Origin of the sequence: Paenibacillus silagei, assembly GCF_017874735.1 — a bacterium.
Classification (GTDB): domain Bacteria; phylum Bacillota; class Bacilli; order Paenibacillales; family Paenibacillaceae; genus Paenibacillus_AQ; species Paenibacillus_AQ silagei.
The window spans coordinates 230,687-288,357 of sequence record NZ_JAGGLV010000007.1; the positions used below are offsets into that span (position 1 = coordinate 230,687).

Here is a 57,671-nt window from a genome sequence, read left to right on the forward strand (position 1 = left end):
CTAGGGGTAATGTATGGCTTGCGACTTACTCTATACTCCCAGTGTGAAAATACGGAGAAAGGGCAACTGCATTGTTTTCACCAGATTTTCACTGGGATGTGGTATCTTGATATATTGAGAAATGTACAGGACACAAGCACCTGATGAGAGGAAGGGGAGGACCCCATGAAGATCTTGCTCGCGGAAGATGATACCCGGCTGGGTGAACTGATCGTACATATGATTAAGAAGAAAGCGGCATACACCGTTGAATGGGTCACTTCCGGGGATGAGGCGTATGATCTCGCCAGTGTCTCCGGCTATGATGTGCTGGTGCTGGACTGGATGCTGCCGGAGCGGGATGGCCGGGAGGTGTGCCGTCAGCTGCGTCAGGATGGATATCCCGGGGCTATCCTGATGCTGACGGCCAGGGATTCGCTGGAGGACCGGATTCGCGGACTCGATGCGGGTGCGGATGATTATCTGGTCAAGCCGTTCGAAATTGATGAATTGCTGGCCCGGCTCCGGGCCTTGGGCCGACGGACCTTCCTCCCGCTGGAGAATGACACATGCCGGATCGGAGAGCTGGTGCTGGACCGGAACAGCCACCGGATTGCGGCAGGGATGCAGGAAGTTCAGCTTACGCCCAGAGAGTATCAGCTCCTGGATCTGCTCCTGAAGAACCAGGGCACGGTGCTTGCCCGCGAGGTGATCCTGGACCGGATCTGGGGGATGGAATCTGAGGTTACGCTCAAGACCATCGATGCCACGGTCAAGCTGCTCCGTAAGAAGCTGGCACTCTTGGACGGAGAACAGCAGCACATTCACAGCATCCGGGGAGTGGGGTATAGCTTTGAAATTTAGTGTTTTTCGTTCCGGAGCCAGCCGCTCCGGCAATGACTTGTTCGCACGCACCCAAAAGCGCCTTACCTGGCGGTACAGTGCGGTGATGAGCGTATTTCTGCTATTGTCCTTCCTTATCATCTATCTGCTTCTGCATCTTCTGATCTGGAATAACCAGAAGGAGCGGCTTAATTCTCTGCTGGATGCCGAGGTGAAGCAGCTGCAAGGACCTATGTTCGATGAACTGCTGCAAGGGAAGGACCATGGGCCGGGGAATCAGGAATTTACGCTCAGTGCGGATCAGTCATTCTACGTGATCTTGAATACGGAGGGCGGTCTGCTGGGCAGCGGCGAGATTCAGCCGGGACTTAAGGAGCAAGTGCTGAAGCTGGCAGATTCCGGGGCGGCCAAGACAGCGAAGGGACTTGCGATAGTGGAGCTGGTGCAGGGGTCAGGCCTGCTGCATAAGGGGAATGATCCCAAGGACAGCACGAAGGCTGCTTATCTGCTCGGCAGCCGGGTCTTCGAGCGTAAGGGGCAGCCTGCGGGCATCCTGTATGCCGGTAAAGATGTTACCTTCCAGCAGCAGTTATTCCGCTGGCTTCTCGGCGTATTGGCCGCCATCGCAGCAGCATTCATCCTGCTGGCCGCCGTCTTCAGCCGGGTGATGTCGCGGCAGGCGATGGTGCCGGTCCGCGAGGCGTATGACCGGCAAAAGCACTTCGCGGCGGACGCCTCGCATGAGCTCCGCACGCCTCTGAGCGTGATGCTGTCCTCCATCGAGACGCTGAAGCTGGAGGACAGCATCAATGAACAGGCGTTCACCCGTCATGTGGTGGACGGGATGTATTCGGAGGTCCAGCGGATGACCGCGCTGACCCGTGACCTGCTCCTGCTGGCCCGCAGTGATGCCGGGCTGCTGGAGCAGGTCCTCCGGCGCTTCGACCTCGCGCCGGTCCTGGCCCTTACGCTCTCCGGCCTGGGCGTGCTGGCCGAAGCGAAGCAGATCCGGCTTACCCTCGAAGCTCCGGCGGAGCTTCCGGTGAAGCAGGATCAGGAGAAGCTGGTGCAGCTCATGGTCATTCTGCTGGAGAATGCCATCAAGTTCACACCCGCAGGCGGCCGCGTCATTCTGCGGGCTGCGCTCATTCAGAAGAACAGCAGCACGTGGCTGGCGCTGGAGGTGCAGGATACAGGCGTGGGTATTCCTGCGGAAGACCTGAGCCGGATCTTCGAGCGCTTCTACCGCCCTGACCAGTCGCGTTCGCGGGAGGCCGGGGGCCACGGGCTGGGGCTTGCCATTGCCAAGGAACTGGTAGACACGCTTGGCGGCAGCATACGGGCTGAGAACTGCCCTGGCGGAGGCAGCGTGTTCCGTGTGGAGTTGCGGAGCTGAAGCGGTAGTACGGACACGAACAGAATGTATGCGGAAAACCGAACACATTTCGACTTTTAGGCGAATTCTGCTTAATATCTTGCCGTATATGGGAGCATCTGTCCGAACATCTGCGAACCTGCCTGCTGAGTCAGCCTCTTCTGCGCTGAGCGCAGCTCACCCGATGTAAGTCCGGATGCTCCGCATTGGGTGAGCCGGGTCTTTCCCGTATAATAGTAGACGTTACGCCTGATGTGACATCAGAGCTTCACCCTGGCGTATGAACTCTAGCTTCAGGAAGGGAATGAAGAAACGTTGACTTATACGAAACTGTTGGAACGAAGAGGCGAAATTCTCAAGCGAACCGTGGAAACCTGGATCATGAAAGAGAATCGTGACGGACTGGACCGTCAAGAAGCCCATATCTACAGGAATATGGTCAAAGAGCTTCATCAGAACGAGCAGGAACTGAATGTGGCACGTGTGGAGGAACTGGATAAGAGCACGGATTCGGACACAGAAGGAGCAGCTTCAACAGCTTCAGTCCAGAGAGAGCTTGTATCGCAGGGTGTGTGAAACCGATAGCCTATGAAGCTGTCTCACTAAATAATATTACAATGGAAAAAGCCGCCCGGCTTCGCTTGATGCGAAGGAAGGGCGGCTTTTGGATGTCTTATACTAATGTTCGTAATCCTACAACCTCACAACCCGCCGATACACCAGGCAATCCAGCAGATCCTCCCATGTAAGCTCGCTCTCATAAGGATCGCGGAAAGCGGTCGCCGTTGGGAGATACCCTAGAGCAACACCGTGGCCGCCGTGCAGATTGCAGCCGCCGTCGCCGCCTTTGCCAGTTATGCCGTCCGGCGTGAGGACCAGCTCCTTTTTGTAAGGATCGCCGGGGAAGCATAGGCCGAACGCATTCGGCAGCTCCAGCGGATACGGGTCCTCAGCATTAGCCACACTTGAACCGGGCACATGTCTGAGCCGCATGGTTTCGTCAATCTCGTCGCCCCACGGGAACAGCGTTCGTGCACCTGCGCCGTACAGATACTCCCATTCGTCCTCAGTCGGCAGGGTGAAGCCCTCCGGCAGCTCCGACTCGCACCATTCTTCGAACGATTCGCTGTCGTCGAACAGGAACACTACGATCTGTTCCCCGTCCCGTTCGAGCCGGAAATACTGGGAGTACTCATAGCTGGTGTGCGGCCCCTGACGGAACTCTTCGATAGCTTCGAGCACATCCTCATCTTCTTCCGGGCCCAGCCGGTCCAGCGGACATTCGTACCAGCCTGCCGAAGCAGGCTGGCGCTGCACGAGCAATGGCCCGATCACAGCTTCGCGGACGGGAGACATCTCGGCATACATATGTACCTCTGAGCGGCCCAGGGTCACCGTGTCGCCCGGCACGTACACGTATTCACTGCCCTCATATACGAAGACACCCGTTTCTATGGACTGGCCGTAACGTTCGAACCTCTCTAACCGCAGCCACTTGAAGCCAGCTGGCAGCTGTTTAAGCACTCCCTGCATCGCGTGCCTTTTCTCATCAACCGTTAATTGCCCCCATGCGGCACGTTTCCATGCTTCCATGTCATACTCTCCTCCCGGGAATTGGCATTGTCAGCCTGTTTACTGTCATTGTAATGGACAGCCCGAGTTACTGGCAAACGCGCCGGGAATGCGGCCGGACACACCGGTTAGATAGCATCCATTTATAACCTGTCCTTATTGTCTAGGTGGTCATATAATAATTCAGGTTGGAACATTAATACATAGTAAAAGAGGGATAGGAGTTATGAATTCAAAACGATTGAAATTTTTCACCGCAGGCTTTGCGCTATTACTGGCGGCACAGGTACTGCTTCCTGGACGCTCATCGGCGGCAAAAGTCATGGAACAGCTCCCGAAGCCGGAATGGAGCTATACGCTGCCGGATGGCATTACCTTCTGGGGCACTATAGACACCTTACAGAGTAAGAATCGGATGTTCATTCCGCTGGTCAAGACCGTAACCGTATCCCCTTCCAAGACGAAGTCTTCGGGCATGTTGTACGCATCCATTGACCGCATTAACGGTTCTGCCAACTGGGTATATGACTATTCGGACATGGCCAACGACAAGCCGTTTACTGCTAATGGTTTTTATTCTGCCAGTAACGGCTACAGCTATTTCTATAAAATGTGGGGCGGCAAACCCTATGATCTTACCGTTGTTGATCCGAACGGCAAACGGAAATGGACCAAAACCATAACCGGGTCCTACTCGCCGGTGGTGTTGGATAACGGAAATATTGTGATTCGAACCTTGGTTAGCGGCAATGGAGCTTCTCGTGGTATTACCGAGTACAGTCAGGACGGGAAGCAGGTACGCAAGCTTAAGCTGACCGGCAAATGGGCCTCAGGGGTGATTGATGTGCTGCCGAACGGCTATGTGGTACATAAGGAGCTGGATACAAACAGAGTCAGCGTATACCGGAGTCTGGATGCTCTGACGAAACCGCTGGCTGCCTACACCGCTCCCAAAGCAGTTAAATATCCTGATTTCCAGGTGTATCCGCTTCGCGGCGGTTCGTTCCTGATTAAGATGAGCAGTAGCGATACCTGGCTGTTATTCGGCTATGACGCTAACGGCACCAAGAAGTGGGTGCGTCCTGTGAACAAGATGGATCGGATCAATACGACCGGCAACAACTATCTGATCCAGAGCGACAACGTCTACAAATTGTACAGCAAAGACAACCAATTACTCGGCAAGCAGCAGATCGGTGAAGCCGGGGACCGCGAATGGTACTGCCGGATAACACCATCGGGCGAGATTACGGTCGAGAAGCAGTACCAATGGCAGGAGCGTCCGGCTGTTGTTGATCCTGAGACCTTTGAGGGGGATATTGCCAAGGAGGATTTCTATGTGCTGGACCCGGCGAACCTGCAGATCAAATATCATCTCTCCACAAGCTGGCACGACTACGAAACCGGGCATAATTACATTTATGCGGGAGATGGGGAGCTGTACATTACGCGGAGCTATGCGCCTAAGACGATTACCAAGTACATGTTAAAATAGCACCGAACCAGGCTTAGACCTCCGCATGACAAAAAGATCGCCAAGTGAATCTCTTACTTGGCGATCTTTTTGCATACCCCGTTACTCCAGCTTGAACTGCCGCAGTTCTTCCTCCAGCCTCTGTGAGATTTCGCTCAGCTCTCTGGACAGTTCAGCTACCTGCTCAATACTGCCGAGCTGCTCCTGTGTATTGGCACTTACCTCTTCAGTGGAGGCAGAATTCTCCTCGGTCGTCGAAGATATGACCTCAATCGCCTGCAGAATCTCATCCTTGTGCTTGTGGACAATCGAGGTGTTATTGCTGATCTGCAGCATCCGTACCTTCAGCTCCTCCAGGTCACTGTTCAAGCTGAAGAAGACCTGCTTCGCATTCTCGACAGATTTGGCATTCTCCTCCGCAATCGTAAGGCCAAGAGTAGTGTGTTCTACGGATAGGCTTGTTTTTTCCTCAATGGCGCTGACCTTCTTGTAGATTTCTTCAGTAGCCCGGGCTGTTTGCTCGGCAAGCTTACGCACCTCACCAGCTACCACCGCGAAGCCTCTGCCATGTTCACCTGCCCGTGCCGCTTCAATGGAAGCATTAAGGGCGAGCAGATTGGTCTGTGTCGCTATTTGATTCACTGTGCCTACGATACCCGAAATCTCATGACGGCTCAGATCAATATCCTCAATGAGCGATGACATCGCTTGTGTAGATCTGTGATTGTCTTCTGCAGCTTTGGAGAGTTGCTCCACCAAGTCAAGACCGGAACTGCTGAGCTCTGCTGAGGTCTGTACCATGGTTCCTACAGTCTGGGCATCACTGGTGATTTCGTCAATTTGATCGGATAATGCACCGGTTTTGTGGAGAATGCTCTCGGATTCAGCGGACTGGTAGTTGGTAGCATTCGCAATTTCATTAATGGCCGTAGCCGTTTCGTTCATGGTTATCGCGGTTTTGGTAGAGATGGCTTGCAGGTTCTGGGAGGATTGGGTCAGCACCTGAGTCGTATTATGGATCACCTGAATCATGCCCTGAATCTTCTGGACCATGCCCGCAATGCCATGAGCAATCTGTCCGATTTCATTGCGAGAGGCATCATTGAGCTGAACCGTCAGGTCTCCGTCTGCAATCCGTTGGATAGCGGCCAGCAGTTTTGGAATGGAGCGTAACAGGTAGCGCAGTGTGAGATAACAGATGAACACCAGGACCAAAGCGGCAACAGCAAAACCGGTGATGGTCGTCCGGGTGAAGGACGTCAGCTCGCTAAGCGCCTCTTGCCGGGTAATGGTTAAGCCTACAGACCATCCGGTATCCTTGCTGGTGGCATAGCCGATATAACGGGGGTTGCCATTATCATCAATGAGCGATACGCCGGATTCGCCGTTAATCATTTTTTTGCCGATTGCCCCGAGATCGCCCGGACTCTCTGTAATTTTCTCCTTCAGTACTTTGGCCTTATCCGGGTGATAGAGAATGTCGCCTGAGCGGGTAGCCAGAATGGAGAACCCGGTGCTTCCCAAGGAATAGCTCTGCATGATTTGCGGGATGTCATCGAAGGCAATATCTGCGGCAATGAAGCCGATCATTTGGCTGCTCTCATTCAGAATCGGATAGAAAATGCCCATCAGCATTTTGCCGCTAATGACGTCGGCGTAAGGTTCAGAATAGTAGAGACCCTTGGATTCGGATACAGGCTTGAAGTAGGGGCGGGCGCGGATATCAAAGTCCGATTTAGAGGTCAGACCGTCATTTTGGAGGAAATATCCCTTCCCGGATAACCCGGCCACCCAGGCATCGGCGAAGGAGGGCTCAGACTTTACAATGTCCGCCAGTGTGGCGAGTGCTTCTGCGGCGTGGGGGGAAGTGGTGATTTGATCTGCTGTTGTGCTCTCAATATATTTTTGGAAAATCGAGTTGGTGGACATTTGTTTGACCAGTGAGCCCTTCTCCTTGAACAGAGCATCGAACTGGCTGACAATTCCCTGCGTTTTGGTCATCAGCATCGACTCTTGCTGGCTTATTAGAATGCTTCGGGTGCTGGAATAGAAGAAGGTACCCAGAATCGAGAAGACGACAAGAATAATGACTAGCAGCACAATGGCCAATGTGTTGGCAATGCTGGTGGAACGGACTGGCCGTTTTTGAATTAGCTGTGACATAGGTCATCTCCCGGATATGTATTAGAGCGAAAGCTCTTAAATAATATGTCGGAATATGGCGGATATTCTTGTAGAGTGAAGTATGTTAATTTGCATAAAAAACCCGGATGGGAAAATATCCCGGTCCGGTAGCCGCTTGAAGGGTGGCAGACATTGATTTGAGTTGAATAGGGTGTAGCCTTCTGGCTGCTTGTAGCTCCATTCCGGCTCGGGCAGCAGAGTTCTCAGCTTATAATTCTCCGGGTACTGCGGGAAGGATAGGACAACTGCTACAGTAGGAATGATCCGCTCTGAGCTTATAGGCCAGACAGCAGGTAGCCTTAACAGATATCGTATCATGCGGAGGGTGGGGGTCCGTCCGGAACTTGGGGGTAACGCGAAACGGATTGCTGCGAAGTCCGAATACCTCCGGCGTCAGCTCCCAGTGTGCAGCTTGGAATTGCCCGTGGATCTGGGTGCGGCTGCACTCACTGGGAGCGTCAAGACCATCCTCTTCGATAAAAGTATACAACTGATTATAGACATGCTTCCACAGCATCACCGCTTTGGTCTGTGAAGCCTCGGCAAGCGCGTCAATAACCGGTCTGACAACACTGCTGTAGAACATGCCGAGCTCGCCGGATAATTCTTTTCCATCTCCATCCTGGTCATAGGTCCCGTTCCCCTGATCGTGGATAAAAAAGGCGAATTCGGGGTAGCCCTCCGTGCGAATGAGCTGCACAGACAGGTTATTCAGTCGCAAGGCATGAGCCAGCGGGTCTGCGGCTGTGAGCAGTGCGTATTTGACTCCGCAGATCCCGGCGATCCATGTGCAGAAGATGGCTGCCGCTATACGTTTATCCTCAGTCCCAAGCATGGAAGCATAAGTGGTAAGCAGATGCTCAGCATGTGCGGGCATACATAATTCGGTCAGTCGTAAAGTAACCACTGCGTTCTCAATAGCTTCGGGGGAGATGAAGTAACGTTCAGCCCCCTGGAGCTCGCCAGTGTTGCCCATCTGAAGTCCCCCTTTATTTGGAGTTGCCTTCAAAGGCCTGAAGCACCGCATCCACCGCATAACGGTTAGCCAGAGGAGACATCCCCAGGTTGAACCAATCCTTGCCGGCCATGGTGTAGACCTGGTTCTTTTTGACCGCCGTCATGTTCTTCCATAATGGACTCTTCAGCAGATCCTCATAGGTTTTCTTCACCCCGGCATCGTCCTCGTTATTCAACTGAAGGAAGATGTGATCGGGATTATACTCCGGCAGCTTCTCCAGCGAGATGGATAAGGAAGGATCTTTAGTCGGGAAATTCGGGATCATCTCCAGCCCAAGCGTAGTGTGAAGGAATTTTCCGCGGTCAATTTGATCCCCGTAAAGAACGAAGCTGCCCGGCATGACCATCATGTACATCACCGTTTCATTACCCACCAGATCATCCAGCTTCTGCTTGGCTTCTGCCTCCTGAGCCTCCAGATCCTTAATTACCTTCTCTGCAAGCTCCGTCTTGCCGAGTACCCCGGCGATATCCTTCAGCTCATCCCGCCAGTCATCGCGCTGCGGCAGCAGAACCGTCGGAGCGATCCCCGACAACTGGTCATAATCCTTAGCCGACCACCATGTAGGGGCGAGGATCAGATCAGGATTGGCAGAGAGAATCATTTCAAAATTCGGAGTTTGGGCTATACCCATCTTCAGCGTATCCTTGAAGGGCTCCTCTAGATAAGTCGGGAACTCCTCCTGGTAGTTCTGTACAGCAACGGGCGTAACCCCCAGGGCCTGCAGGAATTCCGGGTAGACCACAGACAATCCAATCACTCTGGCCGGGTGGGCGGGGATTTTGATCTCGCCTTTCTCACTGCCTACTACCCGGGAATCTGCTTCAGCGTCTGCGGCCACCTTGGCCTGTTCACTGTTGTTGGAGCAAGCCGTCATGACCAATGTTAATACTATCGCCATGCAGAACACCATTCTTTGTCTCATCTGTCGCATATCTTCACTAACCTCCTGAGTATCAATACCTGTCTTCCCACCTGAGAGTGAGAATCAATATCACTGTTAGGAGTATAAAACAATCCGTGCGATTCGACTATTGACTATCACGCCAATATTTCATGTCCGATTACGCCAGAGTGTCAGCGCGGAGTCAAGAACCAGCTCTTGGGTGAACGAGTTATACTCTGTCCAAGGGTAGGAAGGGAGGTGCCCGATACGCGAAAACCCTGCGGGATCAGGGGGCAGCAAGGACTCTCTGTCCCGGAACGCAGACCAGACGGCCTGCGAAGCCGCATCCTCATCCACAATGAACAGCAGCTTGTCCGCATCTGCCGACCACAACTCCTCCGGGGTTATTGTCTGATTGCTCAGCCTACGGTCCACAATGGACGCCTGAATGAAATGCAGATCATCATAGAATACCTCAGCTAAGCTTCCCGTAGATAGCACGGTAATGGACTGCCCGGATATGCGGGCAAGGAGCAGCTTGTTCATGGCTGGTTCTTGACCCAATTGTGCCCGGATGCTCTTGGCCTTGCGCTCATAGTTGTTCAGCCAAGCTGCTGCTTCCGGCGCCCTGCCCACGCATTCTCCAATGAAGTGTAATTGCGTGCGCCAATCCGTCTGAAGCGAAGACACAAGGAACGTGGGCGCAATTTCCTGGAGCTGCGGAAGCATCCTCCGGCTTACCGATGTCTCCAGCCCGAGAATGTAATCAGGACGAAGAACGGTAAGCTGCTCTAGCCGTAGAGTATCCTCCCGGGCAAGCGGCAGAACCGCATCTGTCTCATATTTACGGCGGTAATATTCTGTCCAGGGATGGTCAGCCGGTGCGGCGCAGGGAATAATATTCAGCGTAAGCAACGCCCCAATGAGGCTGCCGTGACAAACTGCGATTTTGAGCTTGGCATTGCGCATGAAGGTGGCCGGAGCTACACCGGTAATTTGCTTGAACTTGCGCCGGAAGTAAGGAACATCCTTGTAACCGACATAAGCGGCGATATCCTTTAATTCATAATTCGAATGCGGAAGCATAAGACTTCTTGCTTGTCTGATCCGGTATTCGGTCAGGTATTCGATGGCACTAAGACCATATTTGTGCTTGAACAGCCGGATGAAATGCCTTACGCTAATGCCTGCCTCGCCCGCCAGCAGGGTGATCGAAAGCTCTTCACGGTAATGCTGCTCTATATAGGCCTTGACCCGTTCCATAATCGTATCGGTATCGTCTGGCTTGGACTGCCTGGCATCGCTGAGCAGACTGTACAGCAGCTCATAGAATCTGCTCTGGGCAAGCAGCTGCTGTAAGGGGTCTGTACTGCCAAGGGAAGCGGTGATAGCCTCACAGTGTTTGCTGTATGTAACAGTTGAAGACATCCCTGTTTCTCCTTCCAGGGAGAAGGGAAGCTGGGGCTCCGTTGAGCTTATCCGGCCCGGTTGTACAGGCAGATTCCGCTGGCTAAATACATCAAACCGCAAAATGTATATATTCGGTTCGTCTGAACCGTCCAGGCAGGCTTCGATTAATTGCCCCGGCAGGCAGACAAAGGCAGCTCCCGCTCTGAGTTCGCCATACTTGCCGTCCACAGTGATCCAGCCCCGGCCCGAAACTGGAATCAGGAGCAGATGCGATTCAAGGAATTGCAGTCGGAGTGAACACCCTCCCGTGAGACTGCTGTTCTGCTCGCTGCTCCGAAGCCTGAACCACATCTGATCAAGCTGTCCGAAGGCTCCCGCAGGAGGATTTCCGTTGTTGTTATTCATTCTTCGCACCCCCTTCCGCTATCTGTCACCATGCAGATCAATATCCCTCAGCACCCTTGTGAGTACATGCCCCAGGTGGATAAATGCCAGCCTGGAGTGACGGTAGAATGTAGTGCGGCTCATATGAAAAGCTTCGGCAAGCTGTGATTTCCGGTAGTTCTTTTGCAAATAACTCTCTCTCAGTAAGCTTTGCTCCAGCTCTGTGAGCGGATAAGGCGGCTGCTTATCCGTCAGGATATGCTGTACCTGCTGACGTACATACTCTCCGGCAAGCCCAAGCCGCTGCACCAAAGGTATCTCTTCCAGCAGGGCATCCTTATACAAATGCTGAACAATCTGCTTGACATCCTTCCAGTCCAGAGACTGCGGCTCTTCCGCAAGGACTGCTTCTGGGGCTTGCACAGCCAGCTGAAATACCCGCTGTACCCACACCTCAAATGTCACCTGGCGGAAATCGAGGTCCCACACAATCAGCCCTGTTGGAGCAGCCTGCTTAGGTCTTGACTGTATCTGTTCCTGAAAGCCCAAAAGCGGTAATAGCAGGTTTAACTGGTTGTCCGCTGTCGCGACAATGGTGCGCAAGCCCCCGGAAGTGTACACCAGCCACGACTGGAGCAGCATGGCACCCAGCTCTTCCGGCTGGTAGTAGGGCTGCTCTGTGTCTACCGCTGCCAGCAGAATGAACAGTGTATCCGCAGCTTCGGCGGGCAGGCTGTAGAGAGACCCGGCCAATTCTCCCAGCAGTTCCCTATGGGCTGGCGCGTAACGGTCGAGCAGAGGCAGCGTAAGTGCATGCAGGCGCAGGCCTGCCGAGAATCCCAGCGGAATCCCGCTGCTGTTACACAGGACTACAATGCTGCCTGGATCCTGCGCTGCAATATCCTCCAGCAGCGCATGATGCTCACCGGCTGCAATCAGCTCCGACTGCCAGTCCGATCGGGCCAGCGATGCCTCAAGAAAACGGTGCAGATAAGGAAGATCCCCCGGCTCATATTCCCGCTGCCGTTCCTGTGTCCTTACGGCTGAGAAATCTGTATATGTGCCGGCAATCGGCAGCTGCTCGCGGTACAGCTCCAGCACATGGGCGGCAATCTGCATTTGCTGAAGTGTATTGGACGCGGGGAACACCCCGGTGAGCAGCTCAAGCGTTCTGGACCGCATCCGGTGATATTGTCCTGGGTCCCGCCGCTGGTAGTCTTCCCGCAGCATCCGCGATACGAGCTGGTGCAGGCATAATCCGTTCATGCTGGTACGCACACAAGACAATCGGCTCAGCTCCGCATATTCCGAGGCCGACAGGGGATGGGCCAGCAATTGGTTCAGGATTGTCTGGTCTGCCGCAGGAAGAAGAGATAAGAGCTACAGAGCCTCATACATAAAGGGGGAGGAGGCTTCCTTCAGCAGCTCTGCACTGAGTATCCCCGGAAGCTGATATTCGCGTTCCTGTCTCTCCGGCTCCTGGCGGAGCAGCATATCCAGCGTAAGCGCCAGCAGCAGGGGGTGGCCTCCGGTCTTCTGAACGATATCAACCTGAAGGACTGGTGAGAGTCCGCTGTCTTGCAGATATTCATAGATCTCCTCACGGGAGAACAACTCCAGAGGATAGGAATGAATCCGCTTGGACCAAAGGGGATGACTATGCCATTTCGTCGGCAGACCGCGGCGGGAGGCCAGAATGAGCAGACATTCAGCTTCGGCCAGCCTGGGCAGCAGACTGGCCAGCAGCCAGCTTTCAAGATAATCTATATGCTCACAGTTATCTATAATCATTACGGTACGCTGGCGGGTTAACTCCCGTACCGCATAAGTCAGCATCGTCTCGTCTGTTGCCCGTGTCAGGCCGTATTCTATCTCCAGACTCATCTCCAGACAGGACAGAAAAGCACCTGGAGTCTGCAGGCATATTTGTCCGTCCATCCATAATGTACGCGTGGAGGTACGGCGGGCTCCGGCGTTCAGTTCTGTGAGCAGGGTGGTTTTGCCGATGCCGCCAATACCCGTGACGGAGAAAATTTGCGAACCGGCATCGGGTGCAGCAAGCCATTGGAATAAGGCGTTCTTTTCCCGGCTGAAGCCGACGATCCGCTGAGCAGAGATTTTGCTGTTAGCCGAAGAGAGGTTCATGCTGCACACTACTTTCTATTCAAATTTGAAACAAAAACGGGACCTTTCGATTCAATTCATATATTATACTATTTTTTGATCCGCAGCTTCGGCAGAATTGCAGATGCTGAACCATTATTATCGTAGCCAAAGGGGAGACTGTAATGAAAAAATACCTGACTATAACGGCAGCCTTGCTGGTTATTGTGATGCTCGTAGGACAGCTTGGACTGTATTCCTTAGTGGTCCATGCTGATTCTGGCTCCGATGAAGCGGGTGGCATCCCGCCTGTTACAGACGGATGGGCGGAGGTGTCCACCAGAGAGCAGCTTATGTATCTTAATCAGAATCAGGAGAATTACTTGAGTGCACATATCCGCCTAATGAAGAATATTGACTTATCCGGGGTGGATTGGGTTCCGCTAGGCGGGAATGCTTATGCTGCGTTCAGCGGAATTTTTGATGGACAAGGTCATACGATTAGTGGTGTTGAGGTAACCGGTAACAGCGGCACTAATACCGGCTTCTTTGGCCAATCTACCGGTGCGATCCGAAATCTCGGTCTGGATGTCAATATAAGCGGCGGCTCCATGGTTGGTGGTCTGGTGGGGCATCAAAGCGGGGGAAGTATTGAAAGGGTCTATACGCAAGGGAGTGTTAAAAGCGGAACCGATGGCAGGGTAACCGCTGCCGGAGGTATAGCTGGTGCGATTGTTAATACCAGCCTGAAAATGTCATCCTCCAGTGCCTCAGTCACTGTTGCCAACTCCCCCAATATGTATGCCGGTGGACTTGTGGGTTCTCAGGGGTATGGATCTGTAGAAGATTCTTATTCGACTGGCGAGATAAGCAACGAGCCCCCCGATTACTTTGTGTTCACGAGCGGGATCACAAGCTACCAATTTCATAATACAATAAAAAACACCTATGCCGCAGGACACCTCTCTACTTCGAATGCTGCAACCTATACCCGGAGAGGCGGCATTGGAGCTTTTGGATTTGAGACTACTATTGAGCATTCTTTTTTTGACACGACGACAACAGGAATTCCTGCCAGTGGAATCAATACTAGTGGAGCGGATTTATTCACAAGCAGCACAATAGATATTAAGGCACTGACTACTGTGGAGATGAAGAAGCAGAGCAGCTATGCAGGATGGGATTTCAATCATACCTGGAACATTCATGATAATGTTAACAACGGTTATCCCTACCTGCGTCCTGCCGTATTGACGGAGGAGCTTCCCGGGGGAATCAAGGGGCAGCCTTATTCCGTAGACTTGTCAGCCTTCGACGGCGCACATATTGGTCTCAATTGGAGTGCCTCCGGCCTTCCGCAAGGACTCAGTGTCAGCACCCGTGGAGAGCTGCGGGGTACGCCCGCAGAGGCCGGCACCTTCAATATTCGTCTGCAAGTAACGGATACGGGCTTGGCCACCGCTTCACGTGATCTTCAGCTTGTTGTCAGTCAGCATGCTCCTGAAATCGGTATACTTGCGATTCATCCGGGCCTGGTGGTAGGCTCCACGGCAATAACGGCTGAGCCGAACCGGTCCGGCGACAGTTTCGCTTATGTTCTGGAGGGGAACGTGATGTCACCGCCGCTGCTTGACAGTGCCCTGCCGGTGGATGCGGTAGATTATATTCCGGACACGGATATCCCTGCTGTCCTTGCCGGACAATATCTCGATCTGTATGAGGTCAATGAGGACCGGCTGATCCAGGCATGGCACCAGTTCAGAATAGAAGACGGTCATATCCGTACTTTCATTCCGGTCAGTGGTGTTAGCCTGAATGCCTCCCGGCTAACCTTGAGGGTCGGCGAGCCCTCTGTCCGGCTGCAGGCAACCGTTCTGCCTGAAGACGCAACGAATCCGGATATCACCTGGAGCTCAAGTAACACGGAGGTAGTAACCGTAGACCAGAACGGGCAGGTGGAGCCTGTCGCTGCTGGCGAAGCGACGATTACCATTACTTCTGTGCAAAATGCCTTGACGGCGCAGACAGAGATCACGGTGCTTCCCGCCACTGTCCAGACAGGGACGATTACCGGTTCAGTCTATGGTACGGGGGATTTACCGCTGGCGGGAGCCATTGTATCCATAGACAGATTCAGTGCCGTTACCGGCAGTGAGGGAGTATACAGGCTGGAAGAGATTCCTGCCGGCGTATATACACTCCAATTGTCTGCACAGGGTTATGCGCCTATGGAGCAGCTAGTGAATGTGAATGCAGGACAAACGGCAGATGCAGGCCGCATTCATCTAACTTTGCTGGCAACGCCGACACCGGTGCCAACGGAAACACCGACGCCGACACCGACAGCAACGGCCACGCCGACACCAACGCCAACGGCGACACCGACAGCAACGCCGACAGTGACACCTACGGCAACGCCTACAGCGACACCTACGGCAACGCCTACAGCGACACCTACGGCAACGCCGACAGTGGTGCCAACGGCAACGCCGACAGCAACACCGATGCGAACACCGACAGCGACACCTACGGCAACGCCGACGGCAACTCAGGAGCCCTCGATTGTGCACGAAGCAATTGTCGTTTCGAGCCCGCCTAATCCTGGCGTTGTTCTGATCCGGCTTACTGCTAATGATCAGGAGCTTCTGGCGAAAGCAACGCTTGAAGCCATGGATGATGGCCGGTCGGCGCTCCGGGTCAGGCTTGATGATGCTTTTATAGTCCAGGCGTTTGCTTCAGACAAGGAAGCTGTGATCAAGCTCGAGAACAGCAGGGATATTGCATTTGTTGATGTATCGCTTTCCGTTCTGAGGGAGGTGTTACAACAACGGCCGGGCGCTTCGTTAACCATTGAAGTAAATGGAATCGGCTTCGAGCTGCGGCTTGACCCGTTAGCTCAGTGGCCTGACAGCAAGATCATTACAGTCGGAATGGGCACAGCCGCATCTGCAACCAGCGGCAGCTTCAGGGCAGCTTCTATTAAAAAGGGCTATAAGCTGCTCGGCAGTCCTGTAGACTTCACGCTTGATATCGATGGTGTCCAGGCAGAGAGCTATAGTCCTCTGTACACCAGACATATCCTTCCTCTTGCCTCACCAGCCAATCCGGGGACAACAACTGTGGTATGGGTGGATAATGACCAGGAGCTTCATTATGTACCTGCCGTGTTTGACGTTGAAGGGCAGGCGGGCCGGGCTATAGTCTACACGCCGCTTAACCGTGCATATGCGCTCGTTACGTCCGGACATTTCTTTGCGGATTCGGCTGGACATTGGGCACAGGCTGACATTGAACTGCTTGCCAATAAGCTGATTGTTGAAGGGAGAAGCAGCGTTTCCTTTGCCCCTTCGCAACAGGTTACGCGCGGTGAGTTTGCAGCAATGCTTGTGCGTTCCCTTGGACTTCATGCCCGCCCATCGGCAGGTCCGTTCGCAGATATCCCGGCAGAAGCCTGGTATGCCGAATCCATCGGCATGATCCAGACCGCAGGAATCATGGACGGCTTCGAGAAGGGTTTATTCAGACCGGAGGATTATATTACGCGGGAGCAGATGGCTGTAGTTATGGCCCGGGCGCTGAACTTCTCAGGCAAGCTGCCCCAATCGTCCGGAACTGAAGTGTTCTCCGACCAGAACAGCATTGCAGCATGGGCATCTGAATCTGTGGTCCTGCTGTCGCAAGCCGGACTTATCCATGGGGACCCCGCAGGCGATTTCAACCCTAAGGAGCCGGCAACCCGCGCAGAGAGCGCAGTAATGATTAGGCGGCTGCTGCAATATCTGCAATGGATTAATAGCTGAGCCTTACATTGAAGCTTATAGTTAGTCTGTAACAAGCCTGTTCCTGCGGATGAAAGCAGGAACAGGCTTGTTTGGTGATCCGCTCCCAACCCAGAATTGAATGTTGATTATTACACAAGTATGCCTTATCATCTTCATTAACGCTTTGACTCATTAAAGTGGAGGCGAATGTATGCTGCTTCAGTGACTATATGCAGAGTGAATCCGTATGCACTGGACGCGGTTTTATAGGGGGAGAGAATAGATGTTTGGTTGGCTGGGCTGGAAGACAGGATTGCCTTTATGGTGGTCCAATCGCTTGAACAGGAATTTAGAGTCTGATATTACTGATGTCTTTGAAGGAATTGCAGAAACACGGAAGGAAATATTACATAATTGGGCTGAATTATATTGGAATTACTTAAGTCGGCTGCACGAGCAATTACGGATGCTTCCCGGTGAGAACCGTTTTCCAAATGGAGGGGATCCGGCCGTATGGGAGTCTTTATTCGCAGCTACCCAAGGCAGGGCGGCTGATTTTTCCGAGATTTTTGTGCTGAACGGGGAAGGCACCGTAATATCGACTACCTTTCCGGCGCACCGTGGCAAACAGTATGGGGACGAAAGTATCCTTGGTGAGTGCTTGCGGTATGCCTCCGAGGGAGCAGAGGGGCGTAAATGTCTGTTCGGACCCTACGCCGATCCGGTGACTCTGCAAGCAGGGCCCGGTACCTCAACCTTTTTCGATGAGATCACTATGTTGTTTGTGCTGCCGGTTGTGGAGCAGGGGAAGATCGAGGGCTTCTTGTGCGGCCGCGTGCCTAATGATGTTATTGGTGATTTGATCCAGCGGGAATCGGGGCATATCTATCCGGATTCGGGCGACCATTATCTGTTCATGGCAGAGCCCCGGCTGCAGGTGGGGATTAAGCCGGGGACTGCGTTGTCACGGAGCCGGTTTGAGGACCGCACCTTCACACATGGCGAGAATCTGAAGGATGGGGTATCGACGCGCTGGGGGACGGTGAAGGTGGAGAAGCATACCGAGCTGGAGCTGATGTTTACCGACCCGGCTTCGGGAGAGCTCCACCCCGGTGTGGCAAACGTGATTGCTTACGGCAGTAATGTATGCGTTTCATTTCCAGGCTACTCGGATTACCGCCATATTCCTGTCATTGGCAAAGGGGTTACAGTTCAGCTTCCACATTGCCCTGATGTGTGGGGAATGATGTGTGAAGCCGACTTTGAGGAAGTCTATCGAACCCGCAGCCTTGGCTTTAACGTAACCAAGCTGATGCTGCCCTTGCTGATTGCGATGGCTATCCTTGTAGCGGTAGTGGCCGGACTGCTGAACGGAAGCGGGGCTGTTGCCCGGATGGGCAGCGCTTTGGGAACGGGGACGGCTGTGCTGGTCTGCGGCCTGATGCTCTGGCAGATGATTCTCCGTACCATCCTGCTTCCCGAAACAGGACGTATTCATCAATTGAACCGCTTCATACGCCGCAATACGGAAGGCAGCAGCGATCTCACCCAAAGAATTCCGCTTCACGATTTCGGAACGGATGAGCTGCGTGATACGGCGAAATGGATAAACAGTATGATTGACTCCCAGGAAAGCATTCTGCTGAAGGTCAAGCACGCGGCGGATGATGTCATTGTGAGCCAGCGCCAATTGAGTCATTCCACCGCTGAGACCGAGCAATCGACTGAACGCGTAAATGAACGCATTGAGGCCATGGTGGAGAGCATTCTTCGGCAGCTTCAAGACCTTGATGCGGTAAGCGCTGCTGTGGCGGATATGCGCATAACTCTACAGAATCTCGAACAGCAGGCTGCTGATCAGATCAGAGTGGCCCGCGAGGAGGTGGAGAATATCGGAGATCAAATGTCGAACATCTCCCTGCAAGTATCAGCTACGCATGAAACGATGGACTCCTTCGTCGGCACCACGCGCAAGATTGAGGACGTATTGCAGATGATCGAGCGGATCGCCTCTCAGACGAATCTGCTGGCGTTAAATGCTTCGATTGAAGCAGCCAGGGTAGGAGAGCATGGAAGAGGATTTGCGGTTGTTGCCTCAGAGATTCGTAAGCTGGCGGAATCAACCGGACAATCGGTAGCGGACATTCAGGAGACGATTGGGCATATCTATACCGGCTCAGAGCGTGCCCAGCAATCCATGGCAGAGGTTACTCAAGTAGTTGAAGAGGGCAATACGCGTGTCGCTGCAGCAACCAGGCTGCTGATACAGGCGAATGATCAGGATGCGAGCAAATCTCAGGTCATTGACCGGGTTGTCCAGCTGATGGAGGAGATCACTGCCGTCAGCATGGATAACCGCAGCATCTCTGCTGAAGTCGAGAAGAAGCTGGCAGCGCTCAGAGAAGACTATGTTCATGTACAACAGACCACGCAATTTGTTGAGGTGATCGGGACCTTTTTGCAGCAGCTGATCGGACAGTTTAGATTGAAGGATATTCGTAAATCTTAAGTGTTAAAGGGGGCACCGCTGATACGCCGCCTTTTTAGCCATCGGGCCTTGGTAGCCGACCGCGATTGGCAGGATCTCAGCATTATCGCCCTCATTCAATCATAAGAAGCCCGCATCCTGTGCGGGTTCTTCGTGTTTTACTGAATGGAATCAATCCCAATGAATGATTGCCACCGTATTCTCCTCAGACGAAATTCAGTGGCTCCAGTCACCATTGCAGTGTTGTAAATGATAATGGTTATCAATTATAATGTGGGAAATATACGATGAGGTGCTTTTATGGAGTGGTCAGAAAGATTTCGGATATGGAATCATGTGCCTGTGAAAGTGTTGGATATCCGTCATGTGATCATGCAGCCGGGAGAGAAGCTTCAGAGTTATAATTTGCCTTCAAGTGCGTTTGTGTTCACGAATCAGGGAGAAGCCAAAGTCATGCTGGACGGGTACGGGAGCGCATCAGGCAATCACCAGGTCGTACATGGCGGCAAAGGTGCAGTTCTTCATATCTGCTGCTTGAGCAGTACGTTTGATTATTACCTGATCTTATACAAGCCTTGTCCCGGCAGCCCATGCACAGACCTAGCGGGGGGCAATCACAATCCGTTCCAGCAGCCCTATGTCTTCCAAGGGAGCGATCCCTGGATGATCCTCTCCCTGCAAGAGCGCATGCTTCAGCTTTGGACAAGCGGAGGGGAGCTGGAACGGATGCAGGTGACCGGACTGTTCTATCAGTTCGTGTCTGAACAATTCCGTCAGCTCCAGCTGGCGGGAGAGCAGCAGACGGAACCGGATCTGGCTGAACAGATCGCCCGTTATATCCGGGAATATTATTGCCAACCCCTCTCTATGACAGTAATGGCTGAGCTGTTCCACTACAGCGCCCATCATTTGGTGAGGGTATTCAAGCGCAGGTATGATTGCAGTCCCATGGAGTATGTGAGCCGGACCCGGATGCAGCAAGCCAGAACCCTGCTGGCAGGGACAGATGCTCCTATCCGCCATGTTGCTGAAAGTGTCGGGTATACGGATTTCTATTACTTCAGCAGACTATTCAAAAAGCTGTACGGAGAGACCCCCGCCCAGTTCAAAATGCACGCACCGTTACACAAAGGTTCAATTCCTACCAATGATATGCCGGAATCGTTCATTGCTCCAGCGAAAGAACAACGCTATATTGATATCAGTGATAATCATTATCAATACAGAGCATGGAGTGTGAATGATTTGAAAGTTAGCCATAAACCCACTTTTGCTGTATCCCTCTTGTTCAGTCTGTCTGTGCTGCTTGCAGCTTGTGGAGGCGGTAATACGAAACCCGAAGCAGCAACAAGAATAGTTACCGATGGCTTCGCCAGACAGGTGGAAATTCCAGTCGAGCCTGGCGCGGTAGTGGCGCTCGCTTATGGCGGTTATATGCTTCCTCTCGGCCTGATGCCGGCGGGTGTCAACCAGGAGACGCTGGATCAATACAAGGAAGAGATGAAGACTGTGGAGAATATAGGGGCAGGAACAGGCAGTGTTGAAGCCATTTCTGCATTGGAGCCAGATCTGATTATCATTCCGGACTATCTTGGTGAAGATGTAATTGAGACCTATGAGAAGATTGCTCCAACCGTAGCCGTCGCCTGGGGCGGTGACCCGGATGTGGTGAATACCTTAAGAACCATGGGCGATATTATGGGCAAGCAAGAGGAAGCGGAGCAATGGATTGCTTCCTTCGACGAGAAGCTGCAGGGCATCCGCGATAACATCAATATCAAAATTGATGAAGGAACTACAGCGATCTCATTCATTATCCGTAACGGAGAGGTGCTGCTTGGAGGGGAAGGAGGAACCTTGGGCAAGCTGATCTATCAGGATTTCGGTTTTGCAATGCCTGAACAATTCAAGCCCTATGCGGATGGGGGAACGGTACTGTCCATGGAGATGCTGGTGGACAAGCCGGCGGATTACTTTTTTACACAAATGACGGATGAAGAGCTGGCTGCCATGATGGAGCTGTTCAAGGAGCCTGTCTATCAGAGCATCCCTGCGGTGAAGAACAACAGGATTATTAATGTATCCCGTGTGAACTGGAACAACGGCCCTTATACCGTAGACAGAGGCGTTGATGCGTTGATTGAGCAGGTAGCGAAGCTGCAGGAATAGACGGCTGGACCTGAAGCTGCCCCGGAAGCATGGAGACGTCAGACTTTGACATTGATGATTTTTTTGACAAAAGACACTCTCCTCAGAACAATGAGAAGAGTGTCTTTGAGTTACCGGCTTCCCCTCATAACGAATCGGGTTTCTTCTGGTGCAATGAACTCGTGAATGATTTGACGGAAGGATTCGTGATTATCATAGCTGTTGTACATGCGCCAGGCCAGTGTGTGGGAGCTGCCGAAAAATAACCGCTCAAACTGGATTTGTCGCCCGCCGAATGCACCCGCTCCGAGTTCCCAAGCAAGCCGGAATAAAGCATTTCGGAACCACGCCTCCGAAGCCGTACCCTTCAAATACTGACTGAGGTATGCACCAGCGCTTGTATCGAAGTCGGACTCCGAGAGGATCATGATGAGACCGCTTGAACTGAGATGTTGAACCATTTCAATCAGTTCCGGATAAAACTCCGAAAAGTGAACGGACGAAGCCAAAAGTGGACCTTTGTCTGGAACGAGATATCCGAATTTGTCCGGGGAAGCTCCTATTTCAGAAGCAAGTCTTAAGGCTTTGAAGGTCTCCAAATAGGTTATCGTTCTGGAAATAGGCTGAATAGTATGGGGCTCAGGGATAACGTTTTGTTCTTCCGCCAAAGATTCCAGCAACCCGAGAAGGAACTCTGTTTTTGCAATATAGCGGGTGATGATTTGATGGGCCATATGCGTATGGAAGTGACTCTCGCCGAACAATCGGGAACAGTACATTTCATCTCCGTAATAAAATACACGGTCATGAGGGATAAGAACGCGGTCAAATATGACTAGGGTATCCATTTCTTCATATCTTGAGCTTAACGGATGGTCGTAGGCAGATGAGGCTGCGTAGCTTTCACGGCAAAAAAAAGTCATCCCTTGCAGATCATTAGGCACGGCGAAGGCAAACGCGAACGGATTATCATCATCCACAAACGAGGGGGAAGGCGTTGGGAATACAAGCATTTCATCGCATGTAGCCCCTTGTGTTGCCATCATAAAAGCACCGGTTACAATCATCCCTTCAGCATTGATTTCAACGACTTTAGCAGCGATAGAATCCTCTGTAGCATCAATCTGGCCGGATATTTTGCTTGCTTGAGGCTGGATGAAGGCATGGGATAAGGTAATGTCATGATCCCGGCAGTAAGCATAGTACTTCCTGAGGTTCTCAGCATATTTCGGATTCAGCTCCTCAAGGATATCGGCAGCTGTAAACAGAGACATGAGGGCTGTATTCATATAATCCGGAGAACGTCCTAAAAACCCATGATGGCAGTTGGACCAGAGTTCAATCATTTTTCTGCGGCGCTGTAAATCCTCAGCATTCTTGGGTGGAAGAAAAGATAGACCGACAGGCTCTCCTGTATCGGGTGAAGGGTAGGTCATCTGTGCTAAATAACGCTCATCACACTGCATGTTGTACATTTCGGCTTGGGTTTGTATGAGACCTTGAAATGCGGGATGCTTGGATAAAGGGCCTTCGATCCGTGTTCCTTTGTAAAAGATATTGATATTTTGCCGGTCGATACGTTCGATGTATTGGCTACCTGTTTTAATAGGCACACGGTTCACCTCTTTAAAAGACAGCTTTCACTAAAAAGCCGTGATATTGCTGTTAGTATACGTACCCATGATCCGCTTTGTACATTGTCCGTAGATCGTGCACTTGCGCCTATACGGTCTCTACCCCTGGTCCCATTCCGTGCTCCGTGGTAAGAGGTCATAGTGTGGAAGCTTCTAGGTTCTAATCGGTTGCTTAGCTTTCGATGATAATGCTTTCCAGCTTGAGATTAACCGGGTTTGCGAGCGTATCTCCAACTGGGCATTTGCTTTCCAGGAATCGTACAAATTCTTCAACCTGTTCTTTGGGCGAATCTGTTTTAATACGGAAGGTATACCGAATTTCTGAATAGCCCGGACGCACCTCCGACTTGTTGAAAAAGCCATCCAGATCAAGATCGCCTTCTACATCCACGAAGAAATCCTTGAGGTTCACGCCGAATTTAGGCGCATACACTCTGGCCACGATAGACTGGCATGCTCCCAGCGAGGCCAGCAAAGCTTCGACCGGATTCATACCGGTATCAGTTCCGCCCAAGCTTTTGGGCTCGTCAATAATAAATTCAAAGTTTCGGGATGCTACTTTCACTTGGACTCCGTCTTGCAAATGCGCAGATGCTTTAAAGGTTTGGAGAGCGGTCATTTTAAAAATCTCCTTCTATGGTTAGTTTATAATAAATTAAATCATACTTTTCCGCTGTGATTATTTTAAATTTAACTTGTCATATTGTCAATCCTCAAATTACCAGCTTGTCGATCTCTGGAACAGCGCGCGAAAATGCCGAAAAAGGGCCGTGAGCAGCCTGCCTTCCGGCAACCTGTCACAGCCCCAAAACTCAAGTCCGATGCGGTCAATCGGCTCTTACTCGGCTCCTGTAGCCACCGGGTTATCTTCATAGCTAATCCAGTCACTCCAGCTGGCATTGCTGTTAGAAACTGCTTTCAACTCACTCAGCCTCCGGACTTTGAAAGAACGAGACTACACTGCATCGGAGAAGCATTGCCAAGTGCCGATGTATCCATCAGCGCCATTGCTTAGGAGCCAGAAGCATACCCCTCAGAGAGGAAGCAGGCTAGGTAACTGGAAGAAGTGACCTTGTACTATCTTGCCAGCTGCCTTCCCCAATGTACCCCCGTTGCCGGAAGGCCGTTTCTCACTCTCCGACATCCTGACCTCAGGAGGTCAAACACTAGGCATGGCATGAACCCGACCACGGATAGCCCTTTAATAAGTGCTGAACGTTCGGGCCGCTGAGATCAGAGGCATCTGGCTCTTCCAGCCGCACTGAATACATCGGTATGAGCTAGCCGGTAGCTGCTACTTGCTGGCGCATCCAGGCCTCAAGCTGAGATCACTCTGCAATGTAGGACCCCGGTTCCCAAGGCCCGTTCTTGCTCACCGAACCCCTGAAGATCACGTGTCCAATACCCTGCAACAGGTATAAACGTTGCGGAATGACTTAGCAACCTACATGGCACTTGGACCACTTGAGTTCAGGCAATCCGCTGACTACATGCCTCGCATCCCGGTGCGTTGTATCTCACTCAACCATCCCCAAGTCTCAAAGAGAGTATCATACTTCGCCTCCCGTTTCCTTACCCATAAACCTACTTGACCCAAGTGGCGCGGCCACTTTTTAATGGGTGAAAAGGAGGGCTTGATATGAAACTACTTATAAAGATTGCGATGATACTAAATATTCTGTTCTTTGCTTCTCTGAGTATAGGATACGTTGAAATCGAACTCGCTAATTCTCATATAATCTATCTATTCAAATGAACACAAATATGGACCACGCTGTGTGGCGTGGCCCATGAGTGCTTTGTGTATGCGTCTATACTAAAGTACTGGACGAATGAACAGCATTTTTCCATCTTTAGTGTTGATAATCGTATCAATAGCATCGGTTTTGCTTATGCCACCAGCGCCCCATACATTTGTTTCTCCCTGGCCTTTATTATACACATTCCGTGTATCCTCTTGAGTAGAGTAGTTAGCTCCATATTTTTTGAGATTAGTACTAAAAATTGTATCTCCAAGGTACGTCGGAAGACCTTGATTAGCAAGTGAGCCAAGGCGCTTCAAGTTATCCACTTTTGAGGTGAATGTGTGCTCTGCAAAAACGCGGTATTTAAGTGTGTAGAATCCAATAGATGACGCGTCTGGCCCGTAATGGAACATTGGTTCATACACGCTGTGCACGCCATCTGTTTGGTAACGATGTACGAGAAACTAAGATTAGATGGCGGCTTGTCGCCACAATCGATTAACCACATTCATAAAGTGTTGCATGATGGTCTTGCTACAGCAGTACGGCATGAAACCTTGAGTCGTAATGTAGCTGCTCTTGTGAAGCCTCCCAAAATCCCAAAAGCCAAGACCAATGTATGGACGGATGAAGAGCTTATGAAGTTTTTAGAGTATGCAAAACCCTACCGTTACTACATGATAATACTGCTGGCAGCAACCTGTGGACTGAGAAGGGGAGAGGCCATTGCGCTTAGGTGGGAGGATGTAGACTTTACAAAAGGAACGATAAAAGTTGCGCAGTCATACGTAAGAGGAGAGAAGGGACATGCCTTTCAAGAACCGAAAACAAAAGCGGGAATTCGTACAATCGCATTGCCACAAATGACCATAGATGCTTTAAAGCATCAGAAGGTTTTGCAGGCCAAAGATAAGCTCGCTGCCGGTGTGAAGTACACAGATCATGGTTTAGTCTCACAAACAAAGAACGGACTTCCGATCAACCCGTACTACTTTGAATCACGTTGGCTGGACATGCTCAGGAAATCAGGCATGAAATGTATTCGCTTTCATGACCTTCGGCATACTCACGCATCATTGCTTCTTTTACAGAACGTTCATCCAAAGATAGTTTCAGAAAGACTGGGGCATTCGTCGGTGGGGATAACGCTGGATCGGTATTCGCATACTTATGGGGTAGACTATAAAGCAGCTGAAGAAATAAACCGATTAATTCACTGATATCGGATGTAATCAAAACGAAAAAGCATTGTTGCCTTGTAGAGTTAGGCGACAATGCTTTTTTACTATAGAAGCGTCTGTTTGCTTTGGCGATATTCTTCAATTACTATCATTGCACTTAAACCCATGTTGTTTTCTTGTTTGTTTTTGAATCGGTTATAAAACCAATCCCAGATTAACAAGGCGCTTTCCCTATGTTTATAAATATCGTTTTGAAGCTTTCTTGAGCATGTTGTCAGTGTCGATGAATCAACATTATTTAAAACTTTTTCCCAAAGATCCTCTGCTCTATATGATAGTTTATCTAATCTTGATATGGTCGCTTTGTTTTCAAAATGTTGTTTGTATATATAAAGAGTTAAGGGAATAATAGGGGCGATTATGGAAACAAGCGTATTAACAACAATATCATTCCTAATAATGGATACAACACCGATTATTAAAATGCATCCTAAAAATAAAAGTCTCAAAAAAATCTGGAATGCATTTCTTAAGTAACTATCCCATGTTGTGTTTACTCTTTGGCACATAATTCTTCCTGCAAAAATATCTACATTCGAGTATTCTATTGAATACCAGTTTTTTAGATCATTAAGCGATTTGTTTTTTTTGGTGTATCTTTTAAATATCTCTTCTATGTCTTGGATAGCTTTATCTCTAGGTCCACAAAGTGCTCTATTCCATTCTATCTCAAGTACATTTGAATCGAAGATTTCCTGAAACCTTGCAGCTTTTTCCTTTTTATATTTAATGGCCCTTTCAAAAAAATATACATTCAATATGATGATAAGAATTGATAATAAAGTTATAAGACCGAGTCCAACTGTATTGGAAGGGGTAAGCAGCTTTACAAAAGGGAGCGCGATAGGGAGCAATATGCAAAATATAAATTGATAGTTAGAAAGGATTTTAGCTTCAGCATAAAGCTGACGCTGAGCTGCAAGAACTTTAATATTAATCTCAGCATTTTGACGAATCACAATTCCATTGTCTACATTGGTCATATAATAACCTCACTAAGAGTATTTGGGGAAGTTGCTTCCAAATATCTCTCCCCATTTTCTAATTGACAAAGCGTGATCACCTTCATTTTCAGCCTTACGCGCCTCAAGTGCCTTTGTATAATCTGCATATGCTCTGTTTGAAATTTTCTGCTTATCCTCATGAGACAACTGATTCAAGTTGCCTTGTATATTTTTGGGGTCTTGTACATCGTTAAAGATTGCAGTGTATATGTGTAAAAATACGCCAGGAATCTCCAGGTCTATGAAAGATGATACATTAGTATTATTATCAAAATAAGAGAGAAGCAAGCATTCTAAAAGATATGACCCCATCGTAGGCATTGTCGCCCTTTTATTCCAATATTTGATTAAACGAATGACATTCATAACATTCCCATTATGTTTTTGGTTAATCCGTGTTACATTATCACGATCTTTCCGAGGATCTGTTTTTTTCCAATTACCTTTTCCGTCTGGTATAATATAGTAGGTTCTACCGAATGAATCGTTACTTGTAAAAAAGCAAGGAACTATATCAAAAACCCAGGAGTACGTTTTTAACTTTAAAGTAGCAGCCTCGTTGTTTCGTTTGATGTCAGCTTTTTCATATTGAGGGACGTTCTTTAAACCTCTTATAAACCTGTTGATCACTTTTCTTGAGTTAAGTTTGTCGCTATCCTCATGACATAAAGAATACAAGTCCGATGCAGAGCTAGGAACTATTATTTCTATTTTACCAAAATAATCTTCTGAATAAGTGCTTCCTTGACCGCCTAAACCGATCATCAGATCAATGTCATCTAACTCTCGAATTTTTGTTCTTCTTGCAAAAGAGCCAAAATAAATATCGATATCATTATAAAGCTTGAGAAAACCATCTTGTGAATCAAAGTTATCTATTTGTTTTATTAACCAGTCTCTACTACCACGAGCAATTAATGTTTCATCTGAATCTAAATTTACATAGTTCTTCATAAACTCACTAAAGGCGTTGTTAACCGTAGTAGCCATAGATATAATCCCCTTTATTTAACAAATAAGATTCATTAGCACTCTTTATCTTTGAGTGCTAATGAAGAACATTTTATAGCATATTTTTCTATAGTTCAAGCTTTTTATGCAAACAAACGTTCGACATTTATCGACAACATACTGGGCAGTATAAGTTGTTATCTTTGGTTGATTGTTTGTTGACTGAACATTTTTAATCGTTACGGGTTTAATTCCCCGCCTTGCTGCGTTTGAGTAACACGGTTGTGAATACCCCGTTGCTTGCTGCGGGGTTCTTTATTGAAAAGATTTTTGCTTTTATAGTCAAAGATTACTCAAAAAGAATGTACAGCTAAAAAGTTAGTCTGAGAGGTTGAGTCATTCATCGGTGGGGATTAGACCAGATGAATACTCGCATACGTATGGATAGGACTATGGGTCTATACACTGATCTATCCCGCTAACTTATGTTTATCTTTGTAAAAAGAGGATACCTGTGAAGTAAACCGAGCCCAAGGCTAGTAACTGGGCTTGGTATTCAAATTTTATTGTTGTTAAATACTCAGCATTGTTTACGGTAAAACAAGAACAGAGGACGTGATATTGCCGGATCGACCACCTAAATCCATGACTATATGCCAGTGGACCCATGATGAGTCGCAGACAGTGTAGTACCCTCCATAATCACGAAATGATCGTCCATTACTATAAGAGGCCAATATTTTAAGGCCTCTATTTACATCTATTTAAGAATAGTATATATTGCAATATAGGGAGGTGAACAAAGAAATTATTCCAAACAATAATATTATAAAATCATAATTTCATGATAAATTTTCAGGGAGAGGATTTTTATTAATATACTAAAGGACTTTGAACAATACTTAAGCATAAGAGCAATCACAGCTAGAACAAAGGAAAGGTACATAAGTGACATCACGTACTACTTAAATAAGTGCGTCGGCATTAAGTTTCCTGAAGACAAGTTTGAGATCTACTTCTCTGAAAGCTATACGAGGTATTATTTGGAACAACGGAAAAGTTCTACTGCGCGCGCTGCTCTGCGTAATCTGCTAGAGTGTTTCAAAGAGAAAAAAAGAATTGATGCTGCTGAGTATTTGTTGATATTAAAAAGGATTCAGCAATTAGTTGAAAAAGAAGAAAAGAAGAAAATGCTTTTTTTATCACAAGACCAGATCAATTTCTTATTAAGTTCAAGAATTAAGTATACAAAGAAACAAAAGGCTTATAAAGATGTGTTGTCCGCAACAATTGCACTGTCGTATTATTTCGTGTTTGATCAAGATCTCATTTTCAAGCTTAAAAATAGCGATGTTGATATTGAAAATAGAAGAGTAAGAAATCTGAGAGCAGACACAGATAATAAGGCATGTAAGTGGTTATTAATATGTGATGAGGCATATGAAATGTTAATTCCTTATATCCTAACCCGGCAAAATTCCTCTGCAAATGCGCCTTTCCTATACATCAGAGATGTACCTGCTAATAACTCAAATATTAACTATTTGTTTAGTATACTGAAATCGAAAGCAAACTATAACTATCTTCAAACAACTGTGGACGTAAGAGGAATTATCCGAAGTCGTATACTTAATGATCTGTACAGGTCAGAAGGAAAAGTTGCTATAGACTTCCTAAGAATATTTGGGCTAAAAAGGAGTACTCAATTAGAAAACGCCTTGGAAAAGTTCCTGACCGATGTAAATAGCGAGAAAGAAGCAATTTAAGTTGACTAACTGTTGACTCAGCATTTCAATTTTGTATAGCCAATATTTCAGTTAATTGGATGTATAGTTCTGCTGGGCACACCATTCCTTTAGGCTCAGGCAGCTCTGACGGTAATCTGCGATGCAAGTTTGCCAGAGTTGTCGCCGTTCTTCTCAATCCATTCGACGTTTCCTCTGTCTTTTAGATAGCTTTATTTTGACAGAGGTGCGTGTTATTCATAGGTGGAATGTGCTTGACGCTTACACAGGTACTTGCATATGCATGGGGTCGACCGTTGAAAGAAATGGTTGGGGTTTTAAGAAGATACTCGCCGGCATTTGGATTCTATAATGATTGTAACTAGTTTTTACAGCCGTTCTTATCATAAGTGATCTTAGAACTAGTGTTCAACCAATAGCTTGGGTGTTCCCTCGTATTAGAACCACACCCAGTCATACCTCCATTAATGAAGTATTTGATAATGTAACGGTAGAAAATTCTTTCATTGTTTATGAAAAGTTTATGCGGGATCAGCATCAAGGATATTTGAAAAGTAGTTATTTACATCAATATCACTATCTATCTTATTTATTAACGTATTCAAACTCTCTTCAAAAAGTAAAATTTTTATTGAATCATATCGATCATACTGCTTATCGAATCTTTTACATACAACTTGATCTAGTTTGAGCTCTTTTTCTCGAAGCTTCTTTTTACATTCACGAGCAGCTGTATAACTAAAATCAATAACGGTGTAGTAGTAACCATTATCGAAGCCCCAATACCAGTTATATGAATTGTGTTGTAGCACTCGCTTAAAGAAAAAGATAAGAATATCATTGCTAATTGAATTGTCAACGCTTATAACAGCACGATCAATAGTGGTTCTCAGCATTGCGTACAGTGTGGCGGCAACGCAATCATATGAGTAATAAAGGGGAGAACCGTGTCTTTGGGGAGAACCTTTAGCAACAGATATAAAATCAACATAACGATTATATCTTTTTGGTTCAATCGCTAAATAAGGTAATACACTTTCTAAAACATCTTTTGTAAACATACTGCTAAAAAGATTAGCTTTACTATTACGCAGTTGATTAGATACATCTTTTTGGGCAATTTGGTATGAGCTAATTGTTTTAATACAATTACTAAAAATCTGAATACATGCTGGGACGTAAAACTTGTAATAGTTAGATTCCTTAGCGGTTGAAAATGCTAAAGAATTGATATAAGGAACATTGTTGATACGACATTCTTTCATAACTTCCTGGACGGGCTCAATTAATTCTAAATGTTCTTCACACACGTCTGCATACAGACGTCTAATCGAGCAGTCACGGCTTTTATTAAATTTGATCAATCTTAATAAATAATCATCTGCTGTATCGGCAGAAGCTATGTTAACTTCATCTTCATTGATCGCATGTTTTCCTATGAATAAGACGGGTAAATGTTTATAATCCTGACAGACTTTAATCAACCCCTGTAATATTACAGGCGAAGGTGTTTCATTTTTCCCTACTATAATGATAGCGTCTGCACCAGCAAATGGGATTACCCTCTCTATGTCATCCTGGTCCCCAAGACCTCGAGTATCAACAATTCTTAATACATCAATATCATTTATATTCATTTGAGAATATAATTCTTTGTTCGCAGGAACTTCCATTGTTATGCGATTAAAAAATGCATTGGGGGTATTAATAATTGTGAAAACTTCCTTAAGTGATTTACCATTTAAATACTGTATAGCGTAGTCATTTACAATTTGTTCATATTTATCGTTAGATCGTTCTATTTTTTGAAAATCTTCAATATTTCTTAGGAATGATTCAAATCCAGCGTCTCCAAAAGGATCGAGGTCAGAATCTTTAGAGTATTTAATATTGCAAAAAACGGAATTAACTTTTATAGATTTATAATCACCGAAAAGATATTCAATAGTCACTTTTGTAGTGCCTGCATGCCCATCACTGGATGAGGCATATTTCAACTGTTGCGGAGATTCTGCCAAATGTCGGATGAGTGTGCTTTTCCCACAACCCGACTCTCCTATAAAAACTATTTTGACTTCTTGCTGTTTATCCACTCAGCATGCCTCCAGAATTATTAGAATAATAGTTCGATTTTTCAAAATAACTGAATAAAATTCCATTTTAACTATATCATGACAATCAAAGCGTTGTATATTGTAATTCTTTATTGATTCTTCAGTTTAATTGTTGAATGTGCGAAATTGAAGCTGGATTCTCTTAAGCATAGACGATTTACGAGTTAGGATGACCTGAAGTTGATTCGGTGTATGCTTGTTAACTTGTGAAGCAACAAATAGCCTATCTCTATATGAAGTAGCCTCAGTCTCACCATTTCCCAGCGCTTGGAAAGCAAGGCTGCTTTGAGCGATACAAAGAAGCCAAGGCCTACATTGGTGGTTATGCCGGTCAGCACCCGCTACAATTTCATGGAGTGAAAGCTTCGTGCTGCATATGCGGAGGACGATGTAAGATCCGTCTCCCCAGAGTCGTTCGATTATGGGAGGACGGAATGGCTGGGAAAATGGTTGGGAGGACGGCCTTTAGCCCATTGGGAACGGGTTTAAGAGCTTTCGTCCTCCCAGTCTCCCTAAAGAAGAACAGAAGAAAAACGGAACAATCAAGAAAGGGACAAGTGCACAATTTCGGAAAGGCAAAAAGCTGGGAGGCTGGGAGGATGATATATATATTATTTTATTTTAAAGTTGTTGTTACCTTGTTCTAGCTCATTTTGGTTTGTAACTCCCGTCATATCTCCCATAGGTCTCCCAACCTCCTAACCCTAAATCCTGCAAAGCGAGAGGAAACATCATTGTTACCTCGCAGAAAGTGCTTTCTCCTGCTTGAGGTTGATTCCTTGTTGACTTGAGATACTTCTTGGCACTCTGTACGAACCTTACATCGCTATAATCCCAGCACAAAGAGCCCGCATCTGACGCGGGCTCTTAACCGTTACTCTTTCCCAGTGGCGATAGCGTTCTGCTCATAACTAATCCAGTCACTCCAGCTCCCCGCATACAGCCGTACATTCTTGAATCCGGCCTTCTCCAGCGCCAGAATATTCGGGCAGGCTGTTACACCGGAGCCGCAGTAGACGATGATCTCACGGTCTTTGTCCAGTCCGGCAAAATGTTCTTCAAGCTGCTCCGCACTCCTCCAGCTACCGTCGAGATTTTGCGTGTCTTTCCAGAAGTAGTTGACCGCACCAGGGATATGCCCGCCGACCGGGTCCAGGGTCTCATTCTGGCCGTGATAGCGGTCATTGGCCCGGGAATCGATCAGCACGGGAAGAACAGGCACGGCAGACGCAACGTTGACGTCACTCTCAGACTCAGCGCCAGCATTACTAACTGTCTTCTCCGATACCTCGCGCACCTCCTCAACTCCCGCCAGCATCTGCGGCTGAACATTAGCTGTAAAGGTACTAGGCACCCGCACCGGCTGATGATCCGTCACCGGATATTTACCCTCTTTCCACTGACTGAAGCCGCCCTCCAGAATGAATACCTGCTCATGCCCCAGGTAACGCAGCAGCCACCACAGACGGGCGGCGTTCATGCCGTTCTCATCGTCGTAGGCGACAATGCGAGTATCATTACCGATTCCGAGCTTGCTGAGCCGTGCAGCCAGCACTTCAGGGTCAGGCAGGGGATGGCGACCGCCATGCTCGCTCACCGGAGAGGACAGATCCAGTTTCAGATCCAGATAGATCGCGCCCGGAATATGCTCTTGTTCATAGCTGTCTCTGCCGGCCTTAGGCTGGCCTAATGTGAACCGGCAGTCTACGATGGTCTGTTCCGGCTCGTAGAGTCTGGCGAGCAGCCAGCGTTTGCTAACGGTTGCGTCCATATGTATCCCATCCTTTGCTTGTATTGTATGGATTACATTATAGCGGATAATCAGGCATTCCGCATATTATTGAAGTGGTGCAAGCATAGGCTTATCAGGTCAGGAGTGATCGTGATAGTGAGCGGGCTGCTATTCTGTACAGTTTTACCAGAAACAAAAAAAGCTCAGGACTCGCCTGAGCAATGAAATGAAGTTAACTAAGGACGGGACCGATGATGTTCCAGTCTCCGAATGGATATACCTGATCAAACACTATGAATCCGGCTGCATCCCGGGCTACTGCGTATAGCGAGATGTCGTTCACGAATCCGGGAGCACCAGGTGAAGAAACGGTGATACTGTAATTGGCCACTGTCGTTGGTATGATGAGCGTAACCACACCATTTGGAGCGGCAATCCCGAACGTTGTTGTGAAATTCAGAGTTTCAGCTATCCCCTCCGGGCCGGAATCTGCGACACTGTAAGCATTGACTACAATAGGTTCCAGCCTTGCAACGGTTGTGTTGGTGATTCGAAGCTCGACGAATTGCGATATTACTGTTCCGGTAGGCTCAAGGTTGGGCACTGCACCGATAGTATAAATTGGCATTTGGAAGTCCTCCTTTTCTCTTGATACAGTAATATATGTAAATCTGATAGTTTGTTTTGTAAAATTGTCTTTTGCAGCTAAAAAAGGCGACTGGATCAGAGGCTAGCGAACCGCCCTAATCCTAGTAGATTTGACATAGCCGTACCCGGATTCTACAATTGCTTCTGAACCTAATAGAAAGGGGCATAAGCCTACGGAAGCTATAGTGAGTCAGGTCTGGCCTGAATGGAAGGGCACGCTGCGCAAGCGGAGCGGAGGATGGAATAATACAACGTATTTCGTGGAGAGCGGGGAACGCCGCGCTGTGCTGCGTATCTATGACACCCATAAGGACAGGAACAAAATAGAATTTGAACATACGGTGCTGCTGAAGCTGGCCGCTGCGGGTCTGCCGTTCAGTACACCTCTTCCGATCCGTACTGCCAGTGGAGAGACCTTGGTTCAACTTGAAGAGAGCGGGAAATTTGCTTGCTTGTTTGTTTATATTGAAGGGCAATCCCCGTCCGGGCAAGCTGCGGATTACTATGAGTCTTTTGGAGAAGCGGCAGGCATCTTGTCCGCTGCACTGGCTGAGATAGATACGGGCATCCCGTCCGTATACCGTCCATACTACGAGCTGCGGACCTCCTATCCGCTATGCACCCGTGAAGCGCTGCATGGTCTGGTGACGGACCCGCCCGAGTCTCTGAAGGAGCTGCTGCCGGAGCTGACCCTATTAGTGGATGCCTACGACAATGTGGCTGACTCGCTGGAACAGCTTCAGAGCCTGCCGCATCAGCTGGTGCACGGCGATCTGAACGCTTCCAATCTGCTGGTGGATGGAGCGGATACCGCCCGGGTGACAGCGCTGCTGGATTTTGAATTTTGCACCCGGGATTTACGGGTTATGGATGCTGCTGTGATTCTGTCGGCCTTGCTCAGTCATGAGGACTCGGAGCGGATCATCCGTGATTTCTGGCGGGGTTATAACCGCAGGGTTACGCTGACTCCTGAGGAACTGGCGGCGATTCCGGTGCTCATGCTCCTGCGTAAGATAGACGTATTCCTGCATTTCGCCACCCGTTACTGGGAAGGAACGGATGAGGTGAATGTCCTGCAGCAGCAGGTCCGTGAGCTGGCGGCAGAGGTAGCTGCGATGTAGGCGGGAAGCTGTATGGAACTTGCACTGCCTTCAAGCTTCCCTACAGGAAAAGCTGCTGATTATGTATTCTTTTCATGAGCTCTCTGCCGGATCGGACGACGTCAGGCTGATGATTGTGAGTACCCCAGCAGATATCGCCGAGGGCCATTTTGATGCAGCATATTTGTATTTCAGCAGACTGGTCCTTAAGCACTTCAGGTCCATACCCTGCAAAATAGGAATCTCTGGCTGATGGATGATCTATGAAATATCTGGCGAACAGAATGGAGAAGTTGTCCACAGCCAGCCCCCACAGCATATTCTCGAAGTCAATCATTCCTGTCAAAATACCCTGGTCATCCACCAGCCAGTTGCCTGGTGTGGAGTCCCAGCTAATAGGAACAGGTCTGCTATGCCGGAATACATGAACGTTCTGAAGTGCCCATTCGGTTAACCTTATTTCATAGGCCTGCAGTAACCCCTCAACAACACACCGAGAAGTTAAGTCCTGAATTGCATCAGCAACATACTGCACCGGGTCAGCATGGTGACTTAGCTCTATCGGATTTCCGTATTGATCGGGGCGGCCGAACCAGCGGCCTGTCTGCGATAGATGCAGAATCTTTGTTAACTCACCAGCCTTATAAAAAGCAGCTTTAGCAGCACTTGGGTTTAGTGCCGTCTCTCTCATAATGAACCCGTCGATTGCTGTAATTAATATAGCCTGCCAGCCCTCCCCCTCGTAAGCAGCTATTAACTCAGGTACATACGGCTTCAAGTGACCTACCCAATGCTGATAGGCATAAACCTCAGGATGCCATCTCTGTTTGCGGCTGTAGGTTTTTAAGTAATAACATTTAGAGTCCTGATCGGATTGCAGCTTCCAGACCCCGGTTCTCACACTATTCAGCCTGTAGTTTCCCAAGACCTGAAAGCTGCCAATGTCGGACTGAACCTGCTCATACAACGCTGTTGGATGGATATCCAGTGGCTTCATATTCTGTTGGTCCTCCTTCAAAATTAGTTTTATTCACTATTTTACAATAATATCCTATCATAGGAAGTTCACTAATCCAAAGTCATACCAAACAGGGCACTCTCCGGCTGGGCGATACCAGAGGGTGCCCTGTTTCACGTGCCTATTCTGTTAGATTAAGCGGTAGCCTGCAGGAAGATCCCCGCTGCTGCGGATACGGCGGATCTGGTCCAGCGTCAGTCTCTGGTTGGTAGAGATGATCGATTCTACGTCATTGCCGGAAATGAAGTCATCCAGATCACGGATGCTGTGGTTGCCGCGAAGCACGCGGAAGCTGCCTCTGAACCGGGTTGTGCTGAACAGGACGAGCGTAGCATTGCTGCTGGTTGAGAAGAAGCGGAGGCTTTCGATGCCATCCAGAATATTGTCCGTATCGCGGATACCGAGATTGCCTCTGTAGATTCTGCTTCTTCCCCGGAAGTTTTCTTCGCTGTACACCGTTAGTCTTGGATAAGTCTGAGAGATATGAACCTCTTTATTCATGTGTATTCCTCCTTGCAGCGGTTTTTGGCAAAAGCAGCACGTACTGCCAGCTGCAATACTATTCTATGTATGCTGATAGAGATTGGTATGGTTAGAACCCCTGCACGGATAGCCTGTTTACACAGTGCTTCAGGAAATTTTTCACAAACCTGCTTTACAAATCGAAATACCTAGTGTACTATTTAACTAACACACCAATACAACATTAAAAATACACATGTTCCAGCTTAGCAACAACCCGTGGAATTAATACTCCACCTATACCGATCCGCACAAGGAGGCTGTCATGAATTCAACCGCTCATAATGTTCAGGAGCCGTCAGGCCCTGCGCAAGAACAAACCGTACTGGAAATGCAAGGCGTCAGCAAATTGATAAAAGGGAAGGCCATTGTAGATAATCTAAGCTTCAAGATCCATAAGGGAGAGATTGTCGGGCTGCTGGGACCGAACGGCGCCGGCAAAACAACCACCATCCGGATGATGACCGGACTGATCCGCATGAGCGGAGGGGATGTTCTGATTCATGGACACAGCATCCGGAAGGAATTCAAGCAGGCGATCTCACAGATCGGGGCGATCATTGAGAATCCTGAGTTCTATCCGCATATGACCGGGTACGACAACCTGCTGCAATATTTACGCATGAGTGATGGAGCCGGGGTATCACGGATCAAGGAGGTCGTGGAGCTGGTGGGGCTGCAGGAGGCGATGAACAAGAAGGTTCGGGCCTACTCCCTCGGTATGCGCCAGCGTCTGGGGATTGCTCAGGCCTTGCTCCACTCGCCGAAGCTGCTCATTCTGGATGAGCCGACTAACGGGCTGGACCCCGCCGGCATCCGGGAGATGCGCGACTATATGCGGAGAATAGCAGAGGTAGAGGGCATTGCCATTCTAATCTCCAGTCATATGCTGGCCGAGATTGAACAGATCTGCCACCGCGCGGTGGTCATTCAGAACGGGAAGCTTGTAACGGTGACACAGCTTACGGAAGTACCGGAGGCGCGTAGTGAGGTAGCACTTACGATCCGGGTAGATAAGCTTGAAGCTGCACGGACTGTGGCCGGAGCCTTGCAGGGCGTTAAGGTCACTGGAGCGGATGAAGCTCATTTCGAGCTGCATGTACAGCTGCCGGATGGAGCCGTACCGGAGCTGGTGGCGGCACTTAGCGAAGCTAAGGTCGGGATATACCGGATTACTGAGAATAGACAAAGTCTGGAAGAGGATTTCCTGAAATGGACAGGGGGCAACCGCATTGCGTAAATTTAATCTGCTTGTGCTGAATGAATGGCTCAAAATATCGAAGAAACGCAGCAATATCATTCCTTATGTCATCCTGCTGGTGCTGTCGCTGGCAGTGGGCTATATGACTCGTACATTTGCCGCAGATATGTATGCTTCAGCGGCAGATTTTACAGCGGATTCCCTTCAGCCCAGAGGCATTGGTCAGCTTCTGGCCATTCTGGTGATCGTCGGGACGGCGGGGATTGTATCCAGGGAATACAGCCAGGGGACGATCAAATTTCTGCTGATCCGTGCCCGCAGCCGCACGGCGATTCTGGCCTCCAAATATGTAACTGTACTGCTTTATACACTTAGCATGCAGGTAGTTGCGACGGTGGGGCTTTTCCTCTCAGGAGCGGTATTCTTCGGACTCAGCGGAGGGGAAGCGGGAATCGGTGAGATCCTAACCTCGCTGCTGTATTCAACTGTGTACTGCACCGTCTACGCTACGATCGGCTTCATGCTGGGGATTCTGACAAAATCGACTGGCGTAACCATTGGAGCAACCATCTTCGCCACCACCATCGACAAGCTGGTCATTTCCCGTGAGTTCTACAAATATGTGCTGTTCCCTAATCTTAATCTCGCAGCCTACAAGGATGGCGGTGCGCCGATGCAGGGAATGACACTAACCTTCTCCATTATCCTGCTGTGCATATACATGACGCTGTTCCTGCTTGCAGGCTTCGCCGTCTTCAGACGCAGGGATGTTGCTTGATGGGGATCGAATTCGATAATAACCAGCCGATTTATCTCCAGATCATGAATTACATCAAGGGAGAGATTATCACCGGTAAGCTGAAGCCTGGAGACAAGATTCCCTCTGTCCGTGAATTGGCCGCTGAACTGCAGATTAACCCGAATACCGTGCAAAGAACATTTCAGGAACTGGAGCGTGAGACCATCGTGGAGACCCGCCGCGGCATGGGCAGATATGTGACCGGAAGCGAAGAGACGATTCTGACCGTCAAGAAGGAGATGGCGCAGGATGTGCTGGACCGTTTTATCCGCGGAATGCAGGAGCTCGGCTTCCAGGGCGAAGATATACTAACTGCAGTAGCAGAGAACATTCACCAGCGGAACCAAGAACAGGGGGAGTAAGAAGAGTGGACGATATACTTGACATTCAGAATGTAAGCAAACAGTTCGGCCCCAGACAGGCGCTGAACCAGGTCTCCTTCAAGCTGGGCAGCGGCACCATCACCGGCCTTCTGGGAAGTAACGGCAGCGGCAAAAGCACGCTTATGAAGCTGATCGCCGGACTCGCCTGGCCCGGCTCGGGCCGGATCTCGATCCTTGGCGTACCCGTAGGCGTAGAGAGTAAGAAGCTCGTCTCCTTCATGCCGGATGTGCCGGTCACGGAGTCATGGATGAATATCGGGGATGCGCTGAGATTCCAGCAGGATTTCTACCCGGATTTCGATCAGGCCAAGGCGCTGCGGATGCTGGATTTCATGAAGCTGCGTACAGCGGATAAGGTGCGGACGTTATCCAAAGGGATGAACGAACGCCTGCAGCTGACATTAGCGCTCTCCCGCCGGGCCAGATTATACCTGCTCGATGAGCCGATTGGAGGCGTTGATCCGGTGGCACGGACCAAGATCCTGAATGCGCTGATGGAGTTCTATGAGGAGGACAGCAGTATTCTGCTCTCTACCCATCTGGTGACGGATATCGAACGGATCTTTGACGAGGTGATTTTCCTGAAGGATGGGGAGATTGTGCTGCATCGTCCGGTGGAGGAGCTTAGACAAGAGCACGGGAAAAGTGTAGATGAGCTGTTCAGAGAGGTGTTTGCCGAATGCTGAAGCTATTAAAATATGATCTTAAACGCAGAAAAGAACGCATTCTCGTCTTCATCGTCATTGCGTTGCTCGCTCAGGCCGGACTGTGGATCTCCAGTGCAAAGATAGACGCAGGTGTGGCCTCACTGAATCTGGCTGTTTACTGTATTCTGGCCATCGCGATGATATTTATAGTGGTCACCGGATATTTCCGTAATCTTAAATCCTATCAGCGGCGGCTTCTGCCGGTTACTGCGCTGCAGACGGTCCTGTCTCCCATGCTGCTGGCGCTGCTGCTGATCGGGGTGGTCGTACTTCTGGGTCTGGCCCATCTGGGGATTTACAAGCTGCTGTACACGGTGGATTTTCTGCCCGGCAATCTGCTGACAGTTGGCTTCCGGGCATTGCTTCAATCGGTCTGGTCCATCCTATTTCTCATGGTGATGGTGATGTTCTCCTTTACAGTAGCCTTTAGTCTGCGCATGAAGGGGAGAGTCTGGCTTGGCATCGCCCTTCTGGTCCTGCTGGAGAACGGGATTGGTTATCTGGAGAAGTTTCTTTTTGACACCTATTTCATAGGTTTAGATAATGCCTTCAACTTCGAGATTTACCCTGGAAGATTCCAATCCGGCAGCGATTTCACTATAAAGTATCTTCCGGGGAACCAAGGCGCGCTGCTGTTTGAAGTGGCGGTGGTCTGCCTGATGATCTATGGAATGGTGGCGCTGGTGAAGAGAAGAATCGAAGTATAAAGCGAAGTGCAGCAGAGGGAAAGCGCATCGTTCATAGTTCACGCAAGCAAGGCTCCTAATCAGCCTTGCTTGCGTTTGTGTGCATTATTGGGGATAGGATGGACTATAAGCCTTGCGCGCTTCTTCCGCTGGTCCAGAGCTCCAGCTCCCGCAGCAGCTGTTCTTCCTCTTCTTCCTGCAGGTCCAGTCTTACCCCGTACTGGTATTGCCCCAGACCGAACATCCAGCCCCAGCGGACACTGCCTTCGTACTGCAGCTTCTCTTCCGCCAGCTGAAAATGAATAATCAGCTTCGTATCCCCTGCGGTGAAGCGGAGGTTCAGCGACGTGCGGACCTTGCAGCCGGAGCGGCTAAGGTCAAGCAGAATACCTTCAGTCAATTTTCCCGCTCCCGGTCCCGAATTACTGGCGGGAATCTCAAGCCAGCAATCGATGGGCTGGTTCATTACATATCGGAATGGTTCTTTTCTGCTGGAGTCATCCATCATTTACCTCCGCTATTTTATTTGCTATTATATCGAAACGGCTACACTTGGACAATCTCCTAAAGTAGTATATTTAAAGAATTATATAGTATCTGTTATACCATACCTTTGCTCCAATACCCAGATAAAGAGGTGCTTAAACTATGTATCAATACCATAATGAAACCTTTAATGAGCATAATTTTGATTACGCAGCATTGCAGGATGGAGAAATAAACGGCTGCACCTTTGAGCGCTGCTCCTTTCGGGGAGCTTCAATGGAAGAGATGACCTCCACCGGCTGCCGGTTTGTCGATTGCGATTTCACCGGTGCCCTGCTGAATGCTTCGCTGCACACGGATGGCGCATTCACCAACTGCAAGTTCACCGGAGCGAATCTGTTCGTGGCGAAGTTCGAGAACTGCAAGATGGTCGGATCGGATTTCGCCAATGCCTATATGGACGGAATCACACTTAGCGGAGGGGACTGGGCCTATACGAATCTGCGCCATCTGAATCTCAGCAGGCAGGATCTGCGGGGCATCCGGTTCACCGAGGCAGACATGCAGGGCTGCGATTTGCAAAAGGCGGATCTGCGCGGGGCGGATTTAAGCCGGGTGCAGCTTGCGCAGTGCAAGCTTACAGGGGCCGATCTGCGTGACGCCAAGCTGGAGGGGATTGACCTGAAGAGCCTGGAGCTCAAAGGAGTGCGGCTGGATGTGGAGCAGGCTGTGCTGCTGGCCCGTTCTATGGGAGCGAAGGTAGGGTAAATACTCAAGAAAAAACGGCTGTGTGCCGGAAGCTGTATTATATTTCTGCCGGACTCTTCCGATAAAGAAATATCGACCCTTTTCGACATGTTGCAGCAAGATATCTTCAGTGGTCGGAAGCATGAACAAGGTCATCGGAAGAGGAGAGTGTACATGTCATTAAGTCTTCGCACTTTATTTTCAGCTGCATTTGCGGTTATTATCATTCTGCTCACGGCTATTCTCAGCTATGTGATCGGCAACCGCTCCACCACTTCTGTGGAAGTCAGTATCGGCAGCTCCCTGGCCGCAGAGGCCAATCAAATGTCCGAGAAGCTTGATCAGTTCATGTGGTCACGTTCCGGTGAAATAGAAGTTTTGAGTAAGCTGAATGCTTTTCAGGAGCCCGTTGAACAAGCAGAGGCCGGCAGATTGCTGAATCAGCTGAAGAAGAGTCTGCCGGTATTCACCTGGGTGGGCTTCCTGGATAAGACAGGGAATGTGGTTGCTTCCACGGATCGGATTCTACAAGGAACGAATATCAGCCAGAGGCCTGTCTTTCAGCAGGCGCTTAAGGGAACCTTCGTCGGGGATGTCCACGATGCGGTGCTGCTATCTAAGCTGCTGCAGAGTAAGACGGGGGAAGCCCTGCAGTTTGTTGATGTGAGTGTGCCGGTCATGGACAAGCAAGGACAGACAAGCGGCGTGCTGGCGGCACATCTTAGCTGGGAGTGGTCACGTGAGGTCGAGGCCTCCATTGTGAATCCGCTCAAGGAACGGCTTAAGGGCGTGGAAGTGTTCGTGGTCAGTAAGAAGGACGACACCATTCTATTGGGGCCAGAAGCGCTCACCGGCAAAAGAATGACGGCTGCGGTCCTGCAGCAGGCCCGCAGCGGTAAGAGCTCATACGCGATCGAACAGGATCGGGGCCGTGACTCCTATTTAACGGGATACGCCTATGGTGATGGCTACATGAACTACCCGGGCCTTGGCTGGACGGTCATTATCCGTCAGCCGGCAGACATCGCTTTTGCCTCAGTCCATCAGCTTGAACGCTTCATCCTGATCAGCGGTCTGCTGACCGCTGCGGCCTTCGCACTGATTGGCTGGCTGCTGGCCGGATGGATCAGCCGACCGTTGAGGGATATCACCCGTACAGCCGACCTGCTCAGCTCCGGTGCCGATGTGGAGATCCCGGCCTCTACCCGGTTCAAGGATGTGGCGATTCTGTCGGCCTCCCTGCGGAGCCTGGTGAACAACCTGACCAAGACAGAGACCAAGCTGAGCTATATGTCGGATATGGCGCTGCATGATAAGCTTACCGGCTTGCCCAACCGGGCAGCACTGGATGAGTTTTTGGCCCATGCGGTCAGTAAGGCCAAGCAGAAGCGGACGACACTAAGCTTTTTGTACATGGATCTGGACGGCTTCAAAAAAGTGAATGACAGCTTCGGCCATGCGGTTGGAGATGCCCTGCTGCAGGAGGTGGCCTTCCGGCTGATGGATTGTACGCGGGACAATGAGATCGTTGCCCGGCTGGGCGGGGATGAATTCGTGATTATTCTGAATACCTCGGCGGGCAAACCGATGAAGGAAGCGGAGGTGGTGGCTTCGCGGATTATCAGCAAGATCAACCAGCCGATTCTGATTAAAGGCGAGGAGCTTCGTGTAGGTTGCAGCGTAGGTGCTGCTGTATGGACTCCGGACGGCGGAGATACTATCGAGACCCTGCGGCTCGCAGACGAAGCGCTGTATATCTCCAAGCGGAGCGGGAAGAACCGGATTACCTTCGAGGCGGCATCTTAGGATCAGCAATCAACAGCAGACAGAAACAACAAACAACCTTTTAACGGCAGGACGGGGATGCTTCTCTTGTGCCGGAAAAAAGGTTGTTTGACGTTATCTCATTACGTTCAGCGTAACCGCTTACGTGGATTAGACCATCTCTTTATCCACAGAAATCCTTCGTCATCCCGGAAAAACTTAATGCCTATCCAGCTCAGCGGTGTCCAAATTTCCTTGAAATAATATGAAGGCATAGTAAATTAGTCCCTCCGATATAGTTAATTATTACTAGTTTAAGCCAGGATGGAAGATTTAACAATACTTTTTATTACATATAAATCCCATATTGTGCGTTCGCCCAGTTTTTTTGGGACTACAGGCATATGATGTAGAGGAATCAAAGCTGGGCATGTGCGTAAGAAAGGAGGGCTCCAGATGAGTGGAGGTCTGAGAACGTCAACGGCTACGATACTGGTGTTGTTTATTTTGCTGATTATTATCCTTAGCGTATTTTAGTGGAAGGGAATATAGTGGGTTATTGAAACAGTGCCGGTGCATCTGCTCCGGCGCTGTTTGCGTGCGTATAAGGTGCAGCTCACTTCCATATACATCATAACAGGGATAAGCACAGGCAGTTTGGCAGGGCGGGGCATTTAATATAGTAGGAAAGGAAGTGAAACAATGACGAACTCCGAATTTATCGCCCGGATCGCTTCTTTCGCAGTAGCGGATATGCAGCGCACCCGTATCGCAGCTTCGCTGACGATTGCCCAGGCGGCACTGGAATCCGGCTGGGGAACGAGCGGCTTGACGCAGAAGGCCAATAATCTGTTCGGTATCAAGGGCAGCGGGCCTGCGGGCAGCCTGGCGCTTCCGACAACGGAATACAGGAACGGCCAAGCTGTACAGGTGACTGCCCAGTTCCGTTCCTATCATAACTGGGGAGAATCTATAGCGGATCATTCCGCACTGATTACCGGGGGAGTGTCCTGGAACCCCAAGCTGTACAGCAAGGCTATTGGAGTCGACGGCAAAACAGCCGCCCGCGAGATTGCTGCTGCAGGCTACGCAACGGACCCGGGTTATGCGTCCAAGCTGATTCAGATTATGGATTCATATAACCTGTATCAATATGACGAGCTGAAGGAGGATGAAGAGATGTCAGCTGAAGATAAACAAAAAATTGCGGCGCTGGAAACCGAGCTGCGGGAACTGAAGGAGCTGCTGGCAGGGCTGTCTGTCAGCAGAGATACACTGAAGGCCGGCGTTCAAGAGCAAGGCCAGGCCATTAAGGGTGTCACGGAGCGGCTGGCGGTCATTGAGGGCCGTACAGTAATGAATGTGCCGGCCTGGGCTGAGCCTGCGGTACAGGCAGCGTCTGCCGCCGGTCTGCTGGATACGCCGTCAGGAGGCAGTTATGATTTCTACCGGATGCTGACTGTATTGAACCGTGCCGGTCTGCTGGTTACAAGCAAGGGGGTGTAGCAGGTATGTATTACGATGCACTTAACAGTGTACTAGCTTTTGCATCCGTATTGGCGGTATTCGTCATGGCGCTGGTGCAGCTCGTTAAGAACAGCGTGAACCTTCCGCGTAATGTGGTTCCTGCGGTGGGGCTGGCCATCGGCCTGCTGGTAGGAGCGGCTGCGTACCCTTTTACAGACATGAATCTCATTCTTCGTCTATGGGCCGGAGGCTTGGCCGGATTATCGGCAACGGGGCTGTTTGAACTGGCGTTCAATAAGCGGAGTGGGACGACCAAAGAGGAGTAGGGCAGTACCGGCTGCTTGAGAGAATATAAAATAGGGTGCTAGGAATGGTGATTTCATCCAATCAGTTTGGTAGGAACGCAAATATACTAGTAAAGAAGAAAGGAGGTGCTTGAAATGGGAACTTATGTTGATGGAAGAACCTCACAGAATGCCAGTACTGCCAACTCTATTGCGATTCCAATTCTAGTGATTAATACTCCGCAGCTCTTTGGGCAAATTGGCCTGATCACGGCTGGAGTAGGCGCGAATCCGCGTGTACTACTCAAAGGAACAGTTTCGGTTTCTCTCCCCCTTGCACTGGTAGGCATCACTGTAACCATCGTTAGAGGAACACTGGCAACTGACCCTGTTGTGTATTCCGCCACTTCCACTTTCAGCCTTAGTATTCTGGCTCCACAGGTTATCACCTTTTCTGCAGATGATTTCCTCCCGACGATTACTCCGCAGTTAACCTATACTGCGTTCATCAGCTCGAATCTTCTGGGTACGGTCCGTGTGGGTCCGGAGAGCTTCGACGGCATTCTGGTGTCTGATTAATCTCCAAGCTGTGGGACATCCTGCTCAGCTCTAACGTCAGGGCGGGCAGGATGCCCTTGTACATACGCCCCAAATTATGTCCGTTTCGCCCAATCTGATAAGGTCACTTGCTCATATGCTGTTCTGTAGTCAACATTATGAAGGAGGTAATCTCATGGGTGCAGATTGCGGATACGGTGGCAATGTAGGCGGCGTGAATACTTGTGGAGTAAGTCCTTGGACATCGACAGGCGCGATACTGGTTCTTTATATCCTGCTCGTTATTATTCTGAGTGCCTGCTTCTACTAGGAGATCCAATCAGTCAGCGCAGTCCCGGTAATCCGGGACTGCGCTTGTTGCAGGTGCAGGATGGACAAGCTTTGCTGCCTGAAGGTAAATATAAATTCGCCATGCCCCGAACGGATGTGCGATAATAGAAGTCATTGTCTTCAGGGCAATCAGTGCTGGCATGAAAGAGGTGTATGATGGAAGAGAAAGAAAAGATATATGCCATCCTCAAGCGGATTGAAGCGGAACAGGCGGTTAATCAGGAGGTAACGGAACTGGAAGCCGAGGCCTTCGCCGATATTATGGAGGAGCTTATCGACAGCCGGATGGTGGAGAATATTAAGATCTCCCGGTCAGGCAGCGGAATCGTGACAGTCAGAACTACTGACATCAAATTGACCCGGCGTGGTCATGATTTTATTTTATTGAAGGAGTCCGGCCGAATTTGATCGGAAAATAGATGTCATTACCCGGCACTGTAAGAGGCCGGGCTATTTTTGTTGACTAGGGTCCCTGCTTGATGAATCAACGCTTAAGGCTATTTATTGCTGTATTTTTGCAGAACCCCTTTCTTCTCAAACAACAGATAGACGCGGTCCAGAATCGTTGCCAGTTCTGCCCGGGTAACAGGGGCGAGCGGTCTGTAGTATCCACGGGAATCGGCTGTAATAATCCCTTGGGAGTCCATTGCTGCAATTGCGTATACCGGTAGAAAGGTGAAATCACCAATTAGCGAGATAGATCCATTCGGGTATGTATAAAAAATCGCGGGGGAGAGTTCATCCCCTGGTACGTATGTATTCCATCTGTTGCTGGCCTTCGCTCTTTCTGTATCCATGTATTGATCCATTGCAGTCTGAGTATTGAATTTTTTCAAGGGAATATCCTTGAATTTACTTAACCGCTGGTATAACTCTTTGTCAGGATCATCGGGATTCGCACCCTTGTCGAAGTCTTCAGCGAATAATTGGTAGAGCATAGACGTGAGCTTGAGTCGTGTCAGCCGGGCTTCAGGCTTGAAGGTATACTTGCCTGTTGAAGAGTCTTGGGAAATCCCGCCGCCGCTGACCGCAGAGGAATTATATAGCTCGGAGATTTCCTTGTAGGCCCAATGATTCTTGGGGACATCCTGGTAGCCGGTCACTTTCGGTTCATAGAACAGGGGCGCTACATTGGGGCGGTACTTATCGAACAGCCGGTGCAGCATGACGGTGAACTCGGCTTTGGTAACCGTTGCTTCAGGTTTAAAGGTGCCGTCGGAATACCCTTTTAGCACATCGTTATCCGTCATGAAAAGAATGGATTCCATCGCCCAGGAATATTTCTGCTCGTTGACATCGGAGTACAAGCTTTGCGCACTTGCGGATGAAGACGGGGCAGAGCTGAGAAGCATCATGCTGATGACGGGGAAAAGGATTGTTTTTTTGAACATGGGACCTCCTGATCAATTGAATTCTTATGATGAATGCGGGATCCCTAAGCTCCCTTACCCTAATGAACGGTATCACCATCATTCCTGAATTGTCAATAAATACGGGAGGTCCCATGCCGGAGACATAAGGAGGTTTACTTGGTTGTAATCTCCGACAACGCCTTGTCCATCTGCGTTTCATTCGATTGTACGGCTTCGCTGTCCACAGCATCAATTCCGCGGAAGACATTCTTAGTGTTCTGATAAAAGTCAAAGGCAAACTTCTTAATAGCCTCACCGTCAGGGTGATTGCGCTCAACAACAGTAGCCTTGAACAGGTTCGTCAGCATGTATCCGGCATCCTTGCTATGCGCGAGATAATTCCCGGCGGTGTACTCCTCCACGATCTGGGATTCAAAATCCTTAAGCTCCACAGCCGACGGAGTGTACGATTTCGCCAAAACTTCCGCCGCATCTGCTTTTTGCGTGGCCTCCGTATCCGTAGTCGCGATTTGCTGGATCGCAGATTCCCAGTTCACGGACGCCTTCCCGGTGGAGGGTTCAGTGGCTGGTGCTGACGTGGGTTGCACTGCTGTCGGCTGTGCTGTCCCGGCGGGAGTTGGGGTGGCCTGATTAGCCGGAGTGTTGCAGCCTGCGGTCAGTCCAATGGCACCGCTGAATAGGATGACTAGGGCGAGGGACGACATCTTTTTATACAAGGGCTTCTTCATAGCGGTTCCTCCTGAATCTATCTGATATTCATATACTATATATGTAACCTTGTCCGGACGGATTGAATTTATTCGCTAAAGTGACTAATAGATATGTATATTTGTCAAGATCGACAAGGTCAAATGATGTAGAATAATAAATTGGATTCTGGTACAATCTTATGTATCACGTTTGAAGGAGCGGAACTCATGGATAATGATTTGGTGCAGGTATTAAGAGCCGTTATTCGAGAGGAATTGGAGCCTGTTAAGGCGGAATTAGGAACCGTCAACGAGCGTTTGGATCGAATAGAGACAGAGCAGCAGAACATGAAACAAGATCAGCAGACAATAAAACAAGATCTGCAAACAATGATGCAAGATCAGGAACAGATTAAACGTGCTGTGCTGGAAACAAACGAGCGGCTCATCAATGTGGAGTCTTTATTGGAGAATCAGCATAGAATTATCGAACTTCTCTCAGCGCGCTCCATTGAGCAGGAAGCCAAGCTGAAGCGGATTATATAACTATATACACAGCAAGCCCACGTATCTTGATTTCAAGGCGGGGGCTTTTTTTGCGTAAAACAAAAATCGAGGCTCCCTTTCGGGAGCCTCTTTCATGGGAGAGGAGAAACCGGACGAAGAGCTTATGGGGAAACGTAAGCCTGCTCCGCGGTTGTCTACGACATTTTGTGATGTCGATAATTACAGGATGACCCGGATGCGGGAGTTTTATACATTTGCTTGCGAATATTCTTCTGCTCCGCATTGTGACAAAGTCGGACAATCTTTTTATTTCATGGAATAATTGTGGTACTATAGGCTTGGACTTATGCCCTGTAACGGCATAGTAATGTAGAGACAAAAGCTAAAAAGCAGGTGGATGATCGGTGAGAGTCATATCGGGAAGTGCAAAAGGCAGGCCGCTTAAAAGTGTTCCAGGCAATGGCACACGGCCTACTACCGATAAAGTGAAGGAAGCGTTATTCAGTATGATCGGGCCTTATTTTGAAGGAGGTACGGTGCTTGATTTGTATGCCGGTACCGGAGGCCTGGGAATTGAAGCCCTAAGCAGAGGGATGGAAGCTGCGGTGTTTGTGGACATGGAGCAGAAGGCGATTGACACGGTGCGTGCCAACCTGAAGGCGGCCCGGCTGGAAGCGCAGGCTGAGGTCTACCGCAATGATGCGGGAAGAGCGCTTGGTGCACTCGGGAAGCGGGGGAGAGCATTTGATCTTGTTTTTCTGGACCCGCCTTACCGTATGAAGCATGGAGACGAGCTGATGGTTACGCTGGCGGACAAGCTGCTGCTGAACCCTGATGCAGTGATCGTGCTGGAGCATGAATCGGGGTATACCTATCCCGAGGATATACCGGGGTTCGTGAGAACGAAGCAATCTGTCTATGGAGAGGCTACGATTTCTATCTACCGGTATGAAGCTGCTGTTCCAGAGGCTGCCGCAAGCGGCAAGGAGGTTAATGATGAGTCTGCAAATTAGAAAAGAACGTGTCGCTATCTATCCGGGAACCTTCGATCCGGTTACGCTGGGACATATGGATATTATTCACCGGGCCGCCAAGCAGTTCGACAGGCTGATTGTGACGGTGTTGAACAACCTGAGCAAGAATCCGTTGTTCTCGGTCGAGGAACGGACAGAGCTTCTGCGCCAGGCGACAGCGGATATACCGAATGTTGAAGTGGACAGCTTCCGTGATCTCCTGGTTAACTATCTGAGGCAAAAGGATGCGCAGGTTATTGTCCGGGGAATCCGGACCGTTACGGATTTTGAATATGAGCTGCAGAATGCTTCCATTAATCATAACCTTGACCCTGAAGCGGAAACTATATTTATGATGACTAATCCGAGATACTCCTACCTTAGCTCCAGTGTGGTGAAGGAGATTGCCCACTTCGGCGGGAAGGTCTCGGATTTTGTAACCCCTGAGGTGGAGCAGGCCATGAAGCTGAAGTTCAGCCGGATGGACGGCGGCTCGAAGTAAACAGCTTCACGGCAGCAGACAGCAACAGCAGCAGCATAACAAGCAGAGTCTGAAGTCCCAGGATCTGTGGGGCCAGAGTCCATATTCTCAGCGAAGTGCCTATGTCTTGCAGCTGTACGGCCGGGGGTGAGCCGGCTAGAACCGGCAGCACCGCAGACTGAATATGGAGCAGCGGTGTCCACAGCAGGAGCGTGAACGCAAAGGCAAATAGTCCATGCAGCAGCCTGACTGCGGTGAACGGAAGGAAGCGGACATTCGCTGCCTTCAGCACAGTCAGTGCCTGGAGCTGGGCGCAAATGCCGCTCCAGGCCAATCCGGCCGACAGCAGTGCCGGGCCAAGAAGACCGCCTATTAGAAAACCTTCAAGTCCTGCTGCGGCTGAAGTCATTGACCGGGCCCCGAGATGAATCTCAAGCATGCTTGCTGTAACCAGATTCGGCAGCCATGGCAACAGTCTGGTAACAATACTTACAACAACTGCGAACATAATCATATAGCCGCCTATAATCATCAGGCTCTGTACGGCGGAGGATACGGATTCACCGAGCACCTTGCCGAAGCCCCGTCCATCCCTTGAACGGGCATCCGCTGCTGCCTGATGGATACGCCGTGGCAAGGATGCTTTTTTGCTGCGGGGGCGGCTGCCCGTCAGGCTGGAATCACTTTCTTGCGGAACTTGCGGAAGAGCTTGCGGAAGCGGAATAGGTGAGCTTATCTTACGGGAGCCATTGAAGCAGGCGGATAGAATACCTGCGGCTATCCCTGACAGCCAGTGGATGGCCAGCAGGGCATACCCGGCGGCTGGACTATGCAGGAAGGCTGTCCCGACTACAATAAGCAATGTGACCGGACTGGCATAATGCACGATAGCCGCCAGCCGTCCGGCCTCCTTGTCCGTAATGTCCCCCTGCTTGTGCAGCTGCATCACTCCTCCGGCTGCTGCCGGGAAGCCGGCGGTAAGGCCGAGCACCAGCGTCCAGCCGCCCGTCCCGGGAAGCCGGAAGCACCGCTTCATCAGCGGCTCCAGCAGGACGCCGATACCATGCACGAAGCCGGATGCGCTCAGCATCTCTGAGAGGATCAGGAAGGGCAGCAGCGCCGGAAAGACCAGGGTCCACCAGAGCGTAAGGCCCGTAAGTGAAGCCTTGAATGAGGCTTCAGGTGCTATGATTATTGCTATAGCTAGCAGAATGGCTGCAGCCCCGGGTATAAATGGAGCTGAACCCGACAGGAAGCGTCTGGATCTAAAGTTTATCATTAGAGTTATCCCCTCTTCATAGCTTAGGACATGGGCAGATCTTGTTATCAATTTATGCAGGGGAGACAACCATCATGCCACAGCCGGAGTGAAGCTCCAGGCTAAGGTACCACATTCTAAGTGCCGGGGCATCATCCGCAGGAAAGAAGGGGAAGAGACTTGAGGCAGTACAAACGCCGGGTAGGCATCCGCGCTTCAGCCTATTTATTTTCATTCGTGGTCATTCTCTATGTTGTCGTCTTTATGAACACGCCTTACATTGTATATCAGCCGGGCAGCGCCTCCGAGGTGGCACCGATGATCAAGGTTGAGAATGCCGATCCGCAGGAGCAAGGAACCTTCATGATGACCACGGTCTCTGCAAGCTATGCGAATGTGGCTCTTCTAATCGCCTCTGTGTTCAACTCGAATGCCGAGGTAGTATTGAAAGAAACCCGCCTGCAGGATAAGACAGAGCAGGAGTATGCGGCGGAGCAGGTGTTCTATATGAATAGTTCACAGTCCTATGCTGTGCAGGCAGCCTATCATGCGGCAGGTGTACCTTATGAGGATGTCGTGGATTATCTGTATGTGTTCTCGGTACCAGAGACTGCTAATCAGGACCGGTTCAAGCCGGGGGACAAAATCATCAGTGTAGGCGGACAAAAGGCAGCCGATCCGGCCGCGCTGTCCAAATTGCTGTCGGTTCATCAGATTGGAGATAGCGTGGAGGTATCGCTCCAGCGTGATGGCAAAGAGATCAAGGAGCAGGTCAAGCTGGTGGGGGTCAAGGATAAAGAAGCTGCGGTTGCCCGGCCGGGCTTCGGCGTCGTTATTGGTGCGGTTCAAAAAGTGGAGCCTAAGCAGGAAGGCAAAGCCGTCAGCTTCGTGGATACTAACGTGGGCGGACCCTCTGCCGGTCTGATGTTCACCATGGAAATCTACAACCGGCTTACGCCAGGGGATCTCACTAAGGGCCGGAAGGTAGCAGGCACGGGTACGATAGATCCCGAGGGGAACGTGGGGCCAATCGGCGGAGTGAAGCATAAGATTGTAGCGGCCGATCGCAAGGGAGCGGAGATCTTCTTCGTTCCGCTTAAGAACTACGACGAAGCCAAGGCAAAAGCGGATCAGATCGGCACGAATATGAAGCTGGTTCCTGTCTCAACCCTACCCGATGCCCTGAAATACATGGAGGAGCTGCCGGTCATCAAATCCTGACCGGCGGCTCAAGATAATCACTGTACAGATCGCTGCGCAGCGGGTCGGCATAAGCCCCGGCGAACACGGCAGCCGCCTGGAGGTCCCGCTCCAGCATGGGATGGGTGCACCGGGCCGGGCTTGTAATCACCGGAAGCGCCGCTGTCTGCTTCATCTGCTTCAGCAGCTCCCGGCCGCTCTCGCGGAAGCCAAGAACTCTTATATAGCCGGGACCCCGGGAGAGAACGGAGGGGGACAGCTCTGTTTTGCTGTGGTTCAACAGGGTGTGAAGCAGCAGACGCTGGAGCCGGGTAAGGGTATACCGTCTGCTCTTAAGCTCCTGCAGCAGACCGCCGACTGTGAACTTATCCAGCTGGCGCATGCTTCGGAGCAGCCGGTTCTCCAGGCCCTCGTTCATATCCTGCACTGTGTGCAGCTCCGCAGCGGAGCGCGTATAGAGCACATGGCGCAGCGGCCCGGCGAAGTCTTCTAGCCCTACCGGGCCCCGGCCTGCGTCACGCTCCCGCTCCAGGATCGACAGGGCGTACTCCGGCATGTAAGCCGCCGGTGATCCGCCCTCCTGCAGCAGCCTGCGGATGGCTGTTGCACTGGCAATGGCCGACCCGCCCTCCAGCGGGTCGTGGAAGCCCGCGCCGGTACGCGGCACGGTCAAGGGCCTGATCGCGCTGCCCAGCCGCCGCAGCGCGATCAGGTAGTGCAGGCCGAGGCTGTTGTTGGGCTGCCGCAATATACTTTCGGCATCTTCCGGTTTCTCCTCTCCCAGGAAAGAGGCCTTCCAGGCCGCCGCCGCCGCTGCGCTGTAGGCGGCGGGGAATCCCGCGCCCTCAGAGAGGCGCGCGCGGATCTCCTCCTTAAGCGCGCTGCTCTCTTCGGCCAGGAAGCCGGCCAGAGGGAGCAGTGCGCCCAAAGTGCCTGCTTCGGAGCCGAAGCACAGGCTGTCGACGACGCCGGTCGCCTCCAGCAGGGACACCGCTCCGAAGGCGAACCATTCCGCTGGCTGGACGGCGTACGCCACCGGCAGCTCAATGACCAGATCGGCGCCCATGTGCAGCGCCATCTCGGTACGGGCGCGCTTGCTGACCGCCGCCGGCTCGCCGCGCTGGGTGAACGGTCCGCTCATAATGACAACGGAGCGGTCCGCTCCCGATATTCTTTTGGCCTCGGTGAAATGATGGACATGCCCGTTATGTAAAGGGTTATATTCGGCTATAATACCTACAGTTGCCACAGTTGCTTCACGCCCTATTCGTAGGATATCCGACGATTCAGATTCCGGATTCAGTGCTTAACTTAGGTATATCATAAATTGTCTCCGCCCTTGAAACAATATAAAGGGAAAATGGTTGACAAACTCAGGGAATAATAGGTATAATAAATTTTGTTTGTTTGGAGTGATAAGAATGAACATTCACTTTCGCAAATTAGCGAATGCCGACGAGCCTCTGGTCCTCCACGAAGTTGTGGATGTCAGCGGGGTTGTCACAGGGCGCAAGGATATACTTGCTGTTGCACCACTCTCAGTAGACCTTAAAGCGCTGCCCGCGGGAACCGATAGTGTGAACGTGGTGGGAACACTGAACGGAGAAGTGGACATGTTATGTTCACGTTGTCTCGGTGAGGTCAAGAGTAAGCTGAATATTCCTTTCGCTGAGACCTTCAAGTGGCTTAAGCAGCCAATTCTTCCGGAAGATGAAGATGAGGAACTCATTTACATCAAAGATGAGATTGTGGATCTTATCCCGTATGTGGAAGAAAATTTCGTACTGCACTTACCGGATTCGGTATTGTGCAAGGCAGACTGTCTTGGTCTTTGTCAGAAATGCGGACAGAACTTGAACGAAGGCACCTGCAGTTGCGACAACACAGTGATCGATCCAAGACTCGCTGCGTTGAAAGGATTCTTTACCAAGCAAGATGACTAAGAACAAATCCCGAGGAATTGGGTTACAACAAAATCAGGAGGTGTCTAACAATGGCAGTACCACAACGCAGAACGTCCAAGACTCGCCGTGACAAGCGTCGTACTCACTTTAAACTGGTTGTTCCAGGTATGGTGAAATGCGAACAATGCGGAGAGCTGAAGCTTGCTCACCACGTATGTAAAGTTTGCGGAACATACAAAGCAAGAGAAATCATCAAACAATAGTTTGCACATAAGAGTAGCACTTCATCTGCCGGTGGAGTGCTATTTTTATGTGAAAATAAAGCTGGGGCAGAGCTTATATGCCTTGCGCTGCGCGGGTTTTCAGGCGCTTTTCAAGCCAAAGCTTTATTTTTGCGCCGGCATGCTTTATACTACATATTAGTACCTGGTTCTAATTGGTAAGGTAGAACAGAGAGATATGATTATAGCGGCCACTCTTACGGGCCGGAAAGCTGCACATCAGGCCTGTGCCGGGAGGTGAGCCGCTATCGAGCGGATGTCCAAGAAGGAACGTCAGCAGCAGCTGCTGGCTATAATAGAAGGGAACCCGTTTGTAACGGACCGGGAATTGACCCGCCAGCTGAAGGTGAGTATCCAGACGATCCGGCTGGACCGGCTGGAGCTGGGGATTCCCGAGCTGCGTGAGCGGATGAAGCAGATGGCGGAGCATTCCTATGATCAGGTGCGTTCCCTGCCAGCTGATGAAGTGGTCGGTGATATTGTGGATCTGCAGCTGGACAAGAGCGGGATTTCGATCTTCGAGATCCGCGATGAGCATGTGTTCTCCCGCAACGGGATTGCCCGTGGCCACTACGTCTTCGGCCAGGCGAATTCGCTGGCAGTAGCCATAATTAATGATGAGATTGCCTTAACGGCTTCGGCCGACATCCGGTTTGTGCGCATGGTCCGGCTGGGTGAGAAATGCATTGCCAAGGCGCAGGTGCGCTCACTTGCGGGCCGGAACGGCAAGGCTGAAGTGGATGTATTTACATATGTCGGAGAAGAGCTGGTATTTCAAGGCCATTTTATAGTGTATCGTTCAGCAACTGAAGAGTACAGCGAAGGGGGAAACCGGAGTGCGGATCGCCATTGATGCCATGGGCGGGGATAATGCTCCTGAATGTAATGTGGAAGGCGCGCTGGCAGCGGCTGCGGAGTGGAATGACATAGAGATCATACTGGTCGGTGATGAAGCGCGGCTTGAGCCGCTGCTGAAGACTAAGCCTTCTAACGTTACCGTACGTCATGCCGGGGATGTGATCGGTTCGGATGAAGAGCCTGTGAAGGCAGTCCGCCGCAAAAAGGACTCGTCCATGGTCGTAGCCGGACGGATGGTCCGCGAGGGTGAGGCCGATGCCATGATCTCCTCTGGGAATACCGGAGCATTGATGACTACAGGACTTCTGGTAGTCGGAAGAATGGAAGGGATCGAGCGGCCGGCGCTGGCTCCGATGATTCCGACGCTGGATGATGTCGGTGTGCTGGCCCTGGATCTTGGCGCCAATATGGATGCCAAGCCGCAGCATCTGGCGCAGTATGCCCAGATCGGCAGCATATACCGCAACAAAGTGCACGGCATTGCGAAGCCCCGGGTAGGCCTGCTGAACGTCGGGACGGAGCCGGGCAAGGGCAATGAATTGACCAAGGAAGCCTATCCGCTCCTGGAGGCGCTGCAGGGCATTCATTTTGTCGGCAATGTAGAAGCGCGGGATGTGCTCACCGGAAGCTGCGATGTGCTGGTCTGTGACGGCTTCGCCGGTAATATACTTCTGAAGACGCTGGAAGGAACAGCCGGCGCAATGTTCTCTCTGCTGAAGGAGCAGTTCAGCAAATCGCTTAAGACGAAGCTGGGGGCGGCGATCCTGATGCCGGAGCTTAGAAGCCTGAAGGGCAAGATGGATTATAAGGAACATGGCGGAGCGCCGCTGCTTGGTCTTAGCGGCCTGGTAGTCAAGGGGCATGGTTCGTCCGACGGCAATGCGGTGAAGAATGCGGTAAGACAGGCACGGATTGCCCTGAAGGCGGATCTGGTGCCTAGTATATCGAAGGAAATTAGCGGGAAGTGAGTGAAGACATGAGACAATTACGTCCGGTAGGAATTATTGGGACTGGGAAATATGTGCCTGAGAGAATATTAACCAACAGCGATCTGGAGAAGATCGTCGAAACGAATGATGAATGGATTGTCAGCCGCACAGGAATCAGGGAACGGCATATTGCGGCCCCGGAGCAGGCTACCTCTGATCTGGCCTATGAAGCGGCCCTGAAGGCACTGGAATCCGCAGGGATGAAGGCCGAGGAGCTCGATCTGATTATTGTCGCTACAGTTACACCTGACAGTGCTTTCCCATCCACTGCCTGCATTCTACAGGACAAGCTGGGTGCCAAGAACGCAGCTGCCTTTGATCTGTCGGCAGCCTGCTCCGGATTCGTCTACAGTCTGGCTACAGCCACGGGCTTTATCCAGAATGGAATGTATAACAATGCGCTGGTGATCGGTGCAGATACGTTGTCGCGCATTACAGATTATACAGACCGCAATACCTGCGTGCTGTTCGGTGACGGTGCCGGTGCGGTAATCGTCGGCGAGGTTCCGGAAGGACGCGGCTTCCAGTCCTTCGATCTTGGAGCGGAAGGCTCTGGCGGCAGTCTGCTTAATCTGGAAGCGGGCGGCTCACGTCTCCCGGCTTCCCAGCAGACCGTAGAAGACAAGA

55 protein-coding genes and 1 pseudogene (1 of these 56 cut by a window edge) are annotated in these 57,671 nt (G+C 50.2%); 33 read left to right on the forward strand and 23 right to left on the reverse strand.

Annotated elements, in window-relative coordinates:
• Positions 1–165 precede the first annotated feature (165 nt).
• The 3 genes from J2Z70_RS13040 to J2Z70_RS13050 all read left to right on the forward strand — a co-directional run bounded on the left by J2Z70_RS13040 (position 166) and on the right by J2Z70_RS13050 (position 2,773).
• Positions 166–843: a response regulator transcription factor gene (locus tag J2Z70_RS13040; protein ID WP_036728999.1), complete on the forward strand. Its 678-nt coding sequence runs from the start codon at positions 166–168 to the stop codon at positions 841–843.
• Positions 833–2,218 carry a sensor histidine kinase gene (locus J2Z70_RS13045; protein ID WP_209873441.1) on the forward strand — a complete coding sequence of 462 codons (1,386 nt, stop codon included), beginning with the start codon at positions 833–835 and terminating at the stop codon, positions 2,216–2,218. The genes J2Z70_RS13040 and J2Z70_RS13045 overlap by 11 nt, the downstream gene beginning before the upstream one ends.
• A 312-nt stretch (positions 2,219–2,530) precedes the next feature.
• Complete coding sequence (locus J2Z70_RS13050) at positions 2,531–2,773, forward strand: hypothetical protein (RefSeq protein WP_245368194.1); 243 nt, start codon at positions 2,531–2,533, stop codon at positions 2,771–2,773.
• 117 nt (positions 2,774–2,890) lie between these two features.
• Here J2Z70_RS13050 and J2Z70_RS13055 read toward each other — a convergent pair whose 3' ends face one another.
• Complete coding sequence (locus J2Z70_RS13055) at positions 2,891–3,790, reverse strand: SUMF1/EgtB/PvdO family nonheme iron enzyme (protein ID WP_209873446.1); 900 nt, start codon at positions 3,788–3,790, stop codon at positions 2,891–2,893.
• A gap of 205 nt (positions 3,791–3,995) precedes the next feature.
• On the opposite strand from J2Z70_RS13055, the gene J2Z70_RS13060 reads away from it, so the two are divergent.
• On the forward strand, positions 3,996–5,264 hold the full coding sequence (locus tag J2Z70_RS13060; RefSeq protein ID WP_209873448.1) for a hypothetical protein: 1,269 nt from the start codon (positions 3,996–3,998) through the stop codon (positions 5,262–5,264).
• A gap of 81 nt (positions 5,265–5,345) precedes the next feature.
• Here the strand turns inward: J2Z70_RS13060 and J2Z70_RS13065 are convergent, their stop codons facing one another.
• The 6 genes from J2Z70_RS13065 to J2Z70_RS13090 all read right to left on the reverse strand — a co-directional run bounded on the left by J2Z70_RS13065 (position 5,346) and on the right by J2Z70_RS13090 (position 13,270).
• A complete protein-coding gene (locus tag J2Z70_RS13065) occupies positions 5,346–7,406 on the reverse strand; it encodes a methyl-accepting chemotaxis protein (protein ID WP_209873450.1) in 2,061 nt (686 codons plus the stop codon).
• Between the two features lie 229 nt (positions 7,407–7,635).
• Positions 7,636–8,403, reverse strand: a complete 768-nt coding sequence (locus J2Z70_RS13070; protein ID WP_209873451.1) for a (2Fe-2S)-binding protein — start codon at positions 8,401–8,403, stop codon at positions 7,636–7,638.
• A gap of 13 nt (positions 8,404–8,416) precedes the next feature.
• Positions 8,417–9,346, reverse strand: coding sequence for an ABC transporter substrate-binding protein (locus J2Z70_RS13075; protein WP_209873454.1), 930 nt, complete (start codon positions 9,344–9,346; stop codon positions 8,417–8,419).
• A gap of 153 nt (positions 9,347–9,499) precedes the next feature.
• Positions 9,500–11,146 carry an AraC family transcriptional regulator gene (locus J2Z70_RS13080; RefSeq protein WP_209873457.1) on the reverse strand — a complete coding sequence of 549 codons (1,647 nt, stop codon included), beginning with the start codon at positions 11,144–11,146 and terminating at the stop codon, positions 9,500–9,502.
• A gap of 18 nt (positions 11,147–11,164) precedes the next feature.
• Positions 11,165–12,403: a hypothetical protein gene (locus tag J2Z70_RS13085; protein ID WP_209873460.1), complete on the reverse strand. Its 1,239-nt coding sequence runs from the start codon at positions 12,401–12,403 to the stop codon at positions 11,165–11,167.
• Between the two features lie 102 nt (positions 12,404–12,505).
• A complete protein-coding gene (locus J2Z70_RS13090; protein ID WP_209873463.1) occupies positions 12,506–13,270 on the reverse strand; it encodes an ATP-binding protein in 765 nt (254 codons plus the stop codon).
• Between the two features lie 143 nt (positions 13,271–13,413).
• Here J2Z70_RS13090 and J2Z70_RS13095 point away from each other — a divergent pair, with 143 nt between their 5' ends.
• The 3 genes from J2Z70_RS13095 to J2Z70_RS13105 all read left to right on the forward strand — a co-directional run bounded on the left by J2Z70_RS13095 (position 13,414) and on the right by J2Z70_RS13105 (position 21,646).
• The gene (locus tag J2Z70_RS13095) at positions 13,414–17,028 is read left to right on the forward strand and encodes an S-layer homology domain-containing protein (RefSeq protein WP_209873466.1); all 3,615 of its coding nucleotides are present in this window, start codon (positions 13,414–13,416) and stop codon (positions 17,026–17,028) included.
• A 427-nt stretch (positions 17,029–17,455) separates the two neighbouring features.
• The gene (locus J2Z70_RS13100; protein WP_342593011.1) at positions 17,456–19,498 is read left to right on the forward strand and encodes a methyl-accepting chemotaxis protein; all 2,043 of its coding nucleotides are present in this window, start codon (positions 17,456–17,458) and stop codon (positions 19,496–19,498) included.
• 279 nt (positions 19,499–19,777) lie between these two features.
• On the forward strand, positions 19,778–21,646 hold the full coding sequence (locus J2Z70_RS13105) for an ABC transporter substrate-binding protein (RefSeq protein WP_209873472.1): 1,869 nt from the start codon (positions 19,778–19,780) through the stop codon (positions 21,644–21,646).
• 110 nt (positions 21,647–21,756) lie between these two features.
• Here J2Z70_RS13105 and J2Z70_RS13110 read toward each other — a convergent pair whose 3' ends face one another.
• The 3 genes from J2Z70_RS13110 to J2Z70_RS13120 all read right to left on the reverse strand — a co-directional run bounded on the left by J2Z70_RS13110 (position 21,757) and on the right by J2Z70_RS13120 (position 25,429).
• A complete protein-coding gene (locus J2Z70_RS13110) occupies positions 21,757–23,238 on the reverse strand; it encodes a 4-hydroxyphenylacetate 3-hydroxylase family protein (protein WP_209873475.1) in 1,482 nt (493 codons plus the stop codon).
• Between the two features lie 193 nt (positions 23,239–23,431).
• On the reverse strand, positions 23,432–23,878 hold the full coding sequence (locus J2Z70_RS13115) for an OsmC family protein (RefSeq protein WP_036728968.1): 447 nt from the start codon (positions 23,876–23,878) through the stop codon (positions 23,432–23,434).
• A 1,197-nt stretch (positions 23,879–25,075) separates the two neighbouring features.
• Positions 25,076–25,429, reverse strand: a complete 354-nt coding sequence (locus tag J2Z70_RS13120; protein WP_209873478.1) for a hypothetical protein — start codon at positions 25,427–25,429, stop codon at positions 25,076–25,078.
• 27 nt (positions 25,430–25,456) lie between these two features.
• Between J2Z70_RS13120 and J2Z70_RS13125 the strand changes: the two genes are divergently transcribed.
• Entirely contained in the window at positions 25,457–26,224 is a 768-nt protein-coding gene (locus tag J2Z70_RS13125) for a site-specific integrase (RefSeq protein ID WP_209873479.1), read from the forward strand.
• A gap of 65 nt (positions 26,225–26,289) precedes the next feature.
• Here J2Z70_RS13125 and J2Z70_RS13130 read toward each other — a convergent pair whose 3' ends face one another.
• Both J2Z70_RS13130 and J2Z70_RS13135 read right to left on the reverse strand, forming a co-directional pair.
• Positions 26,290–27,228, reverse strand: a complete 939-nt coding sequence (locus J2Z70_RS13130; protein ID WP_209873482.1) for an S-4TM family putative pore-forming effector — start codon at positions 27,226–27,228, stop codon at positions 26,290–26,292.
• A 12-nt stretch (positions 27,229–27,240) separates the two neighbouring features.
• A complete protein-coding gene (locus J2Z70_RS13135) occupies positions 27,241–28,239 on the reverse strand; it encodes a nucleotidyltransferase family protein (protein WP_209873485.1) in 999 nt (332 codons plus the stop codon).
• A gap of 1,004 nt (positions 28,240–29,243) precedes the next feature.
• Between J2Z70_RS13135 and J2Z70_RS13140 the strand changes: the two genes are divergently transcribed.
• On the forward strand, positions 29,244–29,966 hold the full coding sequence (locus J2Z70_RS13140; RefSeq protein ID WP_209873488.1) for a hypothetical protein: 723 nt from the start codon (positions 29,244–29,246) through the stop codon (positions 29,964–29,966).
• 51 nt (positions 29,967–30,017) lie between these two features.
• Here J2Z70_RS13140 and J2Z70_RS33990 read toward each other — a convergent pair.
• The 4 genes and pseudogenes from J2Z70_RS33990 to J2Z70_RS13155 all read right to left on the reverse strand — a co-directional run.
• Positions 30,018–30,104 (reverse strand): annotated as a pseudogene (locus J2Z70_RS33990) (hypothetical protein); the annotation flags it as partial.
• A 362-nt stretch (positions 30,105–30,466) separates the two neighbouring features.
• Positions 30,467–32,038, reverse strand: a complete 1,572-nt coding sequence (locus J2Z70_RS13145) for a P-loop NTPase family protein (RefSeq protein WP_209873490.1) — start codon at positions 32,036–32,038, stop codon at positions 30,467–30,469.
• Positions 32,039–32,933: 895 nt separating this feature from the next.
• Positions 32,934–33,830 (reverse strand): sulfurtransferase, encoded by an 897-nt coding sequence (locus J2Z70_RS13150; RefSeq protein WP_209873493.1) that lies wholly within the window; start codon positions 33,828–33,830, stop codon positions 32,934–32,936.
• Between the two features lie 193 nt (positions 33,831–34,023).
• The gene (locus tag J2Z70_RS13155; RefSeq protein ID WP_036728963.1) at positions 34,024–34,419 is read right to left on the reverse strand and encodes a hypothetical protein; all 396 of its coding nucleotides are present in this window, start codon (positions 34,417–34,419) and stop codon (positions 34,024–34,026) included.
• Between the two features lie 205 nt (positions 34,420–34,624).
• On the opposite strand from J2Z70_RS13155, the gene J2Z70_RS13160 reads away from it, so the two are divergent.
• Positions 34,625–35,560, forward strand: coding sequence for a phosphotransferase enzyme family protein (locus J2Z70_RS13160; RefSeq protein WP_342593012.1), 936 nt, complete (start codon positions 34,625–34,627; stop codon positions 35,558–35,560).
• A gap of 40 nt (positions 35,561–35,600) precedes the next feature.
• Here J2Z70_RS13160 and J2Z70_RS13165 read toward each other — a convergent pair whose 3' ends face one another.
• Together J2Z70_RS13165 and J2Z70_RS13170 are read right to left on the reverse strand one after the other, a co-directional pair.
• The gene (locus J2Z70_RS13165) at positions 35,601–36,536 is read right to left on the reverse strand and encodes an aminoglycoside phosphotransferase family protein (RefSeq protein WP_209873496.1); all 936 of its coding nucleotides are present in this window, start codon (positions 36,534–36,536) and stop codon (positions 35,601–35,603) included.
• Positions 36,537–36,686: 150 nt separating this feature from the next.
• A complete protein-coding gene (locus tag J2Z70_RS13170) occupies positions 36,687–37,058 on the reverse strand; it encodes a hypothetical protein (protein ID WP_209873499.1) in 372 nt (123 codons plus the stop codon).
• Between the two features lie 286 nt (positions 37,059–37,344).
• On the opposite strand from J2Z70_RS13170, the gene J2Z70_RS13175 reads away from it, so the two are divergent.
• The 5 genes from J2Z70_RS13175 to J2Z70_RS13195 are packed head-to-tail and all read left to right on the forward strand — an operon-like array spanning position 37,345 to position 40,876.
• Positions 37,345–38,319 (forward strand): ABC transporter ATP-binding protein, encoded by a 975-nt coding sequence (locus J2Z70_RS13175; protein ID WP_209873502.1) that lies wholly within the window; start codon positions 37,345–37,347, stop codon positions 38,317–38,319.
• The gene (locus J2Z70_RS13180) at positions 38,312–39,058 is read left to right on the forward strand and encodes an ABC transporter permease (protein ID WP_209873505.1); all 747 of its coding nucleotides are present in this window, start codon (positions 38,312–38,314) and stop codon (positions 39,056–39,058) included. The genes J2Z70_RS13175 and J2Z70_RS13180 overlap by 8 nt, the downstream gene beginning before the upstream one ends.
• Positions 39,058–39,441 carry a GntR family transcriptional regulator gene (locus J2Z70_RS13185; RefSeq protein WP_036728944.1) on the forward strand — a complete coding sequence of 128 codons (384 nt, stop codon included), beginning with the start codon at positions 39,058–39,060 and terminating at the stop codon, positions 39,439–39,441. The genes J2Z70_RS13180 and J2Z70_RS13185 overlap by 1 nt, the downstream gene beginning before the upstream one ends.
• A 5-nt stretch (positions 39,442–39,446) precedes the next feature.
• Positions 39,447–40,148: an ABC transporter ATP-binding protein gene (locus tag J2Z70_RS13190; RefSeq protein WP_209873508.1), complete on the forward strand. Its 702-nt coding sequence runs from the start codon at positions 39,447–39,449 to the stop codon at positions 40,146–40,148.
• Positions 40,142–40,876, forward strand: a complete 735-nt coding sequence (locus tag J2Z70_RS13195) for a hypothetical protein (RefSeq protein ID WP_209873510.1) — start codon at positions 40,142–40,144, stop codon at positions 40,874–40,876. Before J2Z70_RS13190 ends, J2Z70_RS13195 begins: the two co-directional genes overlap by 7 nt.
• A gap of 103 nt (positions 40,877–40,979) precedes the next feature.
• On the opposite strand, the gene J2Z70_RS13200 is transcribed toward J2Z70_RS13195, so the two are convergent.
• On the reverse strand, positions 40,980–41,321 hold the full coding sequence (locus J2Z70_RS13200; protein ID WP_235191988.1) for a PilZ domain-containing protein: 342 nt from the start codon (positions 41,319–41,321) through the stop codon (positions 40,980–40,982).
• 182 nt (positions 41,322–41,503) lie between these two features.
• On the opposite strand from J2Z70_RS13200, the gene J2Z70_RS13205 reads away from it, so the two are divergent.
• From J2Z70_RS13205 to J2Z70_RS13235, 8 genes are all read left to right on the forward strand, one after another.
• Positions 41,504–42,109 carry a pentapeptide repeat-containing protein gene (locus J2Z70_RS13205; protein WP_036728930.1) on the forward strand — a complete coding sequence of 202 codons (606 nt, stop codon included), beginning with the start codon at positions 41,504–41,506 and terminating at the stop codon, positions 42,107–42,109.
• A gap of 153 nt (positions 42,110–42,262) precedes the next feature.
• Positions 42,263–43,894, forward strand: coding sequence for a sensor domain-containing diguanylate cyclase (locus tag J2Z70_RS13210; protein WP_209873513.1), 1,632 nt, complete (start codon positions 42,263–42,265; stop codon positions 43,892–43,894).
• 414 nt (positions 43,895–44,308) lie between these two features.
• Entirely contained in the window at positions 44,309–44,389 is an 81-nt protein-coding gene (locus J2Z70_RS33260; RefSeq protein WP_245368211.1) for a YjcZ family sporulation protein, read from the forward strand.
• 165 nt (positions 44,390–44,554) lie between these two features.
• Positions 44,555–45,358 (forward strand): glycoside hydrolase family 73 protein, encoded by an 804-nt coding sequence (locus tag J2Z70_RS13215; protein ID WP_209873515.1) that lies wholly within the window; start codon positions 44,555–44,557, stop codon positions 45,356–45,358.
• A gap of 5 nt (positions 45,359–45,363) precedes the next feature.
• On the forward strand, positions 45,364–45,645 hold the full coding sequence (locus J2Z70_RS13220) for a holin (RefSeq protein ID WP_209873518.1): 282 nt from the start codon (positions 45,364–45,366) through the stop codon (positions 45,643–45,645).
• Positions 45,646–45,759: 114 nt separating this feature from the next.
• Positions 45,760–46,182 carry a hypothetical protein gene (locus tag J2Z70_RS13225; RefSeq protein WP_209873520.1) on the forward strand — a complete coding sequence of 141 codons (423 nt, stop codon included), beginning with the start codon at positions 45,760–45,762 and terminating at the stop codon, positions 46,180–46,182.
• Between the two features lie 154 nt (positions 46,183–46,336).
• Positions 46,337–46,471, forward strand: a complete 135-nt coding sequence (locus tag J2Z70_RS13230) for a YjcZ family sporulation protein (protein WP_209873522.1) — start codon at positions 46,337–46,339, stop codon at positions 46,469–46,471.
• Positions 46,472–46,647: 176 nt separating this feature from the next.
• Complete coding sequence (locus tag J2Z70_RS13235) at positions 46,648–46,899, forward strand: YjcQ family protein (protein ID WP_209873524.1); 252 nt, start codon at positions 46,648–46,650, stop codon at positions 46,897–46,899.
• Positions 46,900–46,988: 89 nt separating this feature from the next.
• Here the strand turns inward: J2Z70_RS13235 and J2Z70_RS13240 are convergent, their stop codons facing one another.
• A complete protein-coding gene (locus J2Z70_RS13240; protein ID WP_209873526.1) occupies positions 46,989–47,882 on the reverse strand; it encodes an S-layer homology domain-containing protein in 894 nt (297 codons plus the stop codon).
• A 134-nt stretch (positions 47,883–48,016) separates the two neighbouring features.
• Entirely contained in the window at positions 48,017–48,592 is a 576-nt protein-coding gene (locus J2Z70_RS13245) for a hypothetical protein (protein ID WP_209873529.1), read from the reverse strand.
• 189 nt (positions 48,593–48,781) lie between these two features.
• On the opposite strand from J2Z70_RS13245, the gene J2Z70_RS13250 reads away from it, so the two are divergent.
• The 4 genes from J2Z70_RS13250 (at position 48,782) to coaD (ending at position 50,575) form a co-directional block, all read left to right on the forward strand.
• On the forward strand, positions 48,782–49,099 hold the full coding sequence (locus J2Z70_RS13250; RefSeq protein WP_209873531.1) for a hypothetical protein: 318 nt from the start codon (positions 48,782–48,784) through the stop codon (positions 49,097–49,099).
• A gap of 94 nt (positions 49,100–49,193) precedes the next feature.
• Complete coding sequence (locus tag J2Z70_RS13255; RefSeq protein ID WP_143803648.1) at positions 49,194–49,382, forward strand: single-stranded DNA-binding protein; 189 nt, start codon at positions 49,194–49,196, stop codon at positions 49,380–49,382.
• A gap of 82 nt (positions 49,383–49,464) precedes the next feature.
• Positions 49,465–50,073 (forward strand): 16S rRNA (guanine(966)-N(2))-methyltransferase RsmD, encoded by a 609-nt coding sequence (gene rsmD, locus J2Z70_RS13260; RefSeq protein WP_209873535.1) that lies wholly within the window; start codon positions 49,465–49,467, stop codon positions 50,071–50,073.
• Positions 50,057–50,575, forward strand: a complete 519-nt coding sequence (gene coaD / locus J2Z70_RS13265; protein WP_036728903.1) for a pantetheine-phosphate adenylyltransferase — start codon at positions 50,057–50,059, stop codon at positions 50,573–50,575. Before rsmD ends, coaD begins: the two co-directional genes overlap by 17 nt.
• Here the strand turns inward: coaD and J2Z70_RS13270 are convergent.
• Positions 50,547–51,833, reverse strand: coding sequence for a nucleoside recognition domain-containing protein (locus J2Z70_RS13270; RefSeq protein ID WP_209873538.1), 1,287 nt, complete (start codon positions 51,831–51,833; stop codon positions 50,547–50,549). The two genes, coaD and J2Z70_RS13270, sit on opposite strands and share 29 nt — an antisense overlap.
• A 159-nt stretch (positions 51,834–51,992) precedes the next feature.
• Here J2Z70_RS13270 and J2Z70_RS13275 point away from each other — a divergent pair, with 159 nt between their 5' ends.
• The gene (locus J2Z70_RS13275; RefSeq protein WP_036728900.1) at positions 51,993–53,033 is read left to right on the forward strand and encodes a SepM family pheromone-processing serine protease; all 1,041 of its coding nucleotides are present in this window, start codon (positions 51,993–51,995) and stop codon (positions 53,031–53,033) included.
• Here J2Z70_RS13275 and J2Z70_RS13280 read toward each other — a convergent pair.
• Entirely contained in the window at positions 53,023–54,261 is a 1,239-nt protein-coding gene (locus tag J2Z70_RS13280; protein WP_209873540.1) for a tRNA(Met) cytidine acetate ligase, read from the reverse strand. The genes J2Z70_RS13275 and J2Z70_RS13280 overlap by 11 nt on opposite strands.
• A gap of 172 nt (positions 54,262–54,433) precedes the next feature.
• On the opposite strand from J2Z70_RS13280, the gene J2Z70_RS13285 reads away from it, so the two are divergent.
• The 5 genes from J2Z70_RS13285 to J2Z70_RS13305 all read left to right on the forward strand — a co-directional run.
• Positions 54,434–54,955 carry a YceD family protein gene (locus tag J2Z70_RS13285; RefSeq protein WP_036728896.1) on the forward strand — a complete coding sequence of 174 codons (522 nt, stop codon included), beginning with the start codon at positions 54,434–54,436 and terminating at the stop codon, positions 54,953–54,955.
• Positions 54,956–55,005: 50 nt separating this feature from the next.
• Entirely contained in the window at positions 55,006–55,179 is a 174-nt protein-coding gene (gene rpmF / locus J2Z70_RS13290) for a 50S ribosomal protein L32 (protein WP_019911234.1), read from the forward strand.
• Positions 55,180–55,453: 274 nt separating this feature from the next.
• Complete coding sequence (gene fapR, locus J2Z70_RS13295; protein WP_036728893.1) at positions 55,454–56,050, forward strand: transcription factor FapR; 597 nt, start codon at positions 55,454–55,456, stop codon at positions 56,048–56,050.
• A complete protein-coding gene (gene plsX / locus J2Z70_RS13300; protein WP_209873543.1) occupies positions 56,034–57,023 on the forward strand; it encodes a phosphate acyltransferase PlsX in 990 nt (329 codons plus the stop codon). The genes fapR and plsX overlap by 17 nt, the downstream gene beginning before the upstream one ends.
• An 8-nt stretch (positions 57,024–57,031) precedes the next feature.
• Positions 57,032–57,671 carry the 5' portion of a beta-ketoacyl-ACP synthase III gene (locus tag J2Z70_RS13305; protein ID WP_155991613.1) on the forward strand. The gene runs 350 nt beyond the window's last position, so only the first 640 of its 990 coding nucleotides appear in the window; its start codon is at positions 57,032–57,034; its stop codon lies off the right edge, out of view.

Bases quoted from the DNA above. Each gene is read 5' to 3' on its own strand.
- J2Z70_RS13040 (WP_036728999.1), top strand. From the start codon at position 166: ATGAAGATCTTGCTCGCGGAAGATGATACCCGGCTGGGTGAACTGATC.
- J2Z70_RS13055 (WP_209873446.1), bottom strand. From the start codon at position 3,790: ATGGAAGCATGGAAACGTGCCGCATGGGGGCAATTAACGGTTGATGAG.
- J2Z70_RS13060 (WP_209873448.1), top strand. From the start codon at position 3,996: ATGAATTCAAAACGATTGAAATTTTTCACCGCAGGCTTTGCGCTATTA.
- J2Z70_RS13065 (WP_209873450.1), bottom strand. From the start codon at position 7,406: ATGTCACAGCTAATTCAAAAACGGCCAGTCCGTTCCACCAGCATTGCC.
- J2Z70_RS13070 (WP_209873451.1), bottom strand. From the start codon at position 8,403: ATGGGCAACACTGGCGAGCTCCAGGGGGCTGAACGTTACTTCATCTCC.
- J2Z70_RS13075 (WP_209873454.1), bottom strand. From the start codon at position 9,346: ATGGCGATAGTATTAACATTGGTCATGACGGCTTGCTCCAACAACAGT.
- J2Z70_RS13080 (WP_209873457.1), bottom strand. From the start codon at position 11,146: ATGAATAACAACAACGGAAATCCTCCTGCGGGAGCCTTCGGACAGCTT.
- J2Z70_RS13090 (WP_209873463.1), bottom strand. From the start codon at position 13,270: ATGAACCTCTCTTCGGCTAACAGCAAAATCTCTGCTCAGCGGATCGTC.
- J2Z70_RS13095 (WP_209873466.1), top strand. From the start codon at position 13,414: ATGAAAAAATACCTGACTATAACGGCAGCCTTGCTGGTTATTGTGATG.
- J2Z70_RS13100 (WP_342593011.1), top strand. From the start codon at position 17,456: ATGCTTCCCGGTGAGAACCGTTTTCCAAATGGAGGGGATCCGGCCGTA.
- J2Z70_RS13105 (WP_209873472.1), top strand. From the start codon at position 19,778: ATGGAGTGGTCAGAAAGATTTCGGATATGGAATCATGTGCCTGTGAAA.
- J2Z70_RS13115 (WP_036728968.1), bottom strand. From the start codon at position 23,878: ATGACCGCTCTCCAAACCTTTAAAGCATCTGCGCATTTGCAAGACGGA.
- J2Z70_RS13125 (WP_209873479.1), top strand. From the start codon at position 25,457: ATGTACGAGAAACTAAGATTAGATGGCGGCTTGTCGCCACAATCGATT.
- J2Z70_RS13130 (WP_209873482.1), bottom strand. From the start codon at position 27,228: ATGACCAATGTAGACAATGGAATTGTGATTCGTCAAAATGCTGAGATT.
- J2Z70_RS13135 (WP_209873485.1), bottom strand. From the start codon at position 28,239: ATGGCTACTACGGTTAACAACGCCTTTAGTGAGTTTATGAAGAACTAT.
- J2Z70_RS13150 (WP_209873493.1), bottom strand. From the start codon at position 33,830: ATGGACGCAACCGTTAGCAAACGCTGGCTGCTCGCCAGACTCTACGAG.
- J2Z70_RS13155 (WP_036728963.1), bottom strand. From the start codon at position 34,419: ATGCCAATTTATACTATCGGTGCAGTGCCCAACCTTGAGCCTACCGGA.
- J2Z70_RS13165 (WP_209873496.1), bottom strand. From the start codon at position 36,536: ATGAAGCCACTGGATATCCATCCAACAGCGTTGTATGAGCAGGTTCAG.
- J2Z70_RS13170 (WP_209873499.1), bottom strand. From the start codon at position 37,058: ATGAATAAAGAGGTTCATATCTCTCAGACTTATCCAAGACTAACGGTG.
- J2Z70_RS13175 (WP_209873502.1), top strand. From the start codon at position 37,345: ATGAATTCAACCGCTCATAATGTTCAGGAGCCGTCAGGCCCTGCGCAA.
- J2Z70_RS13185 (WP_036728944.1), top strand. From the start codon at position 39,058: ATGGGGATCGAATTCGATAATAACCAGCCGATTTATCTCCAGATCATG.
- J2Z70_RS13195 (WP_209873510.1), top strand. From the start codon at position 40,142: ATGCTGAAGCTATTAAAATATGATCTTAAACGCAGAAAAGAACGCATT.
- J2Z70_RS13200 (WP_235191988.1), bottom strand. From the start codon at position 41,321: ATGAACCAGCCCATCGATTGCTGGCTTGAGATTCCCGCCAGTAATTCG.
- J2Z70_RS13205 (WP_036728930.1), top strand. From the start codon at position 41,504: ATGTATCAATACCATAATGAAACCTTTAATGAGCATAATTTTGATTAC.
- J2Z70_RS13210 (WP_209873513.1), top strand. From the start codon at position 42,263: ATGTCATTAAGTCTTCGCACTTTATTTTCAGCTGCATTTGCGGTTATT.
- J2Z70_RS33260 (WP_245368211.1), top strand. From the start codon at position 44,309: ATGAGTGGAGGTCTGAGAACGTCAACGGCTACGATACTGGTGTTGTTT.
- J2Z70_RS13215 (WP_209873515.1), top strand. From the start codon at position 44,555: ATGACGAACTCCGAATTTATCGCCCGGATCGCTTCTTTCGCAGTAGCG.
- J2Z70_RS13220 (WP_209873518.1), top strand. From the start codon at position 45,364: ATGTATTACGATGCACTTAACAGTGTACTAGCTTTTGCATCCGTATTG.
- J2Z70_RS13225 (WP_209873520.1), top strand. From the start codon at position 45,760: ATGGGAACTTATGTTGATGGAAGAACCTCACAGAATGCCAGTACTGCC.
- J2Z70_RS13230 (WP_209873522.1), top strand. From the start codon at position 46,337: ATGGGTGCAGATTGCGGATACGGTGGCAATGTAGGCGGCGTGAATACT.
- J2Z70_RS13235 (WP_209873524.1), top strand. From the start codon at position 46,648: ATGGAAGAGAAAGAAAAGATATATGCCATCCTCAAGCGGATTGAAGCG.
- J2Z70_RS13240 (WP_209873526.1), bottom strand. From the start codon at position 47,882: ATGTTCAAAAAAACAATCCTTTTCCCCGTCATCAGCATGATGCTTCTC.
- J2Z70_RS13245 (WP_209873529.1), bottom strand. From the start codon at position 48,592: ATGAAGAAGCCCTTGTATAAAAAGATGTCGTCCCTCGCCCTAGTCATC.
- J2Z70_RS13250 (WP_209873531.1), top strand. From the start codon at position 48,782: ATGGATAATGATTTGGTGCAGGTATTAAGAGCCGTTATTCGAGAGGAA.
- J2Z70_RS13255 (WP_143803648.1), top strand. From the start codon at position 49,194: ATGGGAGAGGAGAAACCGGACGAAGAGCTTATGGGGAAACGTAAGCCT.
- coaD (WP_036728903.1), top strand. From the start codon at position 50,057: ATGAGTCTGCAAATTAGAAAAGAACGTGTCGCTATCTATCCGGGAACC.
- J2Z70_RS13270 (WP_209873538.1), bottom strand. From the start codon at position 51,833: ATGATAAACTTTAGATCCAGACGCTTCCTGTCGGGTTCAGCTCCATTT.
- J2Z70_RS13285 (WP_036728896.1), top strand. From the start codon at position 54,434: ATGAACATTCACTTTCGCAAATTAGCGAATGCCGACGAGCCTCTGGTC.
- rpmF (WP_019911234.1), top strand. From the start codon at position 55,006: ATGGCAGTACCACAACGCAGAACGTCCAAGACTCGCCGTGACAAGCGT.
- fapR (WP_036728893.1), top strand. From the start codon at position 55,454: ATGTCCAAGAAGGAACGTCAGCAGCAGCTGCTGGCTATAATAGAAGGG.